Source organism: Streptomyces erythrochromogenes, assembly GCF_040684695.1.
Taxonomy (GTDB): Bacteria; Actinomycetota; Actinomycetes; order Streptomycetales; family Streptomycetaceae; genus Streptomyces; species Streptomyces erythrochromogenes_C.
On the sequence record NZ_JBFBGM010000019.1, the window covers coordinates 1 to 55451 of the forward strand.

Consider the following 55451-nt stretch of genomic DNA (forward strand, 5'->3'; position numbering starts at 1 on the left):
AGGGTGGCGGCACCGATGAGGGTGCCGGCGGCCAGGAGGGTGGCGAGAGCGCGGCGGGTGGCGAGGGAAACGGACATGGAGGATGAACCCCTTCGACGTCAACAGGCGGCCCCGACCGGTGACATGCCCACCCGTCACCCCCATGCGTACGGGTACGGATGCGTGCCGGTCTGGCCCGAAACGGATCCCGGCGTCTGGCCGAGGAGCCACACTCTGGCCCCGGATCGCGACGATTTCGCGCACATAATTCTCGTGTTGCTCAATCCCGACATTTCCATAACTCTCCCGTGTGACAAGCGATTCGGAGAGTAGTCCCACGCTTACGGAACGCGATTAGGGCGCTACTCTCCCGGCCGGTCGCGCCGCTCCCGCGCGGAGACGGTCACGTGGTCGACCCGCATCGGATGCCCCGGCTGCGTGTCGGGCCCCACGTCCGCACCGTCGGCCTGCGGCAGCTTGCCGCCGACCGCCACGTTGAGGATCAGGAACAGCCCGTGGTCCACGGCCCGCTTCCACGTCGCGGAGTCCATGCGGTCGGCCGTCACCCGGTGGTACACGCGGCCGTCCAGATACCAGCGCACCTCCTCCGCGCCCGGGGCGAGGTCCACCTCCACGGCATACGAGTGGAACGCCGTACGACAGTCCGGGCACGGCTGCGGGCCCGAGGTCAGCCCCACCGGCTCCCTGCACGGGCCGCCCTCCGGGACGCCGCAGTGCATCGAGCCGAAGACGGTGTCCCGCCCGTTCACGGACTCCATGACGTCGAGCTCCCCGACCCCCGGCCACCCCGTGTACCCGTCGCGCAGCGGTGCGCCCAGGGTCCAGAACGCCGGCCAGTACCCGGCCGCCCCGGGCCCGGTCACGTCCGGCAGGGCGATCGACGCCTCGATCCGCAGCGCCCCGCCGGGCGGGGGAGCGAAGTCGGAGCGGCGCGTCTCGATGCGCCCCGAACTCCACGCGCCGTCCTCGCGGGTGGGGACGATCTCCAGCGCGCCCTTCCCGTCCAGGCGGACGTTCTCGGTCGAGTCCGTCATGGTCTCGACCTCTCCGGTGCCCCACTGCGGCGCCGGGCAGCCCGGATAACAAGTACCCACGTCATGGATCCAGTTGGCGGCCGACGGCGGGCTGCCCGCCGGACCGTCGAAGTCGTCCCGCAGCAGCCGCGTCCACCCGCCCGCGCCGTCGGCGCCGTCGGCCGTGCCCGTCGCACCCGCCGTGCCCGCCGGCGCCGCCGGGGGCAGTGCCCCGGCCTCCGTCAGCAGCCGCTCCAACCGGTTGGTCAGGACGACGGCCGCCGCGTTGGTGAGGTGTGCGTCGTCCCGGTAGAGCAGGATCCGGTCGAGCACCGCCGGGCAGGTCGGCCCCTCGCCGGGGCACAGCACCTCGTTCACGCCGACGCTCCGTACGCCGGGCAGCGCGCCGGACGCGATCCGCCGCGCCAGCGGATCAGGCCGCAACGCGTCCGCGCGGCCGAACGCGCAGTCGGCGGGGGAGTCCGGGCTGCCGGAGACGCACGCGGGGACGTCCGTACCCGGTACGGGGGTGTCCTCGATGTAGACCACCGGCACGCCCAGGGCCCGCAGCGGCTCCAGGGTCCTCTCCCAGCCCTCGGCCAGGAGATCCTCGTCCGCGGTGTACCGGTTGAGCGAGGAGATCACGACGAGGCGGGGCCTCGGCTGCTTCCCCAGCCGCTCCAGGGTGTCCGTCCGCCAGGTGTCGCACTCACGGTAGGCACGGCCCAACTGGGGGCTGTCCACCGCCAGCTGCGGCAGCGGGCAGCCCTGCTTGACGAACTCCTGCAGCGCCCATCCCCGCGAGGCGGCCAGCGCCAGCACCGGCGAGAACCACTGCCCGGCGTGCGAGTCCCCGAGCAGGACGATCCGGTCCGGGCTGTCCACCGCACCGAACAGGCACTCCGGGCTGCGCGTCTCGGCCGGGGCGATCTCACAGGGCGCGTCCGGCGGGAAGTCGGCCCGCGCCTGGACCGGACTGGGCACCACCGGGCCGTCCGCCAGTGGCCTCCCCGCCGTCCGGGCCAGCAGCGTGGGCCCCGATGCGGCGCCCGGAGGCAGTCCCTTCGGGTCGACCGGGGCGGCCGGACCCAGCAGGTTCAGGGTCGTGGTGCCCATCACCAGCGCGAGGACGACCGGCAGCACGATCGCCGAGACGCCCACCGACAGCCCGCGGCGGGGGAGTTCGCAGACGGTACGGCTGCGCCGCAGCGGCTGTTCGACCCACCGCATCGCGGCCAGGGCGGGCAGCGCCGCCGCCAGGGTCAGCGCGGTCTTCGCGGGCCAGCCGAGCGGACCGGTCCGGGCCTCGGCGAGCACGAGCACCGGCCAGTGCCACAGGTACAGGTTGTAGGAGAGCCGGCCGACGGCCCGCGGAGCCCGCCCGGCGAGGAGCCGTCCGACCTCGCCGGCACCCGGCGTGTGGCGCTCGCCGCGACCGGGTATCGCGGCCAGGATCACGGCGGCGGTCGCCAGGGTCGGCACGAGCGCCGCCAGGCCCGGGTAGGGGGTGGCGGCGTCGTACGCCACGACGCACCAGCCGATCGCCGCCGCCCCGGCCCAGCCGCCCAGCAACCGCAGTACGCGCGGCCCCCGCATCAGGTGCCAGGGCAGCAGCGCGAGCAGCGCCCCGGCACCGAACTGCCAGACGCGCGAGGGTGTGCCGAGGTACGCGAGGGAGACGGAGTGCTCCGTCCAGTACAGGGACAGGGCGAACGACGCGAACGTCAGCGGCGCGGCGACGAGGAGCACCGCGCCGCGCACGGCCCGGCCCCGCCGGACCGCCCGGGCCGCGCCGAGCACGAGTACGGCCAGCAGCGGGGCCCAGAACAGGTAGAACTGCTCCTCGACGGCGAGGGACCAGAAGTGCAGCAGGGGACTCTGGTCGTGCCCGGCGGCGAGGTAGTCGGTGCGCTGCGACACGAACCGCCAGTTGGCCAGGGAGAGCGCCGCGGCGACGACGTCGTGCTCCACGTCGGTACGGCGCAGCGGTACGGTCAGCAGGGCCCCGGCCACCGCCACCGCGGCCAGCACCACGGCTGCCGAGGGCAGGAGCCGTCGGGCGCGCCGGGAGAAGAAGTCCCCGAGCCGGATCCGGCCCGTGGTGACCGCTTCCCGCACCAGCAGGCCGGTGATCAGGTAGCCGGATATGACGAAGAAGATGTCCACGCCGACGAATCCGCCGGTCGCCCACGGGATCCCGGCATGGAAGGCGAGCACCGCGACGACGGCGACCGCGCGCAGGCCCTCGATGTCGGGCCGGAAGGCGGACCGGTGCGGGCTGGGGCCCGACTCGCCGCCCGAACGGGGGCCGGCCGGCGGGGAGTCGATCGGCAGGGAGCCGGCCGGCGCGGCGGCGCGCCCCCGGGTCCGGCGTCGGCCGGGTGTCAGGAGGAAGGGCATGGTGACGGCGCCTTTCAGCTCAGCCAGGGAAGCATCGGGTCGACCCATCCCGATGCCAGCAGGCCGGTGAGCAGGAGGACCGCGGAGGCGGCGACGGTCTCGGGCCAGCGGCGGGGCAGCACGCCGGAGGGGGAGCCCGGGCGGACCAGGGCGCGGACCCCGGCCCCGGCTCGTGCACCGACCCGTGCGCCGGCCCGGGCATCGACCGGGGCGCGCGGGGAAGACCTCTCGCCCCGGCCGGAGTTCAGCTCGCCCACCAGGTCCCGGACCAGCGGGACGTTGATATGGAGCTGCACCGCCACGTAGAGGAGCAGCCCCCAGTTGGGCTCCCAGCCGTTGCGGGTCACGGCCAGGGCGAGCCCCGCGACGGCCGCCGCGTTGGAGAGCGCCAGCCACACCAGCGAGGCGGCCACCACCCGGCGGGCCATCCCGCCCCGGGACGCCGCCCCCGGTGTGCCGGTCGGCACCCAGGCGGCGCTGCGGCCCCGCAGCGTGTGCAGGAACGCGGTCGCGGCGGCCACGCTCGTCAGGACGTTCGCCCGGATCACCTCCACCCGCCAGCGGGTGCGGCTGACGCGGGGGAGCAGCACGTGCCACAGCCACAGCGGGGCGAGCAGCGGCAGTACGTGCCAGGGCCGGATGTGGTCCGGGTACCGGAACAGCATCACCAGCGGCGGCAGCGGAGCCGCGAAGGTGTTCACGGCCGTGGTCAGGTAGCCGATGATCCCCTCGTAGAAGCACAGTCGCATGCGCCAGGGCGCGCGCATCCTGCGCAGGACGGGGGTGCCGAGGAGGTGGAGGTTGCCCATGGCCCAGCGGTACTGCTGGTTGACGAAGGAGGTGACGCGGTCGGGCGAGGTGCCCTTGGCGACCAGTACCGGCACGTAGAGGGTGCGGAACCCCTTCTCGTGCAGGGCGAGTCCGGTGTAGAGGTCCTCGCTGTGGTCGAGCCGGGCGAAGCCGCCGGCCAGGTCGATCGCGGAGCGCCGGTAGACGGCGTTGCTCCCGCAGCAGATGGCGGCGTCGCTGGCGTCCCGGGACGGCTGGATCCAGCGGAAGAACCACTCCTGGGCGGAGCCGGCCGCGCGCTGGATCCAGCTCATGGACCCGTCGGTGTCGAAGCACTGCGGGCTCTGGACGATGCCGACGGCGGGGTCGGACAGGTAGGGGAGCAGGTGGCGCAGGAAGTCCGGCCTGGGCGCGAAGTCCGCGTCGAGGATGGCGATGAACTCGGCGCTGCTCAGGGTGAGCGCGTGGTTGAGGTTGCCGGCCTTCTTCAGGTGCCCGCGGTCGGGGCGCACGGCGTACGCGAAGCCGTGACCGGCGGCCAGCGCCGCGACTTCGGGCCGGTCGGCGTCGTCCAGGACCCAGACGGTGAGCTTGTCGGCGGGCCAGTCGAGGGCGGCCACCGCGCGGTAGGCGTTGTCCAGGACGGACAGCGGCTCCCCGCAGGTCGGCAGGTACAGGTCGACTCCGGGCGGGGTGGCCGGCCGCCAGGCGCGGACCAGCACCTCGTGGGACTGCCGGGTGAGCCGGCGTTGGCGCAGGCTGTTGGCGCAGGAGAGCGCCAGGGCCACGACATTGAGCCCGAGGACGGCGAGGAAGCCCCACAGGGCGGGTGTCCGCAGGGCGAAGGTGAACATGGTCGCCGCGGTGAACACGAAGGCGAGCGAGGTGGCGATGAGGACCCAGCGGCGTTGCGGTCCGAAGTACCAGTAGAGCTCCTCGTCGGACGGTGGTTGCGGAAGATGATGAACAGTCACGAAGCCCCCCACGGCTGCGCATGTACCCGTTTGACGCGACCCAGCCTAGAGTGAAAGGTATAGACCACTTGCCCGGATCCGGGGCAACGGGCCTAATGAGCCACGGGATTGGCGCGACTCGAATGGTCCAGACCTCTTGGTCTCATCATTCGACCGGCCGCTCCGGGCCGATCCGGGAAGTCCCAGGTCACGCGGGGGTGAACAGTCCTGGAACTCCGGGCCGTCCGCCGGCGCACTGCCTCACGGAGCGCAGTCGCCCCGGTCCCGCTCCTGCCGGAGCAGCTCCGGCAGGTCCGCCAGCCGGTCGAGGCCCCGGACCGGGCCGGCGGTGCGGGCACCCCGGCCCAGCAGGGCGCGGTGGCGGTGCAGGAAGGACCAGTACCCGGCGGTGTAGGGGCAGGCGTCCTCGCCGCTGCGCGAGCCGGGCCGGTAGCGGCAGGGCCCGCACAGGTCGCTCATCCGGTCGATGTAGGCGCCGCCGGACGTGTAGGGCTTCGTCGTCATGCGGCCCCCGTCCGCGTACTGCGACATGCCGACCACGTTCGGCAGCATCACCCAGTCGTAGCCGTCGACGAACGAGCGGTGGAACCAGTCGGTGAGCGCGGCCGGGTCCCAGCCCCGCTGGAGCGCGTAGCCGCCCAGCACCATCAGCCGCGGAATGTGATGGGTCCACCCCGTGTCCCTGACCTGGCGCAGCACCGTCGACAGGCAGCGGGCCGTCACCGCGTCCGCGTCGAGCGAGACCCACCACTGCGGCAGCGGGGCGGTGTGCCCCAGCACGTTGGACGTCCGGTACTCCTCGCCGAAGTGCCAGTACAGGTGCCACACGTACTCCCGCCATCCGGCGATCTGCCGGACGAAGCCCTCGACGGAGTTGAGGGGCGCGGCGCCCGCCCGCCATGCCGCCTCGGCGCGCTCCACGCACTCCGCCGGATCCAGCAGGCCCAGGTTGAGGGAGGAGGACAGCAGACTGTGGCTCAGCACGGGGTCGGCGGCCAGCATGGCGTCCTCGTGGGCGCCGAACCCGGCGAGCCGGTGGTCCACGAAGCGCCGCAGCGCGGCGAGCGCCTCGCGCCGGTCGGCCGGGAAGAGCCGCGGTCCGTCCCGGCCGACGAACGAGACCTCGCCGGACCGCTCCCAGCGGTCGAGGTCCTCCCGGACGCCGGCGTCGATGTCGTCCTCGCGGGGCCGGTAGGGGGCGGGTGCGCCGAGGGCCCGCGCACCCCGCGGCGGCGGCTCCCGGTTGTCGTGGTCGAGGTTCCAGCGCCCTCCGGCCGGCTCGCCCCCGACCATGAGCAGATCGTGCTCCGTGCGCACGTGGCGGTAGAAGTTCTCCAGCCGCAGGCCTCCGCCGGCGTGGCCGGCCGCCCACGCCGCGAATTCCTCGCGGCCGACCAGGAAGCCCCGTGCCGGCAGGACGGTCACGTTGGCGAGCGAGTCCACCAGGCGCGCGGCCGCCCGGGAGGTCGGGTGGAACACGGTGACGGGCGAGCGGCCGACGGCCCGGCGCAGGCCCTCGCGGTAGGTGTCCGCCTTGACGTAGACCACGCGGTCGCCCAGCTCGGCGGCACGATGGCGCATCGCCGAGAGCACCAGGTGCGCCTTGGCCCGGTGGAAGCGCCGCCGCCGGAACACGGCCCGCGATTCGATCATGACCAGGCGGGCGTCGCGCGGGATCCCGCCGTTCCCCGGGGAGGTGAAGGCAGGGCCCAGCTGATCGCCGAAGAGCCAGTGCGCCGCGGTCATGTGGCCGCCCTTCCTCATGCGGTGGATCACGTCGGATTACGTCCTCGTTGTCCCTTCCCGGCTGCCGGGTCTTTCGGACGCACCCCGCATCCTTCGGGACGGCGTCGCATCCGTTCGCGGCGCTCCGGCCGAAGAGGGGACGCAAGAGTGTCCCGAACGGCGGACGCCCCCGGACGAACGCGGAGCGGAGGCTCGATGGGCCGACCCGGACGGTGGCAGGTCGCGCCCGACGCGGGGCGCCCGGACGGGCGCGCCTGCGCGCACCTCGACCTCCTGGCGGACGGGAGCACGGCCCCGGCCGCGCCGTCCGCCGGATGCTCGGGGTGCCTGCCGCGCGGGCTGCCCTGGACCCGACTGCGGCAGTGCGTGACCTGCGGGTACATCGGTTGCTGCGACAGCTCCAGGGGCCGCCACTCCTACGCGCACCACGTGGAGAGCGGGCACCCTGTGGTCGTGTCGCTCGCACCGGACGAGGACTGGGCCTGGTGCTTCCCCGACGAGGTCTTCCTGGTCCGGGCCGGGCGGCACGCCGCGGACCCGCCGGCCGGCGGGACACGGTAGGGACGGGAGGTCCTCATGCGAACGAACGGCACGGACAGGGCGGCGACGGAATCGGTCTGGGACTATCCGCGCCCGCCCCGGATCGAGCCCGACACACGGCACGTGGTGGTGCGGTACGCCGGAGTGGCGCTGGCCGACTCCCGGCGCTGCCTGCGCGTCCTGGAGACCAGCCATCCGCCCGTGTTCTACATCCCGCGGGCCGACGTACGCGCCGAACTCCTGCGGGCCTCGGAGCACCGGAGCGTGTGCGAGTGGAAGGGCACGGCCACCTACTGGCGGCTCGGCCCGGAACTCGGCACCGCGCCCGCGCCCGACATCGCCTGGAGCTACGAGGCTCCACGGCCCGACTACGCGCCGATCACCGGCCATCTCGCGTTCCACGCCGACCGGGTCGAGGCGTGCACCGTGGACGGGGAGCGGGTCCGGGCCCAGCCGGGCGGCTTCTACGGCGGGTGGATCACGGACGAGATCACGGGCCCGTTCAAGGGCGTGCCCGGGAGCCTGGGCTGGTGACCGATCCGGAGGTGGCCCCATGCCCCAGAAGTCGCCCCCCGCTCCGCCGAATTCCCGTGCTTCCCGCACTCCCCGCCTGACGACGGGGGCCGTGGCCAGGCGCCTGGGGATCTCGCCCACCACCCTCAGGTCCTGGGACCGGCGCTACGGCATGGGCCCGGCCGTACGCGACGGCGGCCGGCACCGGCGCTGGACCGTCGAGGACGTCGCCGTCCTGGAGGACATGTGCCGGCTCACCACCTCGGGGGTGTCCCCGTCCGAGGCCGCCGGCGTGGCGCTGGCCCGGGCGAACCGTTCCCCCGCGGCGGACCCCGAACCGGCGCCGGCCGCCGAGACGCGCCGTACCGGCGGCCCCGGACCGGGCGGCGGACTGCCCCTCGGGGACATCCGGCAGGAGTTCCGGGGCCTGGCCCGCGCGGCGGTCCGGCTCGACGGCCCGGCCATGGACGAGCTGCTGGCCGCTCTGGTGCGGGGCCACGGGCTCGTGGCGGCCTGGGAGGAGGTCATCGCGCCGACCCTGCACGCGGTGGGCCGCAAGTGGGAGTCCTCCGGCGACCGCTACGTCGAGGTGGAGCACCTGCTGTCGTGGCACGTCTCCACCGTCCTGCGGCAGGTCGTCGGCCACGCCCGGCCGGGCCCCCGGGACGCGGCGCCGGTACTGATGGCCTGCATGCCCGGCGAGCAGCACTCCCTGCCGCTCGAAGCGCTCGCCGCCGGACTCGCCGAGCGCGGGCTGCCGATGCGGATGCTGGGCGCCGCGGTACCGGCCGAGGCCCTCGCCGCTTCGGTGCGCAGGACCGGGCCGTCCGCGGTGGTCCTCTGGTCCCAGTCCCGGCGCACCGCCGACCGCACCCTGGCCCGCCAGGTCGCCGGGACGGCCTTCGGCGTCCGGGGCGCCCGCACCCGCCCGCTGGTGGTGCTCGCCGGGCCGGGCTGGGGCGGTCGGGCTCCGGGTCCCGGCATGCTCCGCCCGGCCGGCCTGCGCGAGGCACTGGACGTCCTCGCCCGCCACTGCGCGGCCGTGGCCGGCCCGTTGACCACCTGACGGATCCCGCGGCGTGCGCGGCCTACTTCGGCATCAGCACGGTGTCGACGACGTGGACGGTGGCGTTGGACGTCGCGACGTCGCCGCAGACGATCGCGGCCGTGCCGTTGACCTTGTACGAGTCGCCGCTTCCACCGGTGGTCAGCGTGCCGCCCTCCAGCGTCTTGAACGATCCGTCGGCCAGGTCGGCCTTGTCGACCGTCGAGCCCACCACGTGATAGGTGAGGATCTTCGTCAGTGCGGCCTTGTCGGCCAGTACCTTGTCCAGTTGTGCCTTGGGGATCTTGGCGAAGGCCGCGTTGGTCGGCGCGAAGACGGTGATGTCCTTGGCCTTGTCGAGCGTGTCCACGAGGCCGGCCTGCTTCACGGCCGCGACCAGGGTGGACAGTTCGGGGTTGCCCGCGGCCGCCGTGGCGACCGGCTGCCCGGCCATCACGGACGGGCTTCCCGGGCCCTCCTTCGGCAGGGCGGCGCAGCCGGGGCCGAAGGCCTCGGCGGTGTTCGCGGCCCACGCCTGCGGGGCCACGGCCGCGAGGGACAGCGGAAGCGCCACGGCCGCGACGACCGCGCCGACACGGCGGCGTGCGTACGAGATGTTCATGACGTGCTCCTTGGGGCGCCGCGGGCTCACCAGCCCGCGGCACGGGCGACGAAGAAGAAGGCGACCAGGACGGCCCCGATGACGATGAGGACCAGGAACGCCCCCGGGTGTTCCCAGATCCCGCCGTCGCGGCGTTCCTGGTGGGCGGAGGAGATGGATCCCTCGGCCGGGGGTGTCTCTCCCGGCGGTACGAGTGGCGAGGACATGGGTCCTCCTCTCGGCCGGTCATCGGCCCGGCCCCGACCGGGCCGATGACGCGTGGGTGATCACGGTGCACGGATCCCCGAGGACCCCACGGTCACGCGCCCGGGCGCCCCGCTGCAACTCGCAGTGTTTCTGCATCGAAACGGCGGCCCGCCGCCGGGCCGGGAGCGGCGGCGGGCCGCGGTACGGGGCCTACCTGCGGGCGTCGACCACGGCCAGCAGCTTGCCGCTGGTCGGGCTCCGGTCCAGCGAGGCACCGTCGACGGCCTCGACGACCAGGTCCAGCAGCCGCTCCGCGACGGCCGACCGGAGCTCCGGGTAGCCGGCCAGGAACACCTCCCGCAGCCGCTCCGGATCCGTCGCCCCGGTGCGCTCCACCCGTACGGTCAGCCGCTCGCGCGCGTCCGCGGCGTCGAGCCGGACCTGCAGTTCGCCGCGGTGGCCGCCGTTCTCCCCGGCCAGGTCGAGGAAGCGGCGGTGGTTCAGGAAGTACGTCGCCACCCGCATCACGTCACCCGTGCGGCCCCGCAGCTCGAAGCGGGGCGCGTGCCGCCCGCACGGACAGCGGCCCGGGATCTCCCGGCCGAGGTCGCCGATCACGTAGCGGCCCAGCTGCTGGCCGCGCCGGGCGTGCGTGGTGAAGACCAGTCGGCCCGTCTCGCCCGGCGCCACCGGCCGGTCCTCGGCCAGGTCCAGGATCTCCATGGTGTGCAGGTCGGCGTGCAGGTGGTGGACGCCGCCGGTGCTCTCGGTGCACTGGTAGCCCAGGGGCCCGAGGTCGGTGCTGCCGTAGGTGATCGAGCGGATCACCTCGACGCCGAAGGTGTCCTTCAGCGTGCGCTGCTGCTCCGGCGTGAAGTGCTCGCCGCCGTAGAAGACCTTGCGCAGGCCGCCGTAGGCACGCAGCGCGTCCTTCTCGGCGTGCAGCAGCTGCCACAGGTAGGAGGGCATCCCGAAGAGGGTGTCGGCCCCGTGGTCGATGAGCGCCTGCGCCGTCGCCCGGTGGTCGGGGCCCGCCGACAGCGGCAGCTGCACCCCGCCGAGGCGTTCCAGCACGGAGAAGAAGCTGATGAAGCTGCCGTACATGGCGCCGCAGTAGAAGAGGTTGGCGGTGCGGTCCCCGACCGGGTCGTATCCGGCCGCGAGCAGGCCGCGGGCCGCCGCGTGCATCTGGGTGTCGTAGTCGTCGTAGCTGAAGACCGACAGCGCGGGCGCCCCGGTGCTGCCGCCGCTGCGGAAGAACAGCTCGGCATCGGCGCGCGCCACCCGCCGGGCCGGCTCCTGCACGTCCTCCTTGCCGAGCAGCGGGCCCGAGGGCGGCGGCAGGACGACGGGCCGGGCCAGGTCGTCGAGGCAGGCGGTGGTGGCGAAGAGGGCCGGGTCGGTCTGGACCGCGACACGGCGGCTGTAGCGCTGGAGGGCGTACACGCCGTCGTGCGGCTCGCCCGCGTAGCTCTCCAGCATGGCGCCGACCGGTGTCACCCGGGTGACACCCGCGGCCAGGGCGGTGCGCGAGAGCTCGGCGATGTCGGTCCGGCTGCCCGCGAGGCCCGCGGTCTGCAGGTAGCGGCGCATCGGGCGCAGGGTGGCGATCATCCGCTTGCGCGGCAGCGGCTTGACCCAGACGCTGCGGTGCAGGGGCGAGGCGGTGAGCGGGGACCGGGTGTCGGCCATGACCCGCCACGAGCCGTCCGGCGCGGCGAACACCCGCGTCAGACCGAGGTGTTCCTCCAGCCGGGCCATCAGCTCGGTGGTGGTCAGCTCGGCCGCCTCGGCCGGGTCCGGCCCGTCCGTCGCCGCGGCACCCACGGCCGGCGGCCGGGCCGCGAGCACGGCCGCGAACCGCTCGGCGAAGGCGAACACGTCGCCCTCGTCCTCGGTGTCCAGGTAGACCACCTGGGGGCTGGAGCAGGCCTGCTGCTCGTGCAGGCACACGTCGTCCGCGAGGGCGCCGAGCGTGACGGCGTCCGACCAGGCGTCACCCGTCAGGTAGGCGAAGGAGATCCGGTGCCCCCACTCCACGAGCCGGCAACCGGCCGGCACATGGGCCGCCACACCTTCCACGGCGCCCTCTCCGCCCCACACCGCCACCGCGTCGGCGGGCGCGCACATCAGACGCAGCCAGTCCTGTCGGGACGACGGGAACCGCAGTACGACGATCCGCGCGGCCAGCGCGCCACTGGGGTCCAGGGCCGCCAGCTCGGCCATCAGGTGCTGGGTGAGCAGGGTGTCGGCGCTGCTGGTCTTGAGGATGTTGACGTTGCCGGCGAGGAGGCCCTCGACGATGCTCAGCGGTGCCACCGTGGCGGCGTTGCCCGGGGCGATGTGGGCGACCAGGCCGACGGGCGCCCACGCCTCGTAGACCGTCTCGCGCGGATCGGCCCGGTTCAGCCGGCCCGGAGCCGTGTCGCCCAGTTCCCGGCGCAGCTTGCGGGTCAGCTCACGCCGGCCGAGGAGAGCGCCGAGCTCGGCCAGGACCGCCGGGTCCTCGCCCTCCGGCAGGTGTGCGGCGAGCCGGCCGTGCACGGCGTGGTCCGCGTCGCACAGGGCGGCGGAGAGGGCGTCGCAGGCCGCCAGGACGGTCTCGGTGTCCAGTTCCGTCGCCAGCGCGGCCTCGACGGCGGCCGGCAGGTCGGCCAGCCGGCGCCCCGCCTCCTCGTCGCCGACGAAGGAGCCCTGCCAGTAGTGGTGGTGCACGCTCATGCTCACGCCATTCCCTTCATCAGTTCCGCCGCGGCCACGGCGCAGCTCCGGTTGCGGCTCACCCCGGCACGGCCGTGCACGGTGAACCAGGGGGTCTCCAGGTCGCACCCGCACGCCTCGCCCGGCTGCAGGGAGGCGAGGTCGCCCATGACCACGCTCTGCGCCGGCACCGAGGTGATGTACGGCGACACCAGGTGCAGGTAGCCGGGCTCCCCGTACGACAGGGGCTCCAGGTTCCGGGTGGAGCGGATCGTCACCCGTGACCAGACGGGGGCGTGCAGCCGGTGGTGGTCGCACTCGATGTACGGGATGCAGTGCTCCACCGACCCGAAGGTGTCCCGGATCCGCTCACCCGGGATGCCGAGCTGCTCGGTGACGCGCGCGTACAGCTCCTCCTTCTCGATGCGCCGGTCGGCGTGGCCCTTCCAGCCGCCGCCGAGGACGACGAGCGAGCCCTCGGGCAGGCGCAGCGGCGCCATCCCCATGGCCCGCATCCGCTCCAGGGTGAAGAAGAGGAAGGCGGGGAAGCCGAGGATGCGGACGGGGGCGTCCTCCCGCTCGAAGCGGCGCAGCGCGGCGATGCAGCCGAAGGGGTCGAACTCGTGGTCGCCACCGGTGTTGCGCAGCGCGTACTCGACGCTGCGCGCCGGGGCGAAGTCGCAGAGGTAGTTGTCGGTGAAGGCGGTGCCCAGGTTCAGCGACGGGGCCGGCTCGTAGCTGTACAGGAGGTAGTTGACCTCCTGGTCGGGGGTGATCCAGCCGTTGCGCTCGAAGATCCGGGCGACCATGCGCTGAGCGGAGCGGATCGTCCAGTGGTCGAAGAACATCTGCGACTTCTGGCCGGTGGTGCCGGAGGAGGTCAGGTGCAGTTCGACGTCCTCGCGCGGGATGGAGAGCACCTCGTGGCGCTTGAAGAAGTTCGCGTGGACGAGCGGCGTGCGGTACGGCTCCGCCGGGGCGGTCGCCTCGTACAGGGAGCGGAAGAACGGGGAGCGCTCGGTGTGCCAGGCGTTGGTCTCCGCCATGGCGGCGGCGAACAGCTCGTCCACCGCGGGCCCGTGGGCGTAGGGGTCGGCCAGGTCGCACAGCTGTTGTACGTGGGGCAGGAGGGCCGGGTCGGGTACCGAGACCGGCGCGAGATGGGGGTTCATGCGGTTCATGGGGCAACCTCGGATGGTGTGGGCAGGTGCGCCGACGCCCAGGCCGACGCGTAGCAGTCCAGATAGGGCTGGAGGGGCGGTTCGACAGCGACGCCGCGGAAGTCGATCCGCTCGCTGGAGCGGGACAGGACGGCGTAGTCGTGGAATCCGTCGCCGTCCGCCCGCATCGCCGGATAGAGGGCTCCGGCGACGAACCCCTGGGCCAGGAAGGCGGAGAGGGCCTCCTGGTGGGCGAGCGGTACCAGCGCCTCCACGTACCCGGCGCCCGCCCGCGCCAGGGCGCGGGTGACGGGTTCGAGGTGGGCGGCCGCGGCCGCCGGGTCGGGGTGGGCGGTCAGCAGGGAGCAGTACCCGCCGGCGCGGTTGAGGTAGGCGTACACCTCGAACCGGCCGTCCTCGGGCGTGAGCAGCACGTTCGGGGTGTGCAGCGGGTAGAACCAGCCCTCCGCGCCCGGGAAGCGCTCGCGGAAGCGTCGGCGCACGAACGCCGGCGCCTCGATCATCTCCAGCCGCTCGACGGCCCCGCGCGCCGCGGGCGCCGGCAGCGGGCCGGAGGCCGCGCGCACCTGCGGGTAGCCGATGCCGAGGGCCTCCCCGGCCGTGCGCAGCAACGGCAGCAGCACGGCGGGCACTTCGGTGACGGGCACCCGGCGGTCGAGCACACCGGGGGAGTGACGCGCGTAGAGCGCGAGGCTCTCGCGGCTGCGGAGATCCACGGCGTTGGGCAGGATGCCCAGCGGACGGAAGCCGTTGCGGGCGACGACCCGCTGCGGACCGGAGCCGACGGTGCGGACGGTCGCGTACACCGAGTCCAGCCGGCCCGTGTCCAGCATCTGCGCGCAGAGCGCCTCGGTCAGGGTGGCGGCCAGACCGGCCGAGCGGTGCTCGGGGTGCACGGCGATGCCCTCCAGCCGGGCGATGCGGCTGCCGGCCTCGCCGTGGATGGCGGCGGACGCGGCCAGCGCCCCGGTGGCGGCGCAGCGGGCGACGAGCCACAGCGAGTGCGGGTCCGCCATGAGCAGGGCCATCTCGGCCGGGTCGGTGCCGAGCGCCACCGGGTAGTGCGGTCCGTAGACCGCGTAGTAGAGCTGGCGCAGTTCGGCGATGTCGGCGGCGGTGGCCGGGGTGATGACGGGGTTCACCGGGCGCCTCCGACGGCTTCCGGCGCCACCGAGGGCTCGGGCGCGGGCGCACCGGACCCCAGCAGGGCGAGCGCGCAGGCTGCGGGCAGCAGGCCGATGCCCTGCACCAGGCACAGCGTCTGCGGGGAGAGCAGGTCGCCCGCGGAGCCGAACACCAGGGACGCCACCGGCAGGGAGGCTCCCAGGACGGCCTGCATCACGGCGAAGAAGCCCGGCTTGTCGGCGGTGGGCACCAGCCGCTGGAAGAGGGCCACGAAGCGGACGCTGACGGCCCCGGCGCACCACCCGGCCACGGCCAGGGCGCCCGCGACGACCATGCGGTGGGCGAACAGGCCGGGCAGCGCCAGGGCGAGGGCCATCAGCCCCAGGCACCAGGCGCCGGCGACCGTGGGCCGCCCGGGCACACGGGTGCCGGTGAAGGCGCCGACGAGGGCGCCCGCACCCAGCGCGGCCTCCAGCAGGGCGACCGTTCCGCCACCGCCGTGCAGGACCGAGCGGGTGTAGAGCGGGATGACGACGAACACGGCGGCGGTGAACAGGTTCGCCGCGGTGAAGCAGACCAGGATCCGCCGTACGTAGGGCAGTTCGCCGAGGATGCGGCGCAGCGGGCGCTGCGCCGGCGGCGCGTCCGGGCCGGCCGCGGCCGCCACCGCATTGCGGAAGCGGGCGCTCGTGACGAGGAGGGCGGCGCCCGCGTAGGCGGCCGCGCAGCCCGCGGCGAGACCGGCCACACCGGCCCGGTCGACCGTCAGGGCGCCGAGCAGCGCGCCGCCGAGACCGGCGAGGGACTGCGTGGAGAGCTCGAAGCCGGTCGCCGTCTCGATGTCGGCGTCGTCGACGAGTTCGGGCACCGAGGTGGTCAGACAGGGGTCGAAGAACGCCTGGCAGGTGGCCAGGGCGAGCGCGGCGGCGTACACCCCCGCGAGCGGCGGTCCGCCGCCCTGCGCCCACACGGCGAGGCCGCCCGCGGTGAGCGCGGCCAGGCCGGCGGCGGTCCGCAGCACCGAACGGTGGGCGAACCCGGCCACCGTACGGGCCACCACGGGCGCCAGCACCACGGCGGGCAGGGTGCACAGGGCCATGAACAGCCCGGAGGCCGCACCGCGGGCGCCCTGCACGGCGTAGGCGACGATCCACCAGGAGACGCCGACCTGGAACATGCGCACGGCGGCCTGGGTGAGCACCTGGCCCAGCCACACGGCGGCGAAGGCGCGGTTGCGCAGGATCAGCGGGGTGCGGCGGCCGGGGGGCACGGCCGCGGGGACGGCGGGGGAGGCAGGGGAATCGGGGGAAGCGGGGGAAGCAGGCGAGGCGGTCATGCGGTCGGCCTCTCGTCGAGGACCCGGACGAGCTTGCCCGAGCGCGGGTTGACGGCCAGGTCGCGGTGGCGCGCCCACTCCACGGACAGCGGGTGCACGAACCCGGCCCGCACACTGTCCGGATACAGCGGCCGTACGAACTCCAGCTCCGTGACGACGGCCCGCGCGAGGGACTCGCGGCGCTCCGGGTCCCGTTCGTCGCCGGGGGCGGTCGCCAGCCGCAGGACGAGCCCGTCGCGGCCCTCCCAGCGGCGGACGACGAGCTGCAGGCCGACGACCTGCCCGGCGGTGTCGGCCGCGGCCACGGCGTCCTGGGCGTCCTGCGTGTAGAGGGACACGGGCCCGACGCGCACGCCCTCCTCGGCGCGGCCGAGGATCCGGAAGTGCCCGGGACCGGTGCCCGTCCACTCGGCCCGGTCGCCCGCGGGGTAGCGGATGATCGGCATCAGGCGGCGGAACAGGCTCGTGACGACGACCCGGCCGGGGCGGCCCGGCTCGGTGACGGGCTCGTCCGTGGAGTCGTCGAGGATCTCGACGACCGAGTACGGGGTGAAGGCCCGGTGCACCCGCGCGTCGGCGCCGGGCACGGGCCGTCCGAGCAGGCCGGCGTCCACGCTGGCGTAGCCGACGGAGCGGGCCTCCGCCCCGGGGAACGCGGCGGCCAGCAGGCGCCGTTGGTCGTCGAAGAGCGCCTCGCCGCCGAAGAGCAGCAGCTCGACGGAGTCGAGGCGGACGCCGGAGGCGACGACCTGTTCGGCGAGCCGGCACAGGGTGGTGGGCGTACCGGCGAGCACCTGCGCGGCGAGATCGCGCAGCGTGGGGATCGTCGACTCCAGCGGGGCGCCGCCGCCGATGGGCAGGCGGACGTTGTCCACGGGGGCGTGGGCGAGCGAGTCGAGGACGAACAGGAAGCTGGCGTACAGCTCCCCGGCGTAGAAGAGGTCGGCGACGCGGTGTCCCGGACGCAGTCCCGCGTCCACGAGGCCCTGTCCGAAGGAGGTGACGAAGGTGCGCCACTCGTCCCGGGTGTAGACGGAGAACTTGGGGGATCCGGTGGTGCCGCCGGTCTTGTAGACCGTGGCCTCGCTGAGCGGGCCGGTCAGTACGCGGTTGTCGTGCAGGGTGTTGGCCGCCCAGAACGCCGCCTGGTCGATCACCGGAAGGTCGGTGAGACGGTCGGCGTGCAGCGGAAGGGAACCGTAGAGGTCCCGGTAGAAGGGCGAGTTGTGACGGGCGAAACGTATGAGGTCCGAGAGTTGCTGGACGGACATGGGCCTTTGCCTAGGTGACGGAAGTGGGACGGGAGCCACGGTGGGGCACGGCGAGTGCGAGGACTCGCCTGCCGCATCGACCGGTACGAACGGGGGACCCCCCGGCGCCCCCGCCTCCTCGACGCACGTCGAAAGCTGACGTGCAGTCATGATGATGAAACATCAGTGCGCAAGTCACCAAATTGAGCGAAGATTCCTAGCCATTGTGGCAACATTCAACAATTTTTGCGGCGTGGGCCTTCTTTCGGCCCGTGCGGTCAGTCGTCCAGCAGGCGCCAGGCGGTGAGGGCCAGCCCGGCCCGCATCAGCCCGGCGGGACCGGTCAGTTCGATGCCGAGGGCCTTCGTGATCTGTTCGATCCTGCGGGCGACGCTGCTGTGGTGCAGGTGGAGGCGGTCGGCCGCCCGGCGCAGGGAGCCGGTGGCGCAGAAGGCGTCCAGGGTCTCCAGGTCCTCCGGGTTGCGGGCCAGGCGGGCGATCGCGGCCACGTCGCCGTTGGCGCGCGCGGCCTCCCGGGGGATTTCGGCCAGAAGGGCCAGCGCCCCCAGCTCGTCGTGGCGGACGACCGGTTGGCGTGCGCCCGTGAAGCGGAGGGCGGTCCGGGCCTCCTGCCAGCACCGGGCCGGGTCGTCGGCGGCGCCGATGCCGACGCGGACGTCCGCGGGGAGGGGCTCGGGAAGCCGGTCCGTTTGCGATGCCGTGACGGTGGCCAGGACGACGCCGACGCCGGCGAGCGGCGCCGCCTTCACCGGGCGCCCCGGGCAGAGCAGGCCGGCGACCCGGTCCAGCGGGAGTTCCGACCGTACGGCGGCTACACGGACGGGCAGGTCCGCCGCGAAACCGAGCAGGCGCAGCGCCCGGGCCCGGGCGGCCTCGTCGCAGTCGGAGCTGACGACCAACTCCACCAGGGCGGGGTCTGCCATGGTGGTGCGGGCCGGGCCGTACCGTTCGACCACCGCGGCGACGGCGATGGCGAGCCGGTCCAGCAGTACCTCGTCGAGCGGGTTGGGCGGGCCTGGGCGCTCCAGCCAGACCGTGCCGATCTCCTCCTCGTCGAGGGTGACGGGCGCGGCGGTGGACGCGGAGCCCGGCGGGGCGGACGCGTCGGCGCCGTCGGGCGAGCTCCGGACCACCCGCCCCGAGCCGTGCAGCCGGACCCCGGCCACGCACTCGGCCAGCCCCGCCGAGGACCGGGCCAGTGCGGGCAGGTCCACCCGCCGCCGCATCAGCGTGTCGTAGAACGCGACGACGCGGATCGCGCCTTCCGCGTGCGCGTCCAGTTGCGACAGCCGTGCGGCGAGTGCCTCCATGTCTGGAGGATAGGTCGGCCGGGCCGCGCGGGCGGAGCGCCGATCGGCGCGCGGTCGCGGCGGATCGGGCGACGGACGGCGGGTGGTGGTCCGCGCCCGTCGCCGGTTTCCGTCAGTCGAGCAGGTAGTCGAACCAGATGCGGTGCGTGCCGTCGGCGTCGACGGCCATCCCTCCGGATCCGGAGATCCCCGTCAGGCCGCCCGTGCCGCTGGAGGGCACGATGTGGAAGAACTCCGCGGTGCGGTCGCTGCCGGACGTCGTCGCAGAGTGCACGAAGTTGAACGCCCCCTCCCGCCCGTCCAGCGAGCCCTCGAACGATTCCATGGCCACGTAGGTGCCGACGCCGGTCCCGTGGTCGAACGCGGACGTGAACAGCGTCGCCGAGCGGCCCGCCGCCGCTCCCTCGAAGTGCTTCTCCATCGTCGCCACGCCCACCGGCAGCCCGGTGGGTACGGCCGGCTCGGGCGTCAGCCCGGTCGGGGCGAACGCGGTGACGGTGAACGTTGCCGTAGCTCTCATGTGCCGACCGTACCGAGGGGGTCTGACAACCGCGGTGCGGATCCGGCGGGCGCGTCCACTTTCGACAACATGTTGTCTGTCTGGCATCATGGTGTCATGAATGAAATCGATGCGATCCGTCATCTGCAGGCCGCCCTCGAGCGCGGAGCGGCCGTGCGGCCCAAGGTCGGGGGCTTTCCCCACCTCGCCGAGAGCCTGCGCGAGGCCGGCGTGACCCGCTGCCGCATGGCCGTCCCCTCCAACGCCTTCCTCTACCTGACCGGGCACGGCAACGTCGTCGTCCAGGGCGAACCGCTGGTCACCGGCTTCGCCGTCGTGCCGCCCTTCGACCGGGCGGGCCTGATCGCGGCCCTGCGCGCCGACCAGGCCGGGGAGACCACGTTCCCCGAGTTCGTCCGGGGCTGCTGGAACGCGGGCGTCGTCTGGTACGACGTCGACACCGCCGCCCGCACCTGCACCTACTACGGCGCGGACGGCGAGTCGTACACCGAGGACTACCCGGCCGTCGCGCTCGCCTGAGCGGGACCCGGGACCCGGGATACAGGGAACGGATGGGTGGGGCTCGGGACAGTCCCGGAAGAGGTTCGGCGACGCCCGGGCTGTCGCCGCCGTACGCGGCAGCGACCGTGGCAGACTCGGTGACCTCCGGACCGGCCGCCGCGCAGCGGGCGGGACGTCCCCACCCCCGATGAGCAGCCCACACCCCCGTGGATCGGCCGCGCCCGCCCGCGGCCGCACGCGATCCCGGGCCCGGTCCCGCGGGAGGCCCCGTGCTCCACCGCCTCGCCCACCGCCACCGCCACCGGCATGCGAGGACCGTCGCCCTCGCCGTGGCCGGCCTGGTCCTCGTCCTCACCGCGGGTACCACCGGCGCCGCGGCTCCCACCGCCCCTCACGCGGGGCCTGCGCCCCGTACGGTGGCCGCGACGACCGTCGTGCCCGCAGTACCCGGCAGCGCCACCCCGCTCTCCGGCTACGCCGTCCAGTCCACCGCGAAGGTCGCCGACCCGGCGGAAACCGTGTCCAGCCCCGGCTACCCGGCCACCGGCTGGTATCCCGCGGGCCCCCGTTCCACCGTGCTGGCCGCGCTGCTCGCGGCCGGCGTGTACCCGGACCCCTTCCGCTCCACCCAGCAGGAACTGATCCCCGCCGCGGACTTCACCGTTCCCTGGTGGTACCGCTCCGACTTCACCGTCGCCGACACCACCGCCCGTACCCACCTGGACTTCAGCGGCGTGATCTCCGCCGCCGACGTCTTCGTCAACGGCCGCCGGATCGCCACGGCGAGCACGGTCGCCGGTGCCTACACCCGGCACGAGTTCGACATCACCGCCCTCGTCCGGCGGGGCACCAACACGGTCGCCTTCCGGATCCGGCCCAACAATCCGCGCAAGCACCTCACGATGGGCTGGCTCGACTGGCTGCAGCCGCCGCCGGACGAGAACATGGGCATCGTCCGCGACGTCACCGTCCGCCGCGCCGGCCCCGTCACCGTGCGCGACGCGCACGTGGTGACCGCACTGGCCATGCCGTCCATGGCCTCGGCCGAACTGACCGTCAAGGCACGGGTGCGCAACGACTCCGACGCCACCGTCACCACGACCGTGTCCGCCACCGTGGCCGGGGCGGCCGTCGCCACCCGCGTCACCCTCCCACCCCACGAGACCAGGGCGGTGGTCCTCACCCCCGCCGAACACCCGGCGCTGCGCCTGAAATCGCCCCGCGTGTGGTGGCCGGCCCGCATGGGCCGCCAGCCGATGTACGCGCTCGACCTCACCGCCACCGTGCACGGCGCCCGTTCCGACACCGCCCACCAGGCCTTCGGCATCCGCGACGTACGAGCGCCCCTCAACGCGGACGGCGCCCGCCAGTACGTGATCAACGGCCGCCCGCTCCTCCTCAAGGGCGCCGGCTGGTCACCCGACGCGTTCCTGCGCTGGGACCCGACCTACGTCGAGGACCGCCTCCAGTACGCCCTCGACCTGGGCCTGAACATCCTGCGGCTGGAAGGGCACATCGAGCCCGACGAGTTCTTCGACCTCGCCGACCGCCACGGCATCCTCACCCTCCCCGGCTGGGAGTGCTGCACCAAATGGGAGGGCGAGTTCAACCGCGACGGGGCGGGGGAGCGGTGGACCGCCGCCGACCACACCGTCGCCAGGGCCTCGATGGCCGCCGAAGCCGCCCGCCTGCGCCACCACCCCAGCGTGGTCTCCTTCCTCATCGGCAGCGACGCCGCCCCGAACGAGGAGATCGAGCGCGGATACCTCGACGCGCTGAAAGCCGCCGACTGGACCGCCCCGGTGATCCCCGCCGCCGCGGACGCCGCGTCCCCGATCACCGGCCGCTCCGGCATGAAGATGACCGGACCGTACGACTGGGTCCCGCCCGGCTACTGGTACGACAAGCGCGAAGGCGGAGCGAGCGGTTTCAACTCCGAGACCAGCGCCGGCCCGGACATCCCCACCCTCGACACGCTCCGCCGCATGATGACCCCGGCCGAGCTCGAAACCCTCTGGAAGGACCCGGCCGCAGTCCAGTACCACCGCTCCCCGTCCGCCACCTTCGACACGCTGGAGCTCTACGACGCCGCCCTCACCGCCCGCTACGGAGCCCCGGCGAGCCTGGAGGACTACGTACGCAAGGCGCAGCTCGCCCAGTACGAGAACGTGCGCGCCCAGTTCGAGGCGTACTCCCGCAACGCCAAGGACCCCCAGGACCCCTCCACCGGCGTCATCTACTGGATGTTCAACAGCGGCTGGACCTCGCTGCACTGGCAGCTCGTGGACCGCTACCTCGACCAGGGCGGTGCCTACTTCGGCGCGAAGAAGGCCAACGAGCCCCTGCACGTCCAGTACGGCTACGACAACCACGCGGTGTCCGTCGTCAACAACCGGACCGCGCCGGCGATCGGACTGACGGCCCGGGCGACGCTCTTCGCATCCGACGGAACGCGGGTGTACGACCGCACGGTGACCGGCCTGAGCGTCGCCGGCGGCGGTGCGAGCAGCACGGCGCTGACGCTCCCCGAGACGGTGCCCGGCCTGCCCACCACCTACCTGGCCAGGCTGCTCCTGCGCGACGCGGCCGGACGGGAAGTCAGCCGCAACGTCTACTGGCTCTCCACCGCGGCGGACGTCCTCGACCACGAGCGCGGCGACTGGTACCACACGCCCACCACCTCCTACGCCGATCTCCGCGGGCTGAACTCCATGGCGCGCACGACGGTCGCCGCCACGGCCTCGACGAGGGCGAACGCCTCGGGGACGTCCACGACGACCGTGACCCTGCGCCGTACGGGCCCCGGCGCCACCCCGGCCCTGCTCACGGACGTCCACCTGGTGGGGGCGCGGGGAGAGCCGGTGCTGCCGGTGCGGTGGACCGACAACCAGGTCAGCCTCTGGCCGGGGGAGTCGGCCACGCTCACGGCCACCTACCGGACGGCGGACCTGCGCGGGGCCGCGCCCAGGCTGCGGATCTCCGGCTGGAACACGCCGACGGCCACGGTCCCGGCGGCCTGACGGAGGTCGGGCCACCAGCGCGGCGGCCTCCCGCCCGGCCTGCCGGAGCCGGGCCGGGCGTCAGTTGGCGGGCGGCGTCCAGTCGGCGGGCAGGCCGGACTGGCGCAGGACGGTGGCCAGGCTGTAGTGGTCCTTGTCGGAGGCGATCCGGCAGCGGTTCCCGTCGAGGTCGAGGACGGTGGTCATCGGTACGGCGAACGGCTTGGGCGCGCCCTTGAGGTGGCCGGAGTAGACGGCCTGGACGGTGACGCGGCCCCCGGCGGAGCGGGTGGAGCGGACGGTGACGTGGACGTTGTCGATGAGGGAGTCGGCGCGGGCCTTCCACCCGGAGATCTCCTTGCGGCCGCGGAAGGTGACGGCCACGGCCTCGTCGGTGTAGGTGCCGTCGGCGGTGAACAGGGCGCCGAGGGCCCGCGGATCGGTGCCGTTCCAGGCATCGGCCCAGGCCATGACGATCCCCGGCGTACGCCGGTTGTCGTCCTGCGCCGCATGGGCGGTGGAGGCGGTGCCGCAGAGGGCAGCGGCGGCGGCCAGCACGGTGACGGTACGCAGCGGGCGGGATGTCATGATGGACTCCTTCGTGAGCGGGCGTGCGGGTGCGGGTGCCGGTCGAGCGCGTTGGCGCGCCGCCTCACCCGTCACACACCGTCGCGTCGAACGCTGTCCACTCTCCAGCCCCGCCGGCGCCCTCGACTGCCCACCGCTGTCCACACGTGTCCACGCCGCCCCCGGTCGCGCGGTGCAATGCCCTCTCCGACTGCTTGCGTGATCTGCACTGGCTGCCCGCGGATCACCGCGTCCTGATCGCCGAGGCCGCCGAGGCCGTCGATGCCGCACTCCCGGACGACCCCGACGACCGGCTCGTGCTCTTCAGGACCCTGCTGAGCGCCGGAAGGCGTTGGTCGTACACGCGGAAGCCCGACAGCACCGCACTCGGCAGGCTCGTCCTGGTCCTGTGCTGCGAACCCGCCCGTGTCGCGTGCCTCCAGGAACAGCTGCGGTCGTGCTGGGAAGAACTGACCGCCACCCCTGCTTAGACGCTCGCGTATGCGGATGAGCCTTTCGGCTATGTTCCGTCTCGATCTGTTCGACTTGACTGAGGTCATGACGAACACGACGAAGAACGACACGCAGACCACCGACCAGGCCGTCACTCTCGTCATCGGGGGCACCGGCAAGACCGGCCGCAAGGTCGCCGAGAAGCTCGCGGACCAGGGCCGGACCGTCCGGGTCGGGTCCCGCCGCGGGGAGCCGGCCTTCGACTGGAACGAGCCCGGCACCTGGCTCCCGGCGCTGCAAGGCGTCGACCGGGTGTACGTGACCTACTACCCCGACCTCGCCTTCCCCGGCGCCGTCGAGCAGGTGGGGGCCTTCGCCGAGGTGGCGGTCGCCGCCGGCGCGCGCCGTCTCGTGCTGCTGTCCGGGCGGGGCGAGGAGGCCGCACAGCTCGGTGAGGAGAAGCTGAAGGCCTCCGGTGCCGACTGGACGATCGTGCGGGCGAGCTGGTTCAACCAGAACTTCGACGAGAGCTTCTTCCTGGAGCCGGTGCTGGCGGGCGTGATCGCCCTGCCGACCGCGGACGGGGTCGAGGCGTTCGTCGACACCGAGGACATCGCCGACGTCGTGGTGGCCGCACTGACCGACGACCGGCACATCGGCAGGACGTACGAGCTGTCGGGTCCGCGGCTCATGAGCTTCGCGGACGTCGCCGCCGAGCTGTCGGCGGTCACCGGCCGTGAGATCGCCTACGTACCGGTCTCGGACGAGGCCTACCGCGCGGAACTCCGTGAGCACGGCCTCCCGGAGGACTTCGCCGAGCTGTTCACCCTGATCCTGGACGGGCGCAACGCCCACCTGGTCCACGGGGTCCAGGAGGTCCTGGGCCGGGCGCCCAGGGACTTCGCGGACTTCGCCCGCGAGGCGGCGGCCACCGGCGTCTGGAACGTGCCGTCCGCCTGACCGCACGTCACCCCGCAACGTCGGAGGCGGCAGTGGAGAAGATGTACGCATGGACATGTTGACCGGTCTGCTCGAAGGCCCCCAGGCCCGGGGTGCCTTCCTCCTCAAGTCCGTTCTGAACCCGCCGTGGGCCATGCGGATCGAGGACCGTGCCCCGCTGTCGGTCGCCACGATGGTGCGCGGCCGCGCGTGGATGCTGCCCGACGGGGGCGAGCCGGTGCTGATCGCACCGGGCGACGTGGCGGTGGTGCGCGGGCCGGATCCGTACACCGTGGCCGACGCCCCGGACACGCCGGTGACCGTGACGGTGGGACCGGACCAGCGGTGCAGCACACCGGAGGGCGAGGACGTCACGGAGTCCATGGCACTGGGCGTGCGCACATGGGGAGCGGCCCACCAGCACGCAGGTTCGGCGGTGATGCTCAGCGGCACCTATCAGGCACCGAACGAGATCGGCCGCCGGCTGCTGGGCGCACTGCCGCAGATCCTGGTCAGGCCGGCGGGAGCGGCGGACGCGACGCTGATCGACCTGCTCGCCTCCGAGATCTCGAGCGAGGAGCCGGGCCAGGAGGTCGTGCTCGACCGGTTGCTGGACCTCCTGCTGATCGGGGTGTTGAGGGCGTGGCCGTCGGCGGCGGACTCCGGGGCACCCGCCTGGTTCCGGGCCCAGAGCGATCCGGTGGTGGGTCCCGCGTTGCGGCTGCTGCACGAGAACCCGGCCCACGGGTGGACCGTGGAGGAACTGGCCGTACGGGTGGGGGTGTCACGGGCGTCGTTGGCACGCCGGTTCAGGGAGGTGATGGGGGAGCCGCCGGTCGGCTATCTGACGGGCTGGCGGCTCGCGTTGGCGGCGGACATGCTGCGGGAGCCGGACGCCACGGTCGAGAGGGTGGCCCGCCGGGTCGGGTACGGCAGCGCGTTCGCACTGTCCGCGGCCTTCAAACGGGTCCGGGGGATGAGTCCGCAGGCGTTCCGTGCGGGCACGGCCGGGCCCGGCGCCGGGCCGGCGCCCGGGCCCGGGCCCGGGGGCACGGTGGTGCTCAGTGCACCTGCGGCGCGGCCCCGGCCGTCGGGGCGGGGGTGAGTGCGCCGACCCGTTCCTCACCTATGAGTTCGCCGGTGGGGGCGAAGCCGAGGCCGAGGTAGAAGGGTTCGGGGCTGCCGGGGCCGGCGTGCCAGCTGACGTGCACCGTCCGGTGTGTGCCGCGCCGCAGGATCTCCTCGACGACGGCGCCAACGGCGAAGCGGCCGTAGCCCTTGCCCTGGCGGTCGGCGTCGATGTTCAGGCGCCAGATGCCGCTGCGCCGGTCGTTCGGATCGGCGGCCGGGTCCCACACGATGTCGTGGAAGGCCATCACGAAGCCGACGACGTCGTCGCCGTCGACGACGGCCCTCGGCCAGGCGCTGGTGGGGTGGATGTACGCCTCGGCGAGGGACTTGACCACGGGGGAGACCAGGTGGGCCTGGTCGGGGCGTACTTGTACAGCGCACACCGCGTCGAAGTTGTCGGCGGTGACGGGTTCCAGTCGCAGGGTCCGCTGCGGCGGGACGATCATGGCGGGCATGGCCTCACCCTAACGCCGACCCGGCCTCCCCCGCCCGGGGGAGACGGCACCCCCGGGCGGGGGAGGCCGCGGACCGGGACCAACTGAGACCTTGAAGGCAGCGGGTGAGTAGTCGACTCCCCACTCCTGATGGAGGTCTGACCATGCAAAAGTTCCCTGCCGTCGTCGCGCCCGGCCCGATGCGCTCCGGTCCCGGCCGACATCTCGACCCCAGACTCCTCCCGCTGTCAAGACACGAACTTCCGAGGCATGACCCGTGGTCCCGCGGTGGTGTGTGGTGGACGTCAGTACCGCCCCACTGCGACACGGGAGAGGTGAGTGGCGATGGCTCCTCAGGACGAGCGGTGTGCGTCGACCCTTCGGGCGGTCCGGCGCTGGGTGGCCGCCGACCGGGTTCCGGTGGAATCCGACGGCCTCGCCCTGGCCCGGTCCCTCAACGAACACGTGCGGCGGACGGGAAAGCACTTCCTGCCCAAACGCATGCTGATTCACCTGAGCGAAATCCGCCACCGCAATGCGGCGGGGCTCCCCTTTCTCCACGCCTTTCTCGACTCTCTGCTGGACAAACACGAAGACCGCTTCCGGAATCGCACCTATCTTTCGCTGCCGGTCCTGGAGCTCCTCCTGGACGAAGGGATTTCCGAGGTGGGTGCGGACCGGATGGCCACCCTGCTCATGGCCGATGTCATACGGTTCGAGACGGGAGCGGCGGGCGGGTCGCGGGAGGGGCCCGGCCGGGGTCGGCCAGACGCGGAGACCGTGAGTACGAGGCTGCGGCACGCCTTGAGGTTCGTTGCCCAGGGCATCGGCGCATCAGGGGAGGGCGACCTGCCGTCCCGTCTGGACGGCAGCCGTGGGACGCGCCTGGAAGACGTCGTGGAGCACTTGCCCCGGCCGCCGGCGACGGCCCCCTGGTCGTGGTTCGACGTGACGGTCCAGCCGGTCTACGTGCTGCACGACGAATACTTCTTCATCCGCATTCTCCAGGCCCACGAGATGCTTTTCACCGCAATATCGGACCAGGTAGCATCGGCTGTTTCGGTATTGCGGGAAGGATATCCGGAAGAGTGCGCGGAGCGAATAGAAGGTGCGGTCGCGATGTTCGGGCGAGCCGCCGGGCTGTTCCGCACGGTCGCCACGATGCGGGCGGAGCACTTCTCCGCCTTCCGCCACTACACCCAGGGGGCCAGCGCCATCCAGTCCGAGCAGTACAAACGCTTCGAGAGCCTCTGCGGTGTGCCGCCCGCTGCGCGCCTGCACTCGACCGCCTTCACGAGCGTGCCCGCCGTCCGAACCGCGACGCTGGACCCCGCCCACGACACCATCACCCGCGCCTACCTCGACCTCCGCCGCGAAGGAGGGCAGGGCGGGGCGGCCTGGAGCCGCCTCGACGCCGCGCTCGGCCGGCTGGAGAGCAGTCACCAGCGCTGGAAGTCGGCCCACCGCGGCCTCGCCGCACGCATGCTCGGCGACGCGCACGGTTCCGGGTACACCGACGGCGTGCCGTATCTGACCGATGCCCTGGAGAACCGGCTGTTCCGGCACCTGCCCTTCACCCGCTGAAGCGGCACGGTCTCAGGGGAAGCGGAGAGTGCCGAGAAGCCGTTCGTGCATGACCTTCAGGGCCCAGGGCGGTCGACCACCGGGTGAGGTCAGTAGCCGTCCCACCGGGCGTAGCAGTCGCGGGGCCGGTCCCCTTTGCCCCCGCGCTTCTTCCAGCCGCTGGGGTCGTCGTTTCGGTAGGGGTACCACCAGCCTTCCCGCTTCGCCTGGCCGAACTCCTCGATGTCGTTCTTCGAGAGGGTCAGGCAGAACTTCTTGACGATGGGCTTCCCGTCGCTCCGCCGGTGAAAGGTCAGGGTCCCCTGGTAGTCGGCGGCCTTGAAGTTCCAGTCCTCTGCGACGAAGCTGAAGATGGGCTGCTGCGGCTTGTCCGGAGGGATCAGGATGGGGTTGGGGTCGGTGGCGTGCTTGTAGCTCGCCTCGATGGGGTCCCCGAACTTGATCAGCTCGTCCCACCAGAAATGTGCGCGGGATCGGTCGGACGGATCGGTGGGCACCATCGTGAGTTCCACCTTCGTGATGATCTCCAGGTCCTCGGTCTGGGCCGGTGCGGTGATGGTCGGCTGCACGAAAGAGTAGGCGTTGCCGGTGCTCTTCTGCCCCATGCGCAGGACGTGCGGCACGAACACCTCGACCTTGGGCGGCTTGATGACCACAAGGTTGTAGATGGAGAGGCCCAGGGCCGCGAGACTGGTGATGATGGGCGTCCAGGTCTGCAGCCCGCCGAACCACGGGTGCGCCGGCGCGGGTCGCTCCGGCAGCGGCTTGTCCATACCTCCAGGCTGAGAGCGCCGAGGCGGACCGGCAAATGCCAGGGACCGCCTGAGTGAAAGCAAGAGCTACTTGTAACAGGCCAGAGGTCCCGCTCCCTGCCCGCGGTGCACCAGGGTCCGGTGCCCGACGCGGCCGCGCCGCCCGGGGCCTCGCCTCCGTACGGGCGCGCCGCGGGGGCGACCGCGGCCTCAGCGGATGCCGGTACACGCGCCGCGGCCGCTGCGTCTCCGCCCGGGCGGGCCTGCGCCAGGGTGACGTCACCCGGGCGTCGTGCGTTGGTACGGGCATGGATGACGTGGTGGACCTGCTGGACGCACTGTTGGACGGGGTCACCGAGCCCCGCCTGAAGCTGATCGGCGCGGACGAGGCGCGGGCTCTGGTCGTGCTCCTGGGGCTGCTCGAGGACGGCGGGCAGCCCGAGGAGATCCGCCGGGCCGCGGGGGACATGCGGTACCGCATCAGCACCCGCCTGGCCTGAGGCCACGGCGTGTCTGCCGTGCCCCGGTGCGGGAGCGCGGTACAGGTGGCGGAGGCGCCCGCTGGGACGGAGGGGGCGTCGCGGCGGGACGGGCGGGAGCGGGAGCGTGGCGTGTGGTGATGGTCGGACTGTTCTGGGTGACCGCGGACGCCGTGTACGTGGGTTCACCGCCGACCGCCATCGGTGACTGCGTCCGGCTGACCTCCGACGGGCTGGAGGCCGTGGACCGTGACGATTCCCGGGCCTGGACCTGGGCGGAGCTGCGCTCCGCCGTCGTCGAGGACGTGCCCACCGCGGGCACGGCCGGCCGCGTGTCGAGGCTCCTGGGGTCCATGGCGTCGGCCGCGGCCGGGGCCTTCATCGGGGAAGGCCAGCCCGAGATGCGACTGCGGCTGGAGACGGAGGCAGGCCCGCAGGAGGCGACCGTGTACGCGGCGGCGGCCGGCGGATCCGAGGCTCAGGAGGCCGCGCTCTCCCAGGACCTGCTCGCCCGCCTCGTCGCCGGGACCGCAGACCCGGGCGCCACCGGGGCGTGGGGACGCGAGCCCGCCCGAGAGGGCACACCCGAGCCCGCCGTCCGGAAAGCCCTGCTGCAGACCTGGGCCCGGCCACGGGCCTGATGACAGGGCGCGCCCGACCCCGGCGAGGAGGATGACGGAACTGCGGGGCCTGCTGGCCCCCGCGGAGCAGAACCTGGCGGACTCAGTGCACCTGGCCGGCCCGTGGGCGGCCCCTCACCTCGCGGCTGTTGTGACAGTGGTCGACATGAGGGCTCATGCTGCTGCTTCGTATTTCGAAAGGCCTTCGGCAGATTCGGCACTTGGCTGGTGTGCTCATCGACGGAAAGTACACCGGTGCCCGGGTCAGCGGATTGGCGCCGGAGGCTCGTAGTACGCGGAGTCAAGCCGGACGCCGCGCACCCACTCGGTGAGCATGCCGCGGTCGATCGCGAGCGGGCGCTGCCTGCCCCGGTTGCCGAGGCGACAACGGGCGGTCAGGCGTCAGGGTCGACTTCGGGGTGCGTGAACCGCACAGGCTTGCCCAGCGACCGGGCGTAGGCGACTTCGGCTCGGGTGCTGTCTCCGATGTAGTCGCCGACGACGAGCACCTCATCAGCGAGACGGACCTTCGCCCGGTGCAGATCGTCGAGGCGAACCTTCAGCGCCGCGGCCTCGACGGGATCGGACCGGAGTTCGTGCGGCGACTTCATGTCACAGCCCGGTTTGACGACGATCCTTCCGGCTTTGGTCTCCCGCAGATCGGCCTCGTTCATCTCGGTCATGAAGCGGGTGGAGCCGCAGATCACGACGATACGCGGGAGGCTCAACAGCGTCTTCGCTTCGGCGAGCTTTTCCTCGGGGGTGAGTACTTGAGGGTATGACACTGGTTCCTCCTGGTGGTGTGGCCCAAGGGGCGCCTGCGGAGAAGAGAACGAGGCCCCGGGGCACACCGTCCTGCGCTCACCGATCGCCTACGATCACTGACCCCTTGGACCAGATCATTCAGCGGCGATCCAGCCCCCGGTGCAACCGGTTCGTGCGCGGTTCACTGGTTCGAGCAAAAGCGGGGCCGCAGGGCGGCCGTGCCGGCGACGTTGCACTCCCGCTGACGTGCTACGTCGTCCGGCTCCGCGGCCGTCGCCCGCGCGCCGGCCGTGCCTGCGCCCGTACAATGACAACAAGTTCCCGAACTGTCATCGTGCTGTCGATTGCAGGGATTGCTGGAGGGATGTGACGTGCCGGAACAGCTGGCGCTGCTGGTGGCGGACGTGTTTGAGGCAGCCGGCCTGCTCCGCAGGATGGGGGAGGGCGTCGCAGCGGCCGAGGGGCAGACCCAGGCCCGCTGGCAACTGCTCAGCGTGGTCTCCGAGGAGCCGCTGACCGTCGCCCGGGCCGCCCGCCGCCTGGGGATCGCCCGCCAGGGAGTGCAGCGGGTCGCCAACGACCTGGTCCGCGAGGGTCTCGCGGGCTTCCACCCGAACCCGGACCACCGCGGATCACCGCTCCTGGCCCTCACCCCGCTCGGCCGCACCACACTGGAGCGGATCACCGACCGTGCGAGCGCCATCCACCGGGTACTGACCGCCGACATCGACGCGGCGGACATCGCCGCCACCCGCGGCCTCCTGCACCGTCTGATCGACGAGGTGCACCGCTACGAGGAACAGGCCACCGCCGACTAGGAGCGGTCCGGGACGGCCCCGACCGCCCGCGCGACGAGGTCGTGGATCAGGAACTCACCGGGTCTGCGGTTCTCCTTGAGGCGGACCAGGTCGTCCCTGCCGAACCACCCGTAGGCGGAGTGCTTGGTCCACTCCAGCGCGGGAGCGTCCAGGTCGCCGTCGACCTCGACGAGATAGTCGGCCTCGTGGCGCAGCCCGCCGCCGTCGTCCCCCGTCCAGGTGCTGGTGCCGAGGAAGCGCCGCACGCGGCGCAGGCGCCAGCCGGTCTCCTCCTCGACCTCGCGCGCGAGGGCCTCCAGCAGCGTTTCGCCGGCCTCCACATGGCCGCCCACGATGTCCCATGTGTCGGGAAACAGCCGCCGTTCGGCGCTGCGTTTCTGCGCGAAGGCCGCGCCGTGCCGGTCGAGGATGACGGCGCCGACGGTCCACACCTCGCCCGCCGCGGGAACGGGCACCTCGACACCGGGGTCGACGATGTACGACGGCTCGTGAACGGACATGCCCGACAGCCTATGCAGCCCCCGCGCCGCCCCCTTCACCGGCCTGCGGAGGCCCGCCGGGCGATGTGGACGCGCAGCAGGTCCGACGCCAGGTGGTGACCGTAGAGGCCGGCCTGTTCCATGGGCGTACGCCCGTTGGGAGCCACCCGCTCGGGATCGGCGCCGAAGGCCAGCAGGACCGCCGTGGTGTGCACGGTCAGCGGTTCACCGCTCTGGAGCGCGCCGTCGCCCTCGGTGTCGATCGCATGCGTCAGCAAGGTCATGTTGCCGAACACCTCATCCGGATCGGCGCCTTCGGCCAGCAATCGGGCCAAGGTCTCGGCATCCTCCAGCTCCACCGCCTGGTGTGCGGGCGACCAGTAGTCACTCATCAGGGCATTCAACAACCGGCACGCCACCTGCACCAGGGATATTCGAGGCGACGCACCGGGGCGAACCCGGCTCGCAGCCGCCGCGTAGGGTCGGTGCATGCGTGATCTGAGAGACCAGAGGCACGGAAGTGACGGCGGGCCGGCAGGGGCCGGAGCCGTGGTGTTCGTGTGCGCCGCGTGCGGGGCTGCGCTGACCGGTCCGCTCACCCCGCTGCCCGCGGTGCCGGAAGCCCCGTACCACGCCTGGTCGCCGGACGACGAGCCCGGTCCGCTGCCGGCGACCGTGCCGTCCGGCCGCTACGCGATCGAAACGGAACCGTTCGGTGCCCCCTTGGTCGTCGCCGAGGTACCGGGACCGGTGATGCCGCGTTTCGGCGGGTACTGGAACGCGGACGGCAAGCCGCTGGTGTCGCGTGGCCCGCGGGGCAACATCGTCGTCAACCCGGACGACGCACGCGGCCTCGCACTGCAGCACGCCGCCCACGCCTGCTGCGGAGCCGGCCCGGACGGCGGATTGAACCAGCTCTGCGCCTGCGGAACCCTCGTCGCGACCCTCTCCTCCGACTGCGCCATGCCGTACGAACTCCACCTCTCCGCCGCCCACGTCCGGGCGGTCCAGCCGTGACGCGGAGTCAGCCTGCCCCCGAGGACGACGACGCGCTCATCGCCCGGCTCCGGGCCCGCGCAGGGGACCCGGGCCTCCGCTTCGACCGGGCCGGCCTGCCCGAGGCATGGATCCGCGAACGCTACGGCGCCGACCACGTGGAACGGATCCGCTCCGACATCGTCTCGTACGGCAGCGACGGCACGGTCGAACTCGCTTCCGGGCGGGAGGAAGTGGCCGCCTACTTCGCAGACGCTCCACGGGGCCCCTTGTTCGCCCCGCTCTGCCCTGCCGACGTCGACGAGGCGGAGCGCGCGATCGGCCGCCGCCTGCCCCGGCTGCTGCGCCGCGTCTACACGGAGGTGGCCGACGGGGGTTTCGGCCCCGACGGCGGACTCGCCTCCCTCGCCCGGGGCAATCGTGCACCGGATCATCTGTGGGACTGGACGTCCGCGGTGGACGTGTACGAACGCAATCGCGCAGCCGGCACCGTGCCCGCGTCGTGGTTCTTCCTCACCGGCGGCGGCTGCTCGATGGAGTGGTACGTCTCGCTGGCCGCCGTCGACCATCCTGTACTGCTCTACGACGCCGACGGCTGGGCGGCCGACCGGGGCGAGGACCCGCACGACGGGCTCCGGTACGCCACCGCCTCGCTCAGGCGCTGGCTGTGGACCTGGGCAGACGGCGACCACGTGTGGGAGGAGGTTCTCGCCCACGGGCGGGCCGAAGAGTGACCACTGCGGGCCGTCCGCTGGGACAATCACGGGATGCACCTCCGCATCGAAGCCACCGACCTGCCCGGCCCCGCCTTCACCCCCTCCGGGGCGCCGCCGTTCCGCAACGTCCACGTGGCGGTCCAGCGCCGCGACCGCCCGGCCGAACTCCTCGACCCGCAGCCCGGTGACGCCCCGTCGGCGACATGGACCCTGGAGTGCACCGCGCTCGCCGCACCGGCGGGGACAGACGTCAAGGGCCCCTACGTCCAGGGCCGTCCGGGCAGCCGGTTCGTCTACCTGTCGTGGAACGCGGTCGACGAGGCGGGCACCTTCACCATGTTCCGGCGGGCCAAGCTGATGCTGGACGCCGTCCCCGCGCCCGTACTGGACGCGGCGGTGCGCGGCGGGCTGCTCGTCGGACGACTCGGCCTGACCGACGCCTACGGGGGCCCCTTGTGCGCCCGGGTCGTGCCGCCCCGCATCACCTGGAGCGCCCAACAGGCCGCGTGAAGACAGGGCGGGCGGCAGACCTGTGCTCAGGAACAGTCGAAGCGGTCCTTGACCGGACGCCCGGGGCAGCGCCGGCACTCGAAGAGGTAGAGCCCGCCCGCGTCACCCAGCATCAGACCGGCGTCCTCGTACCGGACGCCCCGGTCCTCCACGGGAGCCCACGTCAGCCGGGACGCGGCGTCGGCCTCCCAGCTCTCCACGGTCAGCAGGTGGTCCATCCGCTGCCCGCACCCCGAACAGTCGGGCCACTGCGGGTCCTGGCACCAGCCCGGATACCCGCCCAGCTTGGTCCCCGGCGCGGTGGACAGGTGGGACTGGTAGTCCCATCCCGTCTCCGCCTCCAGCTGCTCGAACCGCGGCTCCAGCAGATCCCACAGCTCGTCGGGCAGGTCCCAGCTCGGATACTCCTCGACCACTTCCGGGTGGACGACGCACGGCTTCGGGATCCTCCCGTACGGGATCCCGCCACCGACCGCCGGTGCCTCGCGGACGGCACCGACGGCCGCCGCGTCCCGCCAGCGCACCTCGGGAACCACCCAGCATCCGTCGTGGGGCCGCGGGCACCACAGCACTTGCAACAGGTCGCACCCGGCCGGGAACGGTACGAGGCCCAGGGCGTCGGCGGCGCGCACCTGCACGACCGGCACCATCGGAGAGCGGTGGTGGTCCGGACACACGGGCCAGGGCTCATCCCGCGGCCACAGCAGTGGACCGCCGACCGAACTCTCCCGGTACGTGGGAGCGCCGGCCCGCGGATGCAGCCGGACCGTGCGCTTCCGGAGCGGGGCGACCTCGGGGAACAACTGCTCCACGTCCAGCGGTCGGGGAGGCGTACGGCGGGTCACGAGGCGCAGGCTACGTGCACGGCTGCCGACGGCCGTCATCCACCGACGCAGGCGGTTGTGCGCCCCCGAGGGGAGTCCTGCCGTACGCCCTGCCTCCACTGCCCGCACCACCGCATCGGATGGACTCGGTGCGCTCCACTCGGTCGGCGTGCTGCGCAGGGCATGACGGTTTAAGGCAGGTGGCCGAGTAGCTCGCTCAGGTGGTGAGCAGTTCGGCTATCTCATGGGCGAGCTCCGGCCCGAGCGAGCCCCAGCCGCCCTTGTAGCCGTACACACTCCCCAGGGTGCGGGCGTCGTAGTCGCCGTTCAGGATGTCTATGTCGGTGGGGGTGATGAGCGACGGGTGGGGGACACCGACGGCGCCCGAGACCCTCAGCAACTCCTTGCGCAGGGTGCGCAGGTACATCGCGACCCGGATGCCCTTGGAGGGCGCGTCGATGCCGCGCGCCAGCCACGGGTTCTGGGTGGCGATGCCGGTGGGGCACTTGTCGGTGTGGCACTTCTGGGCCTGGATGCAGCCGATGGACAACATCGCCTCACGGCCCACGTTGATCATGTCGACGCCGAGGGCGAACGCGACGACGGCGTTCTCGGGAAGGCCGAGCTTGCCGGAGCCGATGAAGGTGATGTCGTCGGTCAGGCCCCGCTCGGCGAACTCGCCGTAGACGCGGGAGAAGCCCACGCGGAACGGCAGGGACACCGAGTCGGCGAAGATGAGGGGAGCCGCCCCGGTGCCGCCCTCGCCACCGTCGACGGTCACGAAGTCGACGCCCCGCTCACCCTGCTCCATCAGCGTGGCGAGTTCCTCCCAGAAGTCCATCTCCCCGATGGCGCTCTTGATCCCGACCGGCAATCCGGTCTCCGTGGCCAACAGTTCCACGAAGTCGAGCATCGAGTCCACGTCGTGGAACGCTGTGTGCCGCGACGGCGAAGCGCAGTCCTTGCCCGCAGGAATACCGCGGATCGCGGCAATCTCGTCGGTCACCTTCGCGCCCGGCAGCATGCCGCCGAGCCCCGGCTTCGCGCCCTGCGAGAGCTTGATCTCGATCGCCTTGACGGGCGCTCCCGCGACCACGGACTTGAGCTTGTCGAGGTTGAACGTCCCGTCCTCGTTGCGGCAGCCGAAGTACGACGTACCGATCTGGAGGACAAGGTCCCCGCCGTTGAGGTGGTAGGGCGACAGGCCGCCCTCGCCGGTGTTCTGCATCGTCCCGGCTTGCGCCGCGCCCTTGTTGAGCGCCGTGACGGCCGCGCCGGACAGCGAGCCGAAGCTCATCGCCGAGATGTTGACGACGCTCGCCGGGCGGAACGCCTTGGCGCGGCCGCGCGGTCCGCCGAGCACCTTGGCCGAGGGCAACGCCGCTTGTGGGTCGCTCAGATCGGGCAGCGCACCGGCGAACGTACGCTGCTTCACGTATGCATGCCCCTGCTCGTGCTCGATGTCGTTGTCGGTGCCGAACCCGAAGTAGTTGTTCTCCCCCTTCGCCGACGCGTAGATCCAGCTGCGCTGGTCACGGCTGAAGGGACGCTCCTCGTCGTTGGACGTCACGATGTACTGCCGTAGCTCGGGGCCGATCGTCTCCAGCACATACCTGGCGTGTCCCACCAGGGGGAAGTTCCTCAGCAGCGCGTGCTTCTTCTGCACGAGGTCGCGGACGGCCACCAGCGCCAACCCCGTAGCGGCTGCCGCACCTATGCTCCGAGCACGCATCACAATCGTTCCTCTCCTCGACCGGCCGAACCTCACGCCGGCCGTCTACCCCGCGCCGCGGAAATGCCACGCGATGCCGGGGACCAGCCGGCACCGCCCTTGCGGGAGGGCCGCCGCGCGGCCCGTGCGGGGGTCGGGCCGCGCCGCGGGCGGGTCAGAGCGCCGAATCGAGGTGCCCGAGGTGCTTGATGAGGTTCATGTTCTCGGCGTAGTCCACCGGGCAGTTGATGATCGACACACCCGGGTCCGCCAGTGCCTCACGGAGCGTCGGCAGCAGGTCCCCGGCGGACTCGATGTGGTAGCCCGTCGCGCCGAAGCTGCGGGCGTACTGGACGATGTCCGGGTTGCCGAAGTCGGTGTTGGAGTTTTCCCCGACCTCCAGGTCCATCTTCCACTTGATGAGCCCGTAGCCCTTGTCCTCCCAGATCAGCACGGTCAGCGGAATGTTCTCGCGGACCGCCGTCTCGATCTCCTGGGAGTGCATGAGGAACGAGCCGTCGCCGACCGCCGCCAGCACCTTCGTCTGCGGCCTGGCGAGCTGAACCGCGAGCGCGCCGGGCAGAGAGAAGCCCATGGTGGACAAGCCGTTGGAGATGAGGCAGGTGTTCGGCGCGTACGTCGGGTAGAGCCGGGCCATCCACATCTTCAGCGCGCCGGTGTCGACCAGCACGATGTCGTCGCGACCGAGCGCGGCGCGGGTGTCGGCGATGACGCGCTGCGGGGCGAGCGGGTAGCGCTCGTCCGCGGCGCCCTGCTCGAGTTCATTGGCCAGCAGCGCGCGGGTGGCCGTGGTGTCTTCGTCGTCGATGGTCCAGCGCAGGCCGTCGAGTTCGGTGGTGAGGGCGTCGAGGGAGGCAGAGATGTCGCCGATGATGCCGACGTCGACCGAGTAGCTGTCGTCCACCTCCGCCGGGACGCGGTGGATGTGGACGATCTTCTTGTCACCGTCCGGGTTTATCCGGGACGGGTCGAACTCCTGCAGCTCGTAGCCGACGGCGATGATGACGTCGGCCTCCTCGAACCCGAAGTTGGTGTAGTCGCGCCGCATGAAGCCGAACGTGCCGGTCGCGCACGGGTGGTCGTCGGGCAGGACGCCCTTGCCGTGGAAGGTGGTCGCCGTCGACGCGTCGAGTGCGGTGGCGAACGCCGTCAGCGACTCCGCGGCGCCGCCGCGCGCCGCGCCGTGTCCGGCGAGGATCACCGGCCGGCGGGCCTCCCGCAGCAGCTCCGCCGCTCGCTTGATCTGCCTCGGGGACGGTGCCTCGGGCTGCACGACGTTCCTGCGCAGCGGACGCAGGTCCGAGCCGTCCGCCGCCGCGTCGACGTCCTCGGGCACGGCGAGATAGACGGCGCCGGGCCGCTCGGACTCCGCGGTCTTGAACGCGCGCCGCACCATCTCGGGGATGGCCCGGGTGGCCGGGACCTCCGCCGACCACTTCGTGACCGGGGCGAACATGCTCACCAGGTCCACGAACTGGTGGGACTCCTTGTAGTTGCGCGCCTTGCCGACCTGCGCGGTGATCGCGACGACGGGCGTGCTGTTCGTCATGGCGTCGGCGACGCCCAGCATCAGGTTGATCGCGCCGGGCCCCAGCGTCGCGGACATCACACCCGCCGAGCCGGTGAGCCGTCCGTGCATCTCCGCCATGAAAGACGCGGCCTGCTCGTGCCGGGCGAGGATGTAGCGGATCTTCTCCGAGCGGGCGAGGGCGTTGGTGAAACGGATGTTCTCCTCGCCGGGTACGCCGAACACCACCTCGACGCCCTCGTTCTCCAGGCAGCGAACCAGGAGTTCGGCCGCTCCGTCGGGGGTCTGCTTCCGGTGCTCGGCGTCGCTCACGCTGATCGTGTCCTCTCCTGAGTTGTGGCCGCGCCGATGGGCGGGCCGGTCAGCCGTCTACCCCGGCCGGCCGCACTCACAAGCTCACGCCGGACCAGAAGGAAGCCAACCGCGTCCTCGCGATCGGACGGACACCGGGCAAGCACGGCTTCGCCCATCAGTACCGGCGTGGTAAGCGGTCGTTGTCAGGCGTGGGACGGACACCGCGCCCCGGGCAACTCGATGTCCGGCGTTGGGCAGGGCACGGGGGATGGTGGAGTGCTCCCGTTCGGGATGCGGATCCCGGTCGCTGTGACGTACGTCCGGCGCGCCTGTGCGGGGTGCCGGGTGTCATCGTCCTCGACGGCAGCCGGCTGGACCTGCCCGTCCGGGGCGCCGCGGAGCACGTCCGCGAGCGCAGCCGGGCGTGAACATCCCCAAGGCGCTTCGGCTCGTGTCCGATCTCGCCTTCCCGCGGGCCGGTTGCCGCGACGTCGCCGCATGGGTTGCGCAGTTCAACGCCCGGAACGCGCTGCATGCCCGCGGCTCGAGGTAGCGCCGCGGCATCGCACGCCCGTGGTCTGGCGCCCGGCCGGACCCGGTGGGCGTGCAGCCGGGTGCGGTGTGCCGCCTCTGGCGGACTGGGGTTCCGTCGGTGGTGGTTCCGGTGTGGGTCAGGCACACTCCGGTGCTGGCGTTGCGTACGGACACCTGGAGTCCCGGGCCCAGGGGCAGGACGTCCCAGTTCTGGGATCCGGTCCCGTTGCAGGTGGTGTGGGTGTCGCGGCAGCAGTTCCTGACGTAGGCCAGGACCGCAGTGTTGTGGCGTGCGTACAGGTCGGCCATCGCGGCTCCGGCCGTGCCGGTTCGGAGCATGGGCGCCAGCTCTTCGTCCGGCAGGTCGCCCAGGTGCGGGTGGGCAGGGTGGTTCATGGCGGCTGTACTCCTGCGGGGCCGGACCGCCCGCCGCCCCCCGGGACCGCCCGCCGGGGCGGACCTGCCGGGAGGCATGTGCGGAGGCCGACTGCCCGCGGAACTCTGAGGGCGTCGGCGGGTACCCCCGACGGCGACACGGACGGCCCGTACGGGCCCGGACTTTTCGGGCGGGTCGCGGTGGAGGGCGGGCCGGGCGTCCGGCTGCCCTGCGCGGGCCGATCCCCGGCGACCGGCTCACGGCGTGGCTCCGGTCTGGAAGAGGTAGGCCGTGGCGGGCCGGGTGTAGGCGATGCCGCGGCCCGTCGCGTGGAGCTGTTCGCGGGTGGGGTGGGGCGGTGTGCGGGGCTGCAGGTAGCGGTCGAGGCCGTCGGTGGTGAGTCGGTGGCGGCCCGCGCGGTGGTGGACGACCCCGGCGAGACGGTACGCGGGGTCGACGGCGGCGAGGCCGGCGTCGGCGTGGCTGTTGTTGACCAGGAGCCAGCCGCCCGGTTTCAGGCACCGCGCGACGTGTTCGGAGACCGGGCCGGCGTAGAGCGAGATGGCCAGGTCCCACTCGGCGTCGGGGAGTTCGCGCAGCGTACGGGTGTAGTCGCCGGCCACGAACTCGATCCGCGGGCTCTGCGCGTAGTGCCGGTGCCGGCGGGCCAGGCCGAGGGCGGCGCCCGGCTCGGCGAAGGCCCTGCGGGCCCGTGGGTCGGAGTCGAGGTAGGTGACGTCGGGCAGGGCGTAGGAGGGGGAGAGGTCGAGGTAGCTGCCCGGGTAGAGGGCACGGCGGGCGCCGGTGTGGGCGGCGACGGCGAGGAAGAGGCCGGTGCGGTCGCCGATGTGGCGCATGTAGTCGGTGAACTCGGTGGAAGCGTTGCTGGTCATGGCGGCTGCTGGCTCCGGTGGGGTGTCGGGCGGGGGCGGCGGGGGAGAGGGCGCGTGGTGCGGCCGGGTCAGCGGCTGTGGGCGAAGTGGATGGCGTCCGCGGCCGCGGCTCCCGCTCCGGCGGCGCTCATGGCGCCCTGATCCCACCGGGTGGTGAGGTCGCCGGCGGCGTACAGGCCCGGGAGGCCGGTCCGGCCGCCCGGGCCGACGGCGACGGATCCGTTCTCGTCGAGTGCCAGACCGAGGGTCGAGGTGAGCCGGGTGACGAGCGGGACCTGCTGCTGGGGAAGTGACCACAGCAGGGTCCGGCGCCCGATGAGGGTGCCGTCGGCCAGCTCCACGGCGTGCAGGTCCCCGTCGCGGTGGTGCAGGCGGGTGATCTCGCCCTCGACGAGGTCGCTGCCGGCCGCCCGCAGTGCCCCGCGGGTCTCGGCGGCGCGGGCCATCCCCGGGGGTGTGATGGCGATGACGTCGGCGGACCAGGCGTCGAAGGCCCGGGCGGCGGTCGCGGCGTGGTCGGGGTCGTCCGCGACCAGCCCCCAGGTGCGGTCCGCGTTCTCCCAGCCGACGCAGAACGGGCAGTGGATCACGGTGCGGCCCCAGCACTCGGCGAAGCCCTCGACGCCCACGGGGTGGACGTCGATCACCCCGGTGGCCAGGAGCACGGTGCGCGCCCAGGCGCTCGTACCGTCGTCCAGAGCGACGTGGAAGCCGCCCGCCCCCCGGCCGGGGCGATGTCGCGAGCCGCCACCTCGCGCCGCTGGGCCAGGCCGTAGCCGTCCAGCTCCGCCCAGGCCCGTGCCCGGACCTCGGCCGGAGTCGCCCCTTCCAGGCCGATCATGCTGTGTACGCCGCGGGAGGCGGCGTTACGGGGCGGGGCCGGGGACTCCAGCACCAGCGTGCGACAGCGGTAGCGGGTCAGGGCAAGGGCCGCGGTGAGGCCGGCGGGGCCGCCTCCCACGATCACGGTGTCGTATGTGTCGTGGGTGGTGAACGTGTCGTACGTGTCGCTCTGCGCGAGCGGGTCCATGAGCTCCTCCAGGGGACGCCGAAACGAATGACCGACGGTCATACTACTGACCAACGGTCATTCGCTCGTATCCGTTCCCGCTCGCGGAGCCGAAAACGTGACACCCTGGAGGCCTTGAGAACCGCGACTGACCGGACACCGGTCAGTCGCGTCGCCGCCCAGTGAGGAGCCCCCGTGCCCGCCCAGCCCACCGGCCGCTTCCAGCCCCCGGACGTCCGCCGCCGGCAGATCCTCGACGCCGTGGCCGCGCACCTGCTGGAGGACGGCTACGAGGCGCTGACCATCAGCAAGGTCGCCGCCCGGGCGGGCGTCGCCAAGGGCACCGTCTACCTCTACTTCGCCTCGAAGCAGGAGCTCCTCGCCGCCCTCCAGGCCGAGATGTGGGACCTCATGCTGGAAGCCCCCGCCGCGCTCCTCGAACGCCCCGGGCTCTCCTGGGCCGAGCGGCTCGACGGGCTCGTCGCGGCCTGGGTCTCCGCCGAACGGGAGCACCAGGAGCTCTACCACCGGCTCTTCCACGAGCTCGGCGCCGCCGGTGAGGAACCCATGGACCGGGCCCGCGACCTGCTCGTCACGATCCTGACCGAAGGGAACGAGGCCGGCGAGTTCGACGTCGCCGACCCCGGGCTCACCGCCGACTTCCTCACCCACGCCTACGCCGGGCCCTGCCACCACGCCCCGGACGCCGGCGCCGACGTCACGGCGGCCGTCCAGACGCTCTTCCGCAGGGTGGTCGCCGCCCGGGCCTGAAAAAGGCGCTGCGCGGCCACGCGCGGCCCGCCGCGTCTTCCTCTCAGCCCCGCAGGATGCGGTCCTTCTGGACCGCGAATTCCGTCTCCGTCAGAACTCCCTGTTCACGGAGCGCGCCCAGGCGCTCCAAGGCGCTCAGGGCCTCGTCGGTCAGGCCCCCGGACGGTCCCCCGGACGTCCCGCCGGACGGGCCTGCGGAAGGCCCCTGCGTCGCAGGCGGTGCGGCGGCGGCCGGGGCCTGCGGCTGCTCCACTGTCTGTTGCGCGGCGGCCCGTTCGGCCTGGTGCCGGGAGACCCGGCCCGACACGGCGGTCGCGGTGCCGGCGACGACTGCGGTGCGTGCGGCGACGCCGATGACACCCGGCCGTCCGGCACGTCTCAGGGGGCGGCCCAGCATGGTCCTCACCTTGCCCTTCTTGATCAGGCGATCAGGCGATCAGGCGGCGTCCTCGTACGCCCGCTCCACCACGGCCGCCGGGATGCGCTCGTGCGCCACGAGCTCACCGCCCGCCCTGCGGATGGCACCGGTGATACCGGCGGCCCAGGTGTCCTCCCAGACCAGCATCGCCGCGGACGAGTTCGGCACCAGGTCCTCGGCGATCAGCGCGAGGTCCTCCTCGCTGAACAGACCGCCCACCTCGCCCTCGATGTCGTCGAACACCGACGCCTCCGAGGGGTCGAGGGCGTCCAGTTCGACGAACGACACCGATCCGTCCTCGTCCTTCTTGATGAAGGTCAGGTCGAGGATCCGTACCGTGCCGCTGGCCACGAGGGCCTTCAGCTCCGGGGCTATCTCGCCGCGGAACCGGTTGCCGGGGAAGGCGATGACCACGTACTCGACGGGTCCGATGTCCATGTCCGCTGTCCTTCCTCGCGGCGTTCTCGTGCGCCGGCGCGCATCGGGCGTGCTTCCAGGATGCGCCCCGGACCGCGGCGCCGCCTCACCGCGCCACGCCATGCGGCGGGCGCACCGGCACGCCCGGGCCCGACACACGCCGTTGCGCGTGCGTGCCCGCCGTGACTGACTTGATCGACACACCGGACCACCACGACGGGGAGGCGAGCGCCATGGGTCTGAAGAAGGCGGTCTACGAGCAGGAGCTGCTGCGGCTGCAGACGGAGCTGGTCAAGCTTCAGGAGTGGGTGCGTACGGAGGGCGCCCGGCTGGTCGTGGTCTTCGAGGGACGCGACGCGGCGGGCAAGGGGGGAACGATCAAGCGGGTCTCCGAGCACCTCAATCCGCGCGTGGCCCGCATCGCGGCCCTCCCGAAGCCGACGGAACGCGAACGCGGCCAGTGGTACTTCCAGCGCTACGTCGAGCACCTGCCGGCCGCCGGCGAGATCGTGCTCTTCGACCGCAGCTGGTACAACCGCGCCGGCGTGGAGCACGTGATGGGCTTCTGCACCCCGGCCGAGCACCAGCGCTTCCTGCGCCAGTGCCCGGTCTTCGAACGCATGCTGGTTGAGGACGGGATCCTGCTCCGCAAGTACTGGTTCTCCGTCAGCGACGCCGTCCAGGAGGAACGCTTCCGCCGCCGGACGGAGGACCCGCTGCGGCGCTGGAAGCTCTCCCCGATGGACCTCGAATCCCTCACCCGCTGGGAGGCGTACTCCCGCGCCAAGGACGAGATGGTCGTCCACACGGACACCGAGGACTGCCCCTGGTACGTGGTCGAGAGCGACGACAAGCGCAGCGCCAGACTCAACATGATCGCCCACCTGCTGTCCTCGGTCCCCTACGAGGACGTGGCCCTGCCGTCGCTCACCCTCCCGGCGCGGCCCTCCTCGACGGGCTACGTGCGCCCGCCCAAGGACCTCCAGAACGCCGTCCCCGACCACGCGGCCACCCTCACCCGCTGAGGGTTCCGGAGTCCCACCACCACTGGAGGGCCGGGATGCCCAGGGGGCGCGCCGCCTCCGGTGACGGGCGGTCGGAGAAGGCCCGCGCCAGCAGGTGCGGGCCGAGCCGGTACCCGTACCGGGGCGAGGTGAGTTCCCATTCGCCGGCGCCGCGTACGAACCGGTGCAGGGCGGCCACGTACCGGCGGCTCCCCGGCGCCGTCGCGGCGACCCGCTCGCCGAGTTCGAGGAAGCGACACATCACGCCGTCGTACTGCCCGACGGCCGCCGTCACAGCATCGGTGAGGCCCGCTCCGCCGCGGCGCAGGAGGGTGACGACGTCCAGGCGGCGGCCCGGGCGGGTGCTCTCCTTGCGGTACGACAGCAGGTCGTTGGCCCAGCCGATGAGGAAGGCGGCCATCTCCTTCAGGGCGGCCAGGCGCGGGTCGTGCCGCTCGGCCGGGGCGAGGGCGATGCCGTGGGCGTGTTCGAGGAACGGGAGGAAGGTGTCCACGGCTCCCGAGTGCAGGCGCATCAGCGCGTACTGCTCCATGCCCGGGTACTCGGGCGCCGTGCGCTGCCCTGCCTCCCACAGCAGGGACAGGAAGTACGCCCGCAGACTTTCGAGCCAGGTGGCGCCGGCGTGCGGGCCGAACAGCGCCTCGGTCCTGCGGCGCAGGTCGCGTACGGCACCGGCGACCGGGTCCCGCGCAAGCAGCGTCGCGGCGGGGTGCTCCGCGGCGTACAGCAGCCGGCTCAGGCGGTCGGCGAGCGCGGCCGGCCGCACGCCCAGCGGCCCGTCCTCGCAGTCGTCGTCCACGTGGAAGAGCCACAGCACCAGGTCGCCGAGGAGCTGGACCGCCTCCCGGCCCGCCCCGGGCAGCACGCGGGCGGCCAGCTCGCCCGTCCGGTGGCCCAGCAGCGCCTCGTGCCCCGGCAGGCCGTCGAGCCCCGCCGCGCGGGCCCACCGGCGGGTCCCCTCCTCGACCTGGCGGTGGTCCGGGTGGATCGCCCCGGGCAGCGGGCAGAAGAGCCGCGGCCGCGGCGGGGACACCGACACCGACGACGGTCCGGACACGACCCACCCCCTCGCACGCGCCGGGACCGACCCCCGGGCCCGGCCGGAGCATTCCCGCACCCCGGCCCCGCCAGGCCGGATTCACCCCCGTGCGCCACCCGCACCACCCCATGCGCGTGCCCGCCAATTCCTCCCGCCGGTACCGCAGATGGCGCCTCGGCCTCACGGGAGGAGCCGCGGTCGGCGTCCGAAACCCGCGGCTTGACGTGGGGGCGGTGGGGCGACAGCCTTGCCCGGAGTTACCGGTAGGTAGGGGCGAAGGGGTGGGCATGGACAGGGACGACGCGGCGCTGATGTTCCAGGGTGTCGAGCGGCAGGCCGAGCTGGTGCGCACCGGCAAGGTCACCTCCCGGGCCCTCGTCGAGGCCGCGCTGCGCCGCATCGGCCGGTTCGACCCCGCCCTCGGAGCCTTCCGCGTCGTCCTCGCCGACCAGGCCCGCGCCGAGGCGGACGCCCGGGACGCGGCGCAGGAGCAGGATCGGGGACCGCTCCACGGGGTGCCGATCGCCGTCAAGGACGAGTTCGACGTCGCCGGACAGGTCACCACCTTCGGCGGCGCCGCCAACCGCACCCCCGCCGCCGCGGACGGGGAGGCCGTACGCCGGCTGCGCGCGGCCGGTGCCGTCGTCATCGGCAAGACGACGATGCCCGAATTCGGCCAGTGGCCCTTCACCGAGTCCGACACCCACGGCACCGCCCACAACCCCTGGGACACCACCCGCACCCCCGGCGGCTCCAGCGGCGGCAGCGCCGCGGCCGTCGCGGCCGGCCTGGTCGGGGCGGCGCTCGGCGGCGACGGCGGCGGATCCATCCGCATCCCGGCCGCATGCTGCGGGCTGTTCGGCCTCAAGCCCCAGCGCGGCCGGGTCTCCACCGCCCCGAACGCCCATCTCTGGTACGCCCTGGGCACCGTGGGACCGCTGACCCGCAGCGTTCGCGACGCCGCCCTCCTCTACGACGTCCTCGCCGGCAGCACCCCGGCCGACCGCTGGAGCGCCCGGCCCGTCACCACCGGCTGGCTGCGGGCCCTGGAGACCCCGCCCGGCCGCCTGCGCATCGGCTACTCCGCCAAGCCCGCCGTACCCGGGGTGCGCCCGCATCCCGAGCACGTCACAGCCCTGCTGGAGACCGTACGGGCGCTGCGCGAACTGGGCCACGACGTACGGGAGGTCAACCCCCGCTACCCGGACGCGACGGCGCCGTTCGCGGCGCAGTTCTGCGGCGGGGTGCGCGCGGAGGCCGCCGCGGTCGAACGCCCCGACCTGCTGGAGGCGCGCACCCGGAGCACCCTCGCGCTCGCCCGGCTCGTCCCCGAATCCGCGGTGGAACGCGGGATCCGGGCGGGGGAGCGGCTGGCGGAGCGCGCCGACCGGATGTTCACCTCCATGGACCTGCTGCTGACCCCGGTCGTCGCCGCCCGGCCGCGCCCGGTGGGCGCGCTGGACGGCGCTGGGCTGCTGACCGCGCTGGCGCGCTCGCGCCCGATGGTCGCCTACACCGCGCTGTGGAACGTCACCGGACACCCGGCGGCCTCCGTACCCGCGGGCCTGGGCACGGACGGCCTGCCGCTCGCCGTGCAGCTGGTGGGCCGCCGCGACGACGAGGTGTCCGTCCTGCGGGTGGCGGCGCAGTTGGAGGAGGCCCGGCCGTGGGCCGCCCGGCGCCCGCCGCTGACCGACTCCTGACGGGCGGGTTCAGGCGAGGGCGTAGACCGCCGTCAGGCAGGCGAGGCCGACGGCCGCGATGGCCGCCAGGGCGGCTGCCACGGCCACGACGACGGTGCCGGCACGTTCCACGCCGCGCCGGTGACCGGCGGGCTTCCACTCGGGCTGGTTCATGGCTCCAGCCTGCGGGCACGCGGACGCCTCCGCATGAGTACGCGTACCCATGCGGAGGCGGTGTTCGGACCCGGACCGGCCGGCGCTACTTCACCGAGCCGGCCATCACGCCCTGGACGAAGTGCCGTTGGAAGGCGAAGAAGACGACCAGCGGGACCACCAGCGACAGGAAGGCCCCCGGCGCCAGGACACCGATGTTGCTGCCGAACTGCCGCATCTGGGACTGCAGTGCGACCGTGAGCGGCTGCGACCCGGTGTCCGCGAAGAGCAGCGCCACGAGCATGTCGTTCCAGACCCAGAGGAACTGGAAGATGGCCAGGCTCGCGATGGCCGGCCGGCCGAGCGGCAGCACCAGCCGGGAGAAGATCCGCCACTCGCTGCCGCCGTCCATCCGGGCGGCCTCCAGCATCTCGCGCGGGATCTCGGCGAAGTAGTTGCGCAGCAGGAAGATCGCGAACGGGAGTCCGTAGGCGACGTGGAAGAGGACGACGCCCGCGATCGTCCCGAACAGGCCCACCGCGCCGAAGAGTTTCGCCACGGGCAGCAGCCCGATCTGCACCGGGACCACGAGGAGCCCGACGACCACCAGGAAGACGCCGTCCCGGCCGGGGAACTCCAGCCAGGCGAAGGCGTATCCGGCGAGTGCCGCGATGACCACCACCAGGACGGTCGTCGGCACCGAGATCAGGACGGTGTTCCAGAAGGCCGCCCCGATGCCGGAATCCGCCAGTAGGGCGGTGTAGTTGTCCAGGGACAGCCGGGAAGGATCGGCGAGGGCCGTCCACCAGCCGTCGGCCGCGTTGTCCTGCTCGGAGCGCAGCGAGGACAGGAGCAGGCCCGCCAGCGGTGTGATCCATACGAGGGCGACCAGGATCAGGACGCCCTGGACGGCGGAGCTGCCCAGGAGGCGCGAGATCCGGGCCCCGCGACGCCGCCCGGGCGCGGACCCGCGGGACGAGGCGGACCCGCGGGACGAAGGGGACGCGGGCGGGGGCGAGGACGGGGCGGCGGGCCGGACCGCCGCCGTCCGCGGGGACGGGCCGTGCCGCTCGGCGGTGCCGTGACCGCTCATGCTCCACTCCTTCGGAAGCGCCGGACGTTGAAGATCATCGCCGGGACGACGAGCAGCAGGAGCACCATGCTGAGCGCGCTGCCGAGCCCCTGGTCGTCGCCACCGCCGAAGGAGACCATCCACATGCGGGTGGCCAGCACGTTCGCCTCCTCCTGGACCGGTCCGGGCGCGATGATCCAGACGAGGTCGAAGACCTTCATCACATTGATCACGAGGGTCACGAAGACCACGGTGAGCACCGGTGCGAGCAGCGGCACGGTGATCTTGCGGAAGATCTGGCCCTCGGTGGCGCCGTCCATCCGAGCGGCCTCCAGCGCGTCGCGGGGGATCGTGGCGAGGCCGGCACCGATCAGGACCATCGAGAAGCCGGTCCAGACCCACAGGTAGGCGCCGATGATGGCGGGCGTCACCAGCGCCGGACCGAGCCAGTTCACGCCTTGGTAGGGGGCTTCGAAGTTGGCCGCGGGCAGCCGGACGCCGTAGTCGCCGTCGGCCAGCCCGGTGAACCGGAAGGAGCCGTCCTCGGCCGTGGTGGCGGTGGCGGCCACCCGGCCGTCCCGCACCGCCTCGACCGTCATGCCGGGCAGCCCCTTCTCGCCCGGGTCGACCCGGCCCGGGGTGCCGGCCCCGCCGGGGGCGAAGTCGAGGTAGACCACGCCCCCGATCGCGTCGGCGGCGGGCGCGGCCCCCGCCGGAGCGGCGGGGTCGGACGCGGCCTTCGCGCCGGCCGGCAGCGCGTCGGGTGCGACCCCGATGAACCCGAGGCCGACCGAACTCCCCGGCCGCACGGTCGCGGTGGTGTTGTACGGGCCGCCCGCCCCGCCCGTCAGGCCGTGGCCCTCCCGGGCCCGGGCGGTCGGGTACGCGGCGGCGTCGTCGAAGCCGTCGTGGACGGCGACGGCGGCGGCGTTGAGGACGCCCCGGTCGGGGTCCTGTTCGTAGGCGAGCCGGAAGATGATGCCCGCGGCGAGGAACGAGACGGCCATGGGCAGGAAGAGCACCAGCTTGAACGCGGTCGCCCAGCGCACCTTCTCGGTGAGGACCGCGAGCAGCAGCCCGAGCCCGGTGAGCAGGGTGGGGGCGACGACGACCCAGACCGCGCTGTTGCGGATGGCTTTCAGGGTGGCCGGGTCCTGCACGATCGCCGCATAGTTGGCGGCGCCGACGAACCGGTCGCCGTCGGCGTCGAAGAGGCTGCGGCCGAAGGAGAAGAGGACGGGGTAGACGACCAGCGCGCCGAGCAGCAGCAGGGCCGGCAGGACGAAGACGACCGCGAGGCGGCGCTTCCTGCGCCGGGCCAGGCGCCGCCCGTCCGCCGCGGGGCGGACGGTGGCGGGGCGGACGGTCATGGTGTCAGCCATGGCGCCGGCCTCAGTTCCCGTAGGCCTTGGCGGCCTCGGCCTCGAGCCTGGCGGCGGTGCCCTGGGGGTCCGACGGGTCGCGCAGGAAGTCCTGGAGGAGCTTCCACTCGCCCGCGCCCTTGGTGCCGCCGAACGCGGCCGGGGCCTGGTCCGACATGTCGAAGCGGATCGAATTGCCGGCTGCGATGAGGGAGTTGGCTGTGCTGCGCGTGGTGTCGTCGCCGTACGAGGCGAAGTCGACCTCGTTGTTCGGGGACAGGAAGCCGCCGGCGCCGGCCCAGACCTCGGCGGCCTCGGCGCTCGCCAGGAACTCGACCAGCTGCATGCCGGCCGTGGCGTTCTTGCCGTCCTTCAGGACGACCGCCGCGTCACCGCCGCTGACGACCGGCGCCCGGCCGCCGTCGACCGAGGGGAAGGGGAAGAACTTGGCGTCCTGCCCGAGCTTCTTGCCGAACTGCCCCTTGGCGACGCCGCCGACGAAGTCGCCCTCGTAGACCATGCCCGCCTTCGGCTCCGGGCCGAAGACCTGCGCGACCGACGTGGGGAAGTCGGTGCCCAGTGCCGCCTGGGCACCGCCGGCGACCAGCTGCTTGTCCTTGAACAGCTCCCCGAGGGTGGTCAGGGCCCGCACGACGCTCTCGTCGGTCCACTTCAACCGGTGCTGGGCCAGCTGGTCGTACTTCTCCGGTCCGGCCTGGGAGAGGTAGATGTTCTCGAACCAGTCGGTGAGGGTCCAGCCGTCCTCGCCGGCTATGGCGAAGGCCGGGCGGCCGGAGTCCGCGAGGGTGCGGCCGGTCTTGAGCATGTCGCCGTAGCTCTTGGGCTCGCCGACGCCGGCCTGGGTGAAGGCCTCGGGCGAGTACCAGACGGTCGACTTGTGGGCGGCCTTGAAGTAGAGGCCGTAGTAGGTGCCGTCGACGGTGCCGTAGTTCTTCCAGACCGGCGCGAGGGTGGACCCGGCCGTCTGGGAGGTCTGCTCGGACAGCGGCTGCAGCCAGCCCTTCTTCGCGAACTGCTGGAGCACGCCCACCTGGGGGACCATGACCACGTCGGGCGCGGCCCCGCCTTCGATCTTGCTTCCGACGAAGGTGGAGACGTTGTCGCCGGAGGGCACGAAGACCGTCTTGGCTCCGGTCTTCTGGGTGAAGGCGTCGAGAACCTTCTTGAAGTTCTCCTGCTCGGCGCCGGTCCACACGCCCGCCACGGTGACGGTCTGGCCGCTGAGGCCGCCGCCGCTCGCGGGTCCGGTGGCGCCGCCGCAGGCGGTGGCGCCGAGGGCGAGGGTGAAGGCGAGTGCGGTGGTGGTGGCGGCAGTGCGGCGGGTCGTCTTGCCGGGTCGTCGCATGACGAGTCCTTTCGGGAAGGCCAGGGGCTGGGGGGCGTGAGGACTGCGGGGTGAAAGGAGTTACGGGGCCATGGCCGCCGGGCCGGGAGCCGGGTGCTCGCCCGCCCACCAGGCCGCGGTCGCCGCGGGCAGCACCCCGTCGGGGCAGGGCCCGCTGGCGAGCAGCGGCGTACCGGGGACCGGCGCGGGCACCGGCTCCGTGCCGAAGTTGACCGCGCAGATCAGGCCGTCGCCGCGGGCCATGGCCAGTACCTGTGCGGGCGCGTCCAGCCAGCGCAGGGTGCCGTCGCCGAGCTGCGGCAGGGTCCGCCGCAGCTGGAGGCCGTCGCGGTAGAGGTGCCAGAAGGAACGGGTGTCGGCGAGGGCGCGGTCGGTGGCGTGCTCGGCGAACCACTCGGGCTGCGGCAGCCACGGCTTGACGCCGGCCGCCTCCTGGCTGAAGCCGAAGGGGGAGGCGTGCCCGGACCAGGGCAGGGGCACGCGGCAGCCGTCGCGCACGTGCTTGCGGCTGCCCGTACGGCGGAAGATCGGGTCGGTGAGGACCTCGTCGGGCAGGTCGAGGACCTCGGGGAGGCCGAGTTCCTCGCCCTGGTACACGTACGCGGCGCCGGGCAGGGCGAGCATCAGGAGGGCCGCGGCGCGGGCGCGGGCCGCTCCCAGTCCGCTGCCCTCGACCCCGGGCTCGCCCGCATAGCGGGTGACCGTGCGGACCTGGTCGTGGTTGTTGAGGACCCAGGTCACGGTGGAGCCGGTGCCGGCGATGTCGCGTATCGCCTCGCTGATCGTCGTACGGAAGGCGTCGGCGTCCCAGGGGGCGCTGAGCAGGTCGAAGAAGAACGCCTGGTGCAGCTCGTCGGGGCGGACGTACTCGGCGTGCTCGCGGGCGGTGGGCACGGACACCTCGCCGACCAGCAGCCGCTCGTGGCCGTCCCGGGCGGTGTACTCCTCGCAGACCGAGCGCCAGCGACGCCACACGCCGTGCACCTCGGGCTGGTTCCAGGCCAGCTGGTTGACGGCGTCGCGGGCCCGCTCGTCCGCGGCGGGGTCGTCGGAGTCGGGCAGCCCGGGGTGCTTGAACAGCCCGGCGGCGACGTCGATCCGGAAACCGTCGACGCCCCGGTCCAGCCAGAAGCGGAGCACGCGCTCGAAGTCGTCGCCCACGACGGGGTCGCGCCAGTTCAGGTCCGGCTGCTCGGGCGTGAACAGGTGCAGGTACCACTCCCCGGGGGTGCCGTCGGCCGCGGTGGTCCGGCTCCAGGCCGGGCCGCCGAACATGGCGTGCCAGTTGTTGGGCGGCTCCTCACCCTCCGGGCCGCGGCCCGGGGCGAAGTGGAAGCGGGAGCGGGCCGGGCTGCCCGGCGCCGCGGCGAGCGCTTCGCGGAACCACGGGTGCTCGCTGGAGCAGTGGTTCGGGACGATGTCGAGCAGCAGCCGGAGCCCGAGCCGGTGGGCGTCGGACACGAGGCGGTCGAATTCGGCGAGGTCGCCGTAGACCGGGTCGACGCCGCAGTAGTCGGCGACGTCGTAGCCGTGGTCGTGCTGCGGCGACGGGTAGAAGGGGCTGAGCCAGATGCCGTCGACACCGAGCTTCCTGAGGTAGGGGAGCCCGGCGCGCACGCCGGCGAGGTCGCCGACGCCGTCCCCGGTGCTGTCGAGGAAGCTGCGGACGTAGACCTGGTAGATCACCGCGTCGCGCCACCAGGGTGCGGAAGGGGCGGCGTTGCGGGAGGGGTGACCGGTACCGGCCGGAAGGGTGCTGAGCATCTCGCGTCGACCTGTCTCTGAATGCGAGAGCGCCCTGGATCAGGTGCGCTGTTATGCATGCATGTTAAGTAGCAGCGACGGGAAGGTGTCAACGATGTGTCCAGAAACAGGGGAAAGCTGGGGTGTTTTGTCACGGAATGCAAGGGTGCACGAAAGAAGGCTCCTACTTAACATGTAAGTAGGAGCCCTCGGAGAGGTGCAGAAGTGCGATCAGCCCGTGCGGGAAATCGTCCCGAGTTCGCGCGCCAGCCGCGCCACCGCCTCGTCGGGCGTCTGGCGCAGCGCCATCACGTCCTGCCCCACCGCCTGCACGGCCAGGCTCACCTGGTCGTAGCGCGGGCTCTTGGGGCGCGGCACCGCCGACAGCACGCTCTCGCGCAGCGTCGGCAGGTACGGATACGCGCGCACCAGCTCGGGATCCTCGTACAGCGCAGCGCGCACCGGCGGCAGCGAGCCCTCGGTGAGGACCCGCCGCTGGACCCGTTCGCTGGTGAGGTACGAGATCAGGTCGGCCGCCGATGCCGGATGGCGCGCGTGACGGCTGACGGCGAGGTTGGAGCCGCCGAGCACGCTGGTCCCGGGCCCGTCGGCGCCCGGCAGCGGCACGGCGCCGAACCGGCCCGCGACCTTCGAGCCGGCCGCGCTCGCGTCCGCGTACACGTAGGGCCAGTTCCGCAGGAAGAGCAGCCGGCCGTCCTGGAACGCCCTGCGGGACTCCTCCTCCTTGTAGCCGAGCGCCTCACGGGAGATCCAGCCCTCGCGCACCCCGTCGGCAAGGAAGCGCAGCCCGGCCCGTGCCCCGTCGGAGTCCACGGTGACGCGCGAGCCGTCGTCGCGCAGGACCGAACCGCCCGCCGAGTGCACGGCCTCGGTGACGTTGACGGTGAGCCCCTCGTACGGGAGGAACTGGCCGGCGTAGCCGTCCAGCCCGTGCCGCGGAGCGATGGTGCGCGCCTGGCGGGCCAGTTCGGACCAGGTCCGCGGCGGCTGCTCGCCCGCCAGGTCCAGGAGGTCCTTGCGGTAGTAGAGCAGGCCCGCGTTCGTGACGTACGGGACCGCGTACAGCCGTCCGTCGAACGTGGCCGTGTCCACGACCGGCCGCAGGAACGCGTCCAGCGGGAACCGGTCCCGTGCGAGCGGGGAGATCCAACCGGCCGCCGCGAACTCCGACGTCCAGGCGACGTCGATGTTCAGCACGTCGAACCGGTCGCGGCCCGATCGCAGTTCGCTGATCATCTGGGCCCGGGTCTCGTCGGCCGATTCGGGCAGCTCGACGAGCGTCACGCGCTCGTCGGGACGGCTCGCGTTCCAGTCGTCGAGGAGGGGGCCGAGGTAGTCGGTCAGGTCGCCCGCCGTCACCAGGGTCAGGGGGCCGCGGGCGTCGGAGGCGGCGGCACCCGCGTCGGGACGCACGCCGAGACCGGAGTACCCCGCCAGTACGACCGCCACCACCAGGAGAGCTCTACCCGCGGCACGCATCCACCGCATAGATTCCTCCCAGTGCACGATTCGGCTGCGCTGCCGGCCATCGTGGCCTATATATACCCGTTAGGCATGGGCGATACTAGACGTCCAGGCAGACAGGACGGCCGTCGGCGACATCCGGCCGGGCGCCAGTGAACGGTTGACTACGGAGCGGGAAGGAGGGGGAGCGAGTGCGGCTGGCGCTCCTTGCGCTCCTCACCCGTAGCCCTGCGCACGGTTACGAGCTCAAGCAGGACCTTGAGAAGCTCCTGGGCGCCGCGTACCCTCAGCCGAACGTCGGCCAGATCTACGTCACCCTCGGCCGGCTCGAGAAGAGCGGCCTGATCGAGGGCGAGGACGTCGAACAGTCGGGCCGCCCCAACAAGCGCACGTACAAGCTGACGGACGCCGGGCGCGAAGCCGTACTGGCGTGGTTCGAGGAAACCGCCGAGGAACCCCGGGTACGGGACGAGTTCTTCATGAAACTGGCGCTCGCACCGCAATCGGGTCTGGCCGATCCGATCGCCCTGATCAACAAGCAGCGGCGCCAGTACCTCAACACCATGCGGGACCTGTCGAAGCTGGCCGCCGCCGAGGACCGCGACAACAAGATCTCCCAACTGCTGATCGAGGGCGCCATGCTGCACCTGCAGGCCGACCTCGACTGGCTGGAACGCTGTCAGGAGGAGCTGGAATGAGCGACGACGCCACCGCCGCTCCAGCCGTGCGGCCCGCCGGCCGCCCCGCCGTGCCCATCGTCCGCGCCGAGGGCCTGACCAAGACGCACCACGGCGAAGGCGCCCCGGTGCCCGCCGTCCGCGGCGTGGACCTGTCCGTCCTGCCGGGCGAGTTCGTCGCCGTCACCGGACCCTCCGGAGCCGGGAAGTCCACGCTGCTGCACCTGATCGGCGGCCTCCAACGGCCCGACGGCGGCAAGCTGTGGCTCGACGGCGAACGGGTCGACGCCTACCGCGAGGCCCGCTGGGCCGTGCTGCGCCGCCGCAGCATCGGTGTCGTCTTCCAGTTCTTCAACCTCGTCTCGAACCTCACCGTCGCCGACAACGTCGAACTGCCCGCCCTGCTCGCCGGCGTCTCGCCGAAGGCCGCCCGCGACTCCCGCGCCGAACTGCTCGCCGAACTCGGCCTCGAAGGCCGCGAGCGCTCCATGCCCGGAGAGCTGTCCGGCGGCGAACAGCAGCGCGTCGCGCTCGCCCGCGCCCTGGTCAACCACCCCCGGCTGCTGCTCGCCGACGAACCGGCCGGCAGCCTCGACAGCAAGGGCACCCGTGAGGTACTGCGCCTGCTCACGCGGTTCCACCAGCGCGGCCAGACGATCATGATGGTCACCCACGACGCCCGGATGGCCAGCGCCGCCGACCGCGTCATCAGCTTCTTCGACGGCCGCATAGCCGACGACGCCACGCTCGGCGGCGGGCGTCCCGGGCCGGCCGGCGGCGTCTCCGGCGTGCTCGAACTGAAGGAGTGACCGTGCGGGCCACCCTGCGCTGGGCCCAGGCCGACTTCCGCGCACACCGCGGCGAAGCCCTGTTCGTCGTCCTGGCCAGCGCCGGGGTCATCGCCTCGCTCCTGCTGGCCGGCGCGCTGTTCGGCTACGCAGCGAACCCCTGGCAGCGGGTCTTCAACCAGTCCCACGGCGCCCACATCTGGCTGCACACCCGCGCCGGCGCGGACACCGGAGCCCTGTCCGGCGTGGA

General features: G+C 72.8%; 54 protein-coding genes (1 of these 54 running past the window's edge). 21 read left to right on the forward strand and 33 right to left on the reverse strand.

What is annotated here, in order from left to right; translation table 11 throughout:
* Positions 1-341: 341 nt before the first annotated feature.
* The 3 genes from AB0O53_RS25340 to AB0O53_RS25350 all read right to left on the reverse strand — a co-directional run bounded on the left by AB0O53_RS25340 (position 342) and on the right by AB0O53_RS25350 (position 6922).
* Entirely contained in the window at positions 342-3413 is a 3072-nt protein-coding gene (locus AB0O53_RS25340) for an acyltransferase family protein (protein ID WP_365198461.1), read from the reverse strand.
* Between the two features lie 14 nt (positions 3414-3427).
* Positions 3428-5176, reverse strand: a complete 1749-nt coding sequence (locus AB0O53_RS25345) for a glycosyltransferase family 2 protein (protein ID WP_365198464.1) — start codon at positions 5174-5176, stop codon at positions 3428-3430.
* A 240-nt stretch (positions 5177-5416) separates the two neighbouring features.
* Positions 5417-6922, reverse strand: a complete 1506-nt coding sequence (locus AB0O53_RS25350) for a cryptochrome/photolyase family protein (RefSeq protein ID WP_365198467.1) — start codon at positions 6920-6922, stop codon at positions 5417-5419.
* A 195-nt stretch (positions 6923-7117) separates the two neighbouring features.
* Between AB0O53_RS25350 and AB0O53_RS25355 the strand changes: the two genes are divergently transcribed.
* Genes AB0O53_RS25355 through AB0O53_RS25365 form a run of 3 tightly spaced genes read left to right on the forward strand, consistent with a single transcriptional unit; the run spans position 7118 to position 9041 of the window.
* Positions 7118-7483 carry a UBP-type zinc finger domain-containing protein gene (locus tag AB0O53_RS25355; protein WP_365198470.1) on the forward strand — a complete coding sequence of 122 codons (366 nt, stop codon included), beginning with the start codon at positions 7118-7120 and terminating at the stop codon, positions 7481-7483.
* 15 nt (positions 7484-7498) lie between these two features.
* The gene (locus AB0O53_RS25360) at positions 7499-7996 is read left to right on the forward strand and encodes a DUF427 domain-containing protein (protein WP_351002016.1); all 498 of its coding nucleotides are present in this window, start codon (positions 7499-7501) and stop codon (positions 7994-7996) included.
* Positions 7997-8015: 19 nt separating this feature from the next.
* Positions 8016-9041 carry a MerR family transcriptional regulator gene (locus tag AB0O53_RS25365; protein ID WP_365198473.1) on the forward strand — a complete coding sequence of 342 codons (1026 nt, stop codon included), beginning with the start codon at positions 8016-8018 and terminating at the stop codon, positions 9039-9041.
* A 22-nt stretch (positions 9042-9063) separates the two neighbouring features.
* Here the strand turns inward: AB0O53_RS25365 and AB0O53_RS25370 are convergent, their stop codons facing one another.
* The 9 genes from AB0O53_RS25370 to AB0O53_RS25410 all read right to left on the reverse strand — a co-directional run bounded on the left by AB0O53_RS25370 (position 9064) and on the right by AB0O53_RS25410 (position 19271).
* Positions 9064-9642: a fasciclin domain-containing protein gene (locus AB0O53_RS25370; protein ID WP_351002012.1), complete on the reverse strand. Its 579-nt coding sequence runs from the start codon at positions 9640-9642 to the stop codon at positions 9064-9066.
* Positions 9643-9668: 26 nt separating this feature from the next.
* On the reverse strand, positions 9669-9848 hold the full coding sequence (locus tag AB0O53_RS25375) for a DUF6480 family protein (RefSeq protein WP_351002010.1): 180 nt from the start codon (positions 9846-9848) through the stop codon (positions 9669-9671).
* 190 nt (positions 9849-10038) lie between these two features.
* Complete coding sequence (locus AB0O53_RS25380; protein ID WP_365198639.1) at positions 10039-12549, reverse strand: acyl-CoA reductase; 2511 nt, start codon at positions 12547-12549, stop codon at positions 10039-10041.
* Positions 12550-12551: 2 nt separating this feature from the next.
* Positions 12552-13700: a LuxE/PaaK family acyltransferase gene (locus AB0O53_RS25385; protein WP_351002025.1), complete on the reverse strand. Its 1149-nt coding sequence runs from the start codon at positions 13698-13700 to the stop codon at positions 12552-12554.
* Between the two features lie 5 nt (positions 13701-13705).
* Positions 13706-14851, reverse strand: a complete 1146-nt coding sequence (locus AB0O53_RS25390; protein ID WP_351002008.1) for a GNAT family N-acetyltransferase — start codon at positions 14849-14851, stop codon at positions 13706-13708.
* Complete coding sequence (locus AB0O53_RS25395) at positions 14848-16170, reverse strand: MFS transporter (RefSeq protein ID WP_351002006.1); 1323 nt, start codon at positions 16168-16170, stop codon at positions 14848-14850. The genes AB0O53_RS25390 and AB0O53_RS25395 overlap by 4 nt, the downstream gene beginning before the upstream one ends.
* Positions 16167-17441: a phenylacetate--CoA ligase family protein gene (locus AB0O53_RS25400; protein ID WP_351002004.1), complete on the reverse strand. Its 1275-nt coding sequence runs from the start codon at positions 17439-17441 to the stop codon at positions 16167-16169. The genes AB0O53_RS25395 and AB0O53_RS25400 overlap by 4 nt, the downstream gene beginning before the upstream one ends.
* Before the next feature lie 257 nt (positions 17442-17698).
* Positions 17699-18751, reverse strand: coding sequence for a PucR family transcriptional regulator (locus AB0O53_RS25405; RefSeq protein WP_365198479.1), 1053 nt, complete (start codon positions 18749-18751; stop codon positions 17699-17701).
* A gap of 112 nt (positions 18752-18863) precedes the next feature.
* Positions 18864-19271 carry a DUF3224 domain-containing protein gene (locus AB0O53_RS25410; RefSeq protein WP_365198481.1) on the reverse strand — a complete coding sequence of 136 codons (408 nt, stop codon included), beginning with the start codon at positions 19269-19271 and terminating at the stop codon, positions 18864-18866.
* A gap of 96 nt (positions 19272-19367) precedes the next feature.
* Between AB0O53_RS25410 and AB0O53_RS25415 the strand changes: the two genes are divergently transcribed.
* Positions 19368-19790, forward strand: a complete 423-nt coding sequence (locus AB0O53_RS25415; RefSeq protein ID WP_365198484.1) for a DUF1398 family protein — start codon at positions 19368-19370, stop codon at positions 19788-19790.
* Positions 19791-20041: 251 nt separating this feature from the next.
* Positions 20042-22792, forward strand: coding sequence for a glycoside hydrolase family 2 protein (locus AB0O53_RS25420; RefSeq protein ID WP_365198486.1), 2751 nt, complete (start codon positions 20042-20044; stop codon positions 22790-22792).
* Between the two features lie 60 nt (positions 22793-22852).
* Here the strand turns inward: AB0O53_RS25420 and AB0O53_RS25425 are convergent, their stop codons facing one another.
* The gene (locus AB0O53_RS25425) at positions 22853-23359 is read right to left on the reverse strand and encodes a nuclear transport factor 2 family protein (RefSeq protein WP_351001994.1); all 507 of its coding nucleotides are present in this window, start codon (positions 23357-23359) and stop codon (positions 22853-22855) included.
* Positions 23360-23505: 146 nt separating this feature from the next.
* On the opposite strand from AB0O53_RS25425, the gene AB0O53_RS25430 reads away from it, so the two are divergent.
* From AB0O53_RS25430 to AB0O53_RS25440, 3 genes are all read left to right on the forward strand, one after another.
* Complete coding sequence (locus AB0O53_RS25430) at positions 23506-23829, forward strand: barstar family protein (RefSeq protein WP_435886672.1); 324 nt, start codon at positions 23506-23508, stop codon at positions 23827-23829.
* Positions 23830-23896: 67 nt separating this feature from the next.
* Positions 23897-24751: an NAD(P)H-binding protein gene (locus AB0O53_RS25435; protein WP_351001990.1), complete on the forward strand. Its 855-nt coding sequence runs from the start codon at positions 23897-23899 to the stop codon at positions 24749-24751.
* A 49-nt stretch (positions 24752-24800) separates the two neighbouring features.
* The gene (locus tag AB0O53_RS25440) at positions 24801-25835 is read left to right on the forward strand and encodes an AraC family transcriptional regulator (protein WP_351001988.1); all 1035 of its coding nucleotides are present in this window, start codon (positions 24801-24803) and stop codon (positions 25833-25835) included.
* Here the strand turns inward: AB0O53_RS25440 and AB0O53_RS25445 are convergent.
* Positions 25792-26316, reverse strand: coding sequence for a GNAT family N-acetyltransferase (locus tag AB0O53_RS25445; RefSeq protein ID WP_351001986.1), 525 nt, complete (start codon positions 26314-26316; stop codon positions 25792-25794). The genes AB0O53_RS25440 and AB0O53_RS25445 overlap by 44 nt on opposite strands.
* Positions 26317-26640: 324 nt before the next feature.
* Between AB0O53_RS25445 and AB0O53_RS25450 the strand changes: the two genes are divergently transcribed.
* Positions 26641-27879, forward strand: coding sequence for a tryptophan 2,3-dioxygenase family protein (locus tag AB0O53_RS25450; RefSeq protein WP_365198492.1), 1239 nt, complete (start codon positions 26641-26643; stop codon positions 27877-27879).
* A gap of 89 nt (positions 27880-27968) precedes the next feature.
* On the opposite strand, the gene AB0O53_RS25455 is transcribed toward AB0O53_RS25450, so the two are convergent.
* Positions 27969-28652, reverse strand: coding sequence for a hypothetical protein (locus AB0O53_RS25455; protein WP_365198495.1), 684 nt, complete (start codon positions 28650-28652; stop codon positions 27969-27971).
* 287 nt (positions 28653-28939) lie between these two features.
* Between AB0O53_RS25455 and AB0O53_RS25460 the strand changes: the two genes are divergently transcribed.
* Together AB0O53_RS25460 and AB0O53_RS25465 are read left to right on the forward strand one after the other, a co-directional pair.
* On the forward strand, positions 28940-29131 hold the full coding sequence (locus tag AB0O53_RS25460) for a hypothetical protein (protein ID WP_351001980.1): 192 nt from the start codon (positions 28940-28942) through the stop codon (positions 29129-29131).
* A 113-nt stretch (positions 29132-29244) separates the two neighbouring features.
* Positions 29245-29751, forward strand: a complete 507-nt coding sequence (locus AB0O53_RS25465) for a hypothetical protein (RefSeq protein ID WP_365198497.1) — start codon at positions 29245-29247, stop codon at positions 29749-29751.
* Positions 29752-30125: 374 nt separating this feature from the next.
* Here AB0O53_RS25465 and AB0O53_RS25470 read toward each other — a convergent pair whose 3' ends face one another.
* On the reverse strand, positions 30126-30515 hold the full coding sequence (locus tag AB0O53_RS25470) for a hypothetical protein (RefSeq protein ID WP_351001974.1): 390 nt from the start codon (positions 30513-30515) through the stop codon (positions 30126-30128).
* Positions 30516-30866: 351 nt separating this feature from the next.
* Between AB0O53_RS25470 and AB0O53_RS25475 the strand changes: the two genes are divergently transcribed.
* Positions 30867-31313 carry a MarR family winged helix-turn-helix transcriptional regulator gene (locus AB0O53_RS25475; protein WP_351001972.1) on the forward strand — a complete coding sequence of 149 codons (447 nt, stop codon included), beginning with the start codon at positions 30867-30869 and terminating at the stop codon, positions 31311-31313.
* On the opposite strand, the gene AB0O53_RS25480 is transcribed toward AB0O53_RS25475, so the two are convergent.
* Both AB0O53_RS25480 and AB0O53_RS25485 read right to left on the reverse strand, forming a co-directional pair.
* Positions 31310-31813, reverse strand: coding sequence for an NUDIX hydrolase (locus tag AB0O53_RS25480; RefSeq protein ID WP_350995435.1), 504 nt, complete (start codon positions 31811-31813; stop codon positions 31310-31312). The genes AB0O53_RS25475 and AB0O53_RS25480 overlap by 4 nt on opposite strands.
* A gap of 35 nt (positions 31814-31848) precedes the next feature.
* Complete coding sequence (locus tag AB0O53_RS25485) at positions 31849-32184, reverse strand: ankyrin repeat domain-containing protein (RefSeq protein ID WP_365198501.1); 336 nt, start codon at positions 32182-32184, stop codon at positions 31849-31851.
* 97 nt (positions 32185-32281) lie between these two features.
* Between AB0O53_RS25485 and AB0O53_RS25490 the strand changes: the two genes are divergently transcribed.
* From AB0O53_RS25490 to AB0O53_RS25500, 3 genes are read left to right on the forward strand one after another with little or no spacing between them, the layout of a single operon-like run.
* Complete coding sequence (locus tag AB0O53_RS25490) at positions 32282-32809, forward strand: hypothetical protein (protein ID WP_350995439.1); 528 nt, start codon at positions 32282-32284, stop codon at positions 32807-32809.
* Positions 32806-33522 carry a hypothetical protein gene (locus AB0O53_RS25495; protein ID WP_350995441.1) on the forward strand — a complete coding sequence of 239 codons (717 nt, stop codon included), beginning with the start codon at positions 32806-32808 and terminating at the stop codon, positions 33520-33522. The genes AB0O53_RS25490 and AB0O53_RS25495 overlap by 4 nt, the downstream gene beginning before the upstream one ends.
* Positions 33523-33555: 33 nt before the next feature.
* Positions 33556-34014, forward strand: coding sequence for a DUF5990 family protein (locus AB0O53_RS25500; RefSeq protein WP_350995443.1), 459 nt, complete (start codon positions 33556-33558; stop codon positions 34012-34014).
* A gap of 26 nt (positions 34015-34040) precedes the next feature.
* Here the strand turns inward: AB0O53_RS25500 and AB0O53_RS25505 are convergent, their stop codons facing one another.
* The 6 genes from AB0O53_RS25505 to AB0O53_RS25530 all read right to left on the reverse strand — a co-directional run bounded on the left by AB0O53_RS25505 (position 34041) and on the right by AB0O53_RS25530 (position 41225).
* Positions 34041-34859 carry a YwqG family protein gene (locus AB0O53_RS25505; RefSeq protein WP_350995444.1) on the reverse strand — a complete coding sequence of 273 codons (819 nt, stop codon included), beginning with the start codon at positions 34857-34859 and terminating at the stop codon, positions 34041-34043.
* 196 nt (positions 34860-35055) lie between these two features.
* The gene (locus AB0O53_RS25510) at positions 35056-36570 is read right to left on the reverse strand and encodes an FMN-binding glutamate synthase family protein (RefSeq protein ID WP_365198505.1); all 1515 of its coding nucleotides are present in this window, start codon (positions 36568-36570) and stop codon (positions 35056-35058) included.
* Positions 36571-36724: 154 nt separating this feature from the next.
* Positions 36725-38410 carry an acetolactate synthase large subunit gene (locus tag AB0O53_RS25515; RefSeq protein WP_365198507.1) on the reverse strand — a complete coding sequence of 562 codons (1686 nt, stop codon included), beginning with the start codon at positions 38408-38410 and terminating at the stop codon, positions 36725-36727.
* A 1149-nt stretch (positions 38411-39559) separates the two neighbouring features.
* Complete coding sequence (locus AB0O53_RS25520; protein ID WP_350995450.1) at positions 39560-40195, reverse strand: class I SAM-dependent methyltransferase; 636 nt, start codon at positions 40193-40195, stop codon at positions 39560-39562.
* A gap of 68 nt (positions 40196-40263) precedes the next feature.
* Positions 40264-40860: an FAD-dependent oxidoreductase gene (locus AB0O53_RS25525; RefSeq protein WP_350995452.1), complete on the reverse strand. Its 597-nt coding sequence runs from the start codon at positions 40858-40860 to the stop codon at positions 40264-40266.
* Entirely contained in the window at positions 40839-41225 is a 387-nt protein-coding gene (locus AB0O53_RS25530; RefSeq protein ID WP_350995454.1) for an NAD(P)-binding protein, read from the reverse strand. The genes AB0O53_RS25525 and AB0O53_RS25530 overlap by 22 nt, the downstream gene beginning before the upstream one ends.
* Before the next feature lie 174 nt (positions 41226-41399).
* On the opposite strand from AB0O53_RS25530, the gene AB0O53_RS25535 reads away from it, so the two are divergent.
* A complete protein-coding gene (locus AB0O53_RS25535; protein WP_350995456.1) occupies positions 41400-41975 on the forward strand; it encodes a TetR/AcrR family transcriptional regulator in 576 nt (191 codons plus the stop codon).
* 43 nt (positions 41976-42018) lie between these two features.
* Here AB0O53_RS25535 and AB0O53_RS25540 read toward each other — a convergent pair whose 3' ends face one another.
* Positions 42019-42372 carry an SHOCT domain-containing protein gene (locus AB0O53_RS25540; protein WP_350995920.1) on the reverse strand — a complete coding sequence of 118 codons (354 nt, stop codon included), beginning with the start codon at positions 42370-42372 and terminating at the stop codon, positions 42019-42021.
* Positions 42373-42411: 39 nt separating this feature from the next.
* Positions 42412-42831 (reverse strand): DUF6325 family protein, encoded by a 420-nt coding sequence (locus AB0O53_RS25545; protein WP_350995458.1) that lies wholly within the window; start codon positions 42829-42831, stop codon positions 42412-42414.
* Positions 42832-43043: 212 nt separating this feature from the next.
* Between AB0O53_RS25545 and ppk2 the strand changes: the two genes are divergently transcribed.
* Positions 43044-43835 carry a polyphosphate kinase 2 gene (gene ppk2 / locus AB0O53_RS25550; protein WP_350995922.1) on the forward strand — a complete coding sequence of 264 codons (792 nt, stop codon included), beginning with the start codon at positions 43044-43046 and terminating at the stop codon, positions 43833-43835.
* On the opposite strand, the gene AB0O53_RS25555 is transcribed toward ppk2, so the two are convergent.
* Positions 43825-44892 (reverse strand): terpene synthase family protein, encoded by a 1068-nt coding sequence (locus AB0O53_RS25555; protein ID WP_350995460.1) that lies wholly within the window; start codon positions 44890-44892, stop codon positions 43825-43827. The two genes, ppk2 and AB0O53_RS25555, sit on opposite strands and share 11 nt — an antisense overlap.
* A gap of 269 nt (positions 44893-45161) precedes the next feature.
* Between AB0O53_RS25555 and AB0O53_RS25560 the strand changes: the two genes are divergently transcribed.
* Positions 45162-46577 carry an amidase gene (locus tag AB0O53_RS25560; protein ID WP_365198511.1) on the forward strand — a complete coding sequence of 472 codons (1416 nt, stop codon included), beginning with the start codon at positions 45162-45164 and terminating at the stop codon, positions 46575-46577.
* Positions 46578-46586: 9 nt separating this feature from the next.
* On the opposite strand, the gene AB0O53_RS25565 is transcribed toward AB0O53_RS25560, so the two are convergent.
* From AB0O53_RS25565 to AB0O53_RS25590, 6 genes are all read right to left on the reverse strand, one after another.
* The gene (locus AB0O53_RS25565; protein ID WP_365198513.1) at positions 46587-46730 is read right to left on the reverse strand and encodes a hypothetical protein; all 144 of its coding nucleotides are present in this window, start codon (positions 46728-46730) and stop codon (positions 46587-46589) included.
* Positions 46731-46815: 85 nt separating this feature from the next.
* Positions 46816-47802: a carbohydrate ABC transporter permease gene (locus tag AB0O53_RS25570; RefSeq protein ID WP_365198515.1), complete on the reverse strand. Its 987-nt coding sequence runs from the start codon at positions 47800-47802 to the stop codon at positions 46816-46818.
* Positions 47799-49163: an ABC transporter permease gene (locus AB0O53_RS25575; protein WP_403141995.1), complete on the reverse strand. Its 1365-nt coding sequence runs from the start codon at positions 49161-49163 to the stop codon at positions 47799-47801. Before AB0O53_RS25575 ends, AB0O53_RS25570 begins: the two co-directional genes overlap by 4 nt.
* 10 nt (positions 49164-49173) lie before the next feature.
* On the reverse strand, positions 49174-50508 hold the full coding sequence (locus AB0O53_RS25580) for an ABC transporter substrate-binding protein (RefSeq protein WP_350995468.1): 1335 nt from the start codon (positions 50506-50508) through the stop codon (positions 49174-49176).
* 60 nt (positions 50509-50568) lie between these two features.
* Positions 50569-52272: a glycoside hydrolase family 13 protein gene (locus AB0O53_RS25585; RefSeq protein ID WP_350995470.1), complete on the reverse strand. Its 1704-nt coding sequence runs from the start codon at positions 52270-52272 to the stop codon at positions 50569-50571.
* Positions 52273-52482: 210 nt separating this feature from the next.
* Positions 52483-53760 carry an ABC transporter substrate-binding protein gene (locus tag AB0O53_RS25590; RefSeq protein ID WP_350995472.1) on the reverse strand — a complete coding sequence of 426 codons (1278 nt, stop codon included), beginning with the start codon at positions 53758-53760 and terminating at the stop codon, positions 52483-52485.
* 167 nt (positions 53761-53927) lie between these two features.
* On the opposite strand from AB0O53_RS25590, the gene AB0O53_RS25595 reads away from it, so the two are divergent.
* The 3 genes in view from AB0O53_RS25595 to AB0O53_RS25605 are tightly spaced (at most 2 nt apart) and all read left to right on the forward strand, a layout consistent with a single transcriptional unit that may run on beyond the window.
* Positions 53928-54434: a PadR family transcriptional regulator gene (locus AB0O53_RS25595; protein WP_031151728.1), complete on the forward strand. Its 507-nt coding sequence runs from the start codon at positions 53928-53930 to the stop codon at positions 54432-54434.
* Positions 54431-55222, forward strand: coding sequence for an ABC transporter ATP-binding protein (locus AB0O53_RS25600; protein ID WP_365198518.1), 792 nt, complete (start codon positions 54431-54433; stop codon positions 55220-55222). Before AB0O53_RS25595 ends, AB0O53_RS25600 begins: the two co-directional genes overlap by 4 nt.
* Positions 55223-55224: 2 nt before the next feature.
* Positions 55225-55451: the 5' end (the start) of an ABC transporter permease gene (locus AB0O53_RS25605; RefSeq protein ID WP_350995478.1), read on the forward strand. The gene runs 2158 nt beyond the window's last position; only the first 227 of its 2385 coding nucleotides appear in the window; the start codon lies at positions 55225-55227; the stop codon falls past the right edge of the window.

Excerpts from the sequence above, each read along its gene's own strand:
- AB0O53_RS25570 (WP_365198515.1), bottom strand. The coding sequence starts at position 47,802 with ATGAGCGGTCACGGCACCGCCGAGCGGCACGGCCCGTCCCCGCGGACG.
- AB0O53_RS25575 (WP_403141995.1), bottom strand. The coding sequence starts at position 49,163 with ATGGCTGACACCATGACCGTCCGCCCCGCCACCGTCCGCCCCGCGGCG.
- AB0O53_RS25355 (WP_365198470.1), top strand. The coding sequence starts at position 7,118 with ATGGGCCGACCCGGACGGTGGCAGGTCGCGCCCGACGCGGGGCGCCCG.
- AB0O53_RS25350 (WP_365198467.1), bottom strand. The coding sequence starts at position 6,922 with ATGACCGCGGCGCACTGGCTCTTCGGCGATCAGCTGGGCCCTGCCTTC.
- AB0O53_RS25425 (WP_351001994.1), bottom strand. The coding sequence starts at position 23,359 with ATGACATCCCGCCCGCTGCGTACCGTCACCGTGCTGGCCGCCGCCGCT.
- AB0O53_RS25560 (WP_365198511.1), top strand. The coding sequence starts at position 45,162 with ATGGACAGGGACGACGCGGCGCTGATGTTCCAGGGTGTCGAGCGGCAG.
- AB0O53_RS25580 (WP_350995468.1), bottom strand. The coding sequence starts at position 50,508 with ATGCGACGACCCGGCAAGACGACCCGCCGCACTGCCGCCACCACCACC.
- AB0O53_RS25600 (WP_365198518.1), top strand. The coding sequence starts at position 54,431 with ATGAGCGACGACGCCACCGCCGCTCCAGCCGTGCGGCCCGCCGGCCGC.
- AB0O53_RS25435 (WP_351001990.1), top strand. The coding sequence starts at position 23,897 with ATGACGAACACGACGAAGAACGACACGCAGACCACCGACCAGGCCGTC.
- AB0O53_RS25440 (WP_351001988.1), top strand. The coding sequence starts at position 24,801 with ATGGACATGTTGACCGGTCTGCTCGAAGGCCCCCAGGCCCGGGGTGCC.
- ppk2 (WP_350995922.1), top strand. The coding sequence starts at position 43,044 with ATGGGTCTGAAGAAGGCGGTCTACGAGCAGGAGCTGCTGCGGCTGCAG.
- AB0O53_RS25540 (WP_350995920.1), bottom strand. The coding sequence starts at position 42,372 with ATGCTGGGCCGCCCCCTGAGACGTGCCGGACGGCCGGGTGTCATCGGC.
- AB0O53_RS25360 (WP_351002016.1), top strand. The coding sequence starts at position 7,499 with ATGCGAACGAACGGCACGGACAGGGCGGCGACGGAATCGGTCTGGGAC.
- AB0O53_RS25380 (WP_365198639.1), bottom strand. The coding sequence starts at position 12,549 with ATGAGCGTGCACCACCACTACTGGCAGGGCTCCTTCGTCGGCGACGAG.
- AB0O53_RS25500 (WP_350995443.1), top strand. The coding sequence starts at position 33,556 with ATGCACCTCCGCATCGAAGCCACCGACCTGCCCGGCCCCGCCTTCACC.
- AB0O53_RS25460 (WP_351001980.1), top strand. The coding sequence starts at position 28,940 with ATGGATGACGTGGTGGACCTGCTGGACGCACTGTTGGACGGGGTCACC.
- AB0O53_RS25340 (WP_365198461.1), bottom strand. The coding sequence starts at position 3,413 with ATGCCCTTCCTCCTGACACCCGGCCGACGCCGGACCCGGGGGCGCGCC.
- AB0O53_RS25520 (WP_350995450.1), bottom strand. The coding sequence starts at position 40,195 with ATGACCAGCAACGCTTCCACCGAGTTCACCGACTACATGCGCCACATC.
- AB0O53_RS25370 (WP_351002012.1), bottom strand. The coding sequence starts at position 9,642 with ATGAACATCTCGTACGCACGCCGCCGTGTCGGCGCGGTCGTCGCGGCC.
- AB0O53_RS25385 (WP_351002025.1), bottom strand. The coding sequence starts at position 13,700 with ATGAACCCCCATCTCGCGCCGGTCTCGGTACCCGACCCGGCCCTCCTG.
- AB0O53_RS25400 (WP_351002004.1), bottom strand. The coding sequence starts at position 17,441 with ATGTCCGTCCAGCAACTCTCGGACCTCATACGTTTCGCCCGTCACAAC.
- AB0O53_RS25395 (WP_351002006.1), bottom strand. The coding sequence starts at position 16,170 with ATGACCGCCTCGCCTGCTTCCCCCGCTTCCCCCGATTCCCCTGCCTCC.
- AB0O53_RS25450 (WP_365198492.1), top strand. The coding sequence starts at position 26,641 with ATGGCTCCTCAGGACGAGCGGTGTGCGTCGACCCTTCGGGCGGTCCGG.
- AB0O53_RS25415 (WP_365198484.1), top strand. The coding sequence starts at position 19,368 with ATGAATGAAATCGATGCGATCCGTCATCTGCAGGCCGCCCTCGAGCGC.
- AB0O53_RS25485 (WP_365198501.1), bottom strand. The coding sequence starts at position 32,184 with ATGAGTGACTACTGGTCGCCCGCACACCAGGCGGTGGAGCTGGAGGAT.
- AB0O53_RS25375 (WP_351002010.1), bottom strand. The coding sequence starts at position 9,848 with ATGTCCTCGCCACTCGTACCGCCGGGAGAGACACCCCCGGCCGAGGGA.
- AB0O53_RS25445 (WP_351001986.1), bottom strand. The coding sequence starts at position 26,316 with ATGCCCGCCATGATCGTCCCGCCGCAGCGGACCCTGCGACTGGAACCC.
- AB0O53_RS25365 (WP_365198473.1), top strand. The coding sequence starts at position 8,016 with ATGCCCCAGAAGTCGCCCCCCGCTCCGCCGAATTCCCGTGCTTCCCGC.
- AB0O53_RS25545 (WP_350995458.1), bottom strand. The coding sequence starts at position 42,831 with ATGGACATCGGACCCGTCGAGTACGTGGTCATCGCCTTCCCCGGCAAC.
- AB0O53_RS25405 (WP_365198479.1), bottom strand. The coding sequence starts at position 18,751 with ATGGAGGCACTCGCCGCACGGCTGTCGCAACTGGACGCGCACGCGGAA.
- AB0O53_RS25480 (WP_350995435.1), bottom strand. The coding sequence starts at position 31,813 with ATGTCCGTTCACGAGCCGTCGTACATCGTCGACCCCGGTGTCGAGGTG.
- AB0O53_RS25510 (WP_365198505.1), bottom strand. The coding sequence starts at position 36,570 with ATGCGTGCTCGGAGCATAGGTGCGGCAGCCGCTACGGGGTTGGCGCTG.
- AB0O53_RS25410 (WP_365198481.1), bottom strand. The coding sequence starts at position 19,271 with ATGAGAGCTACGGCAACGTTCACCGTCACCGCGTTCGCCCCGACCGGG.
- AB0O53_RS25590 (WP_350995472.1), bottom strand. The coding sequence starts at position 53,760 with ATGCGGTGGATGCGTGCCGCGGGTAGAGCTCTCCTGGTGGTGGCGGTC.
- AB0O53_RS25585 (WP_350995470.1), bottom strand. The coding sequence starts at position 52,272 with ATGCTCAGCACCCTTCCGGCCGGTACCGGTCACCCCTCCCGCAACGCC.
- AB0O53_RS25455 (WP_365198495.1), bottom strand. The coding sequence starts at position 28,652 with ATGGACAAGCCGCTGCCGGAGCGACCCGCGCCGGCGCACCCGTGGTTC.
- AB0O53_RS25565 (WP_365198513.1), bottom strand. The coding sequence starts at position 46,730 with ATGAACCAGCCCGAGTGGAAGCCCGCCGGTCACCGGCGCGGCGTGGAA.
- AB0O53_RS25490 (WP_350995439.1), top strand. The coding sequence starts at position 32,282 with ATGCGTGATCTGAGAGACCAGAGGCACGGAAGTGACGGCGGGCCGGCA.
- AB0O53_RS25530 (WP_350995454.1), bottom strand. The coding sequence starts at position 41,225 with ATGGACCCGCTCGCGCAGAGCGACACGTACGACACGTTCACCACCCAC.